Annotated in this window: 50 protein-coding genes and 5 pseudogenes (2 of these 55 running past the window's edge); 20 read left to right on the forward strand and 35 right to left on the reverse strand. The window is 64.0% G+C overall.

What is annotated here, in order from left to right; translation table 11 throughout:
* Positions 1 to 787 carry the 3' portion of an MFS transporter gene (locus P9255_RS08740; protein WP_309789371.1) on the forward strand. It extends 566 nt beyond the left edge of the window, so only the last 787 of its 1,353 coding nucleotides appear in the window; the start codon falls outside the window, past its left edge; the stop codon is at positions 785 to 787.
* A 61-nt stretch (positions 788 to 848) separates the two neighbouring features.
* On the opposite strand, the gene P9255_RS08745 is transcribed toward P9255_RS08740, so the two are convergent.
* The gene (locus tag P9255_RS08745; protein ID WP_309789372.1) at positions 849 to 1,181 is read right to left on the reverse strand and encodes a DUF2322 family protein; all 333 of its coding nucleotides are present in this window, start codon (positions 1,179 to 1,181) and stop codon (positions 849 to 851) included.
* 264 nt (positions 1,182 to 1,445) lie between these two features.
* On the opposite strand from P9255_RS08745, the gene P9255_RS08750 reads away from it, so the two are divergent.
* The gene (locus P9255_RS08750) at positions 1,446 to 2,927 is read left to right on the forward strand and encodes a SulP family inorganic anion transporter (RefSeq protein ID WP_309789373.1); all 1,482 of its coding nucleotides are present in this window, start codon (positions 1,446 to 1,448) and stop codon (positions 2,925 to 2,927) included.
* Between the two features lie 4 nt (positions 2,928 to 2,931).
* Here the strand turns inward: P9255_RS08750 and P9255_RS08755 are convergent, their stop codons facing one another.
* The 3 genes from P9255_RS08755 to P9255_RS08765 all read right to left on the reverse strand — a co-directional run bounded on the left by P9255_RS08755 (position 2,932) and on the right by P9255_RS08765 (position 7,195).
* Positions 2,932 to 5,205, reverse strand: coding sequence for an EAL domain-containing protein (locus P9255_RS08755; RefSeq protein WP_309789374.1), 2,274 nt, complete (start codon positions 5,203 to 5,205; stop codon positions 2,932 to 2,934).
* An 87-nt stretch (positions 5,206 to 5,292) separates the two neighbouring features.
* Positions 5,293 to 5,928, reverse strand: coding sequence for a DUF5074 domain-containing protein (locus P9255_RS08760; RefSeq protein ID WP_309767430.1), 636 nt, complete (start codon positions 5,926 to 5,928; stop codon positions 5,293 to 5,295).
* 46 nt (positions 5,929 to 5,974) lie between these two features.
* Positions 5,975 to 7,195: a helix-turn-helix domain-containing protein gene (locus P9255_RS08765; RefSeq protein WP_309767429.1), complete on the reverse strand. Its 1,221-nt coding sequence runs from the start codon at positions 7,193 to 7,195 to the stop codon at positions 5,975 to 5,977.
* 104 nt (positions 7,196 to 7,299) lie between these two features.
* On the opposite strand from P9255_RS08765, the pseudogene P9255_RS08770 reads away from it, so the two are divergent.
* Both P9255_RS08770 and P9255_RS08775 read left to right on the forward strand, forming a co-directional pair.
* Positions 7,300 to 8,060: pseudogene (locus P9255_RS08770) on the forward strand (DUF899 domain-containing protein).
* A gap of 160 nt (positions 8,061 to 8,220) precedes the next feature.
* A pseudogene (locus tag P9255_RS08775) lies at positions 8,221 to 9,759 on the forward strand (methyl-accepting chemotaxis protein).
* Here P9255_RS08775 and P9255_RS08780 read toward each other — a convergent pair.
* Genes P9255_RS08780 through P9255_RS08800 form a run of 5 tightly spaced genes read right to left on the reverse strand, consistent with a single transcriptional unit; the run spans position 9,740 to position 14,852 of the window.
* Positions 9,740 to 10,435 carry a substrate-binding domain-containing protein gene (locus tag P9255_RS08780; RefSeq protein WP_309789375.1) on the reverse strand — a complete coding sequence of 232 codons (696 nt, stop codon included), beginning with the start codon at positions 10,433 to 10,435 and terminating at the stop codon, positions 9,740 to 9,742. The pseudogene P9255_RS08775 and the gene P9255_RS08780 overlap by 20 nt on opposite strands.
* A gap of 14 nt (positions 10,436 to 10,449) precedes the next feature.
* On the reverse strand, positions 10,450 to 11,133 hold the full coding sequence (gene ligK, locus P9255_RS08785; protein WP_309767423.1) for a 4-carboxy-4-hydroxy-2-oxoadipate aldolase/oxaloacetate decarboxylase: 684 nt from the start codon (positions 11,131 to 11,133) through the stop codon (positions 10,450 to 10,452).
* Positions 11,134 to 11,135: 2 nt separating this feature from the next.
* A complete protein-coding gene (locus tag P9255_RS08790; RefSeq protein ID WP_309789376.1) occupies positions 11,136 to 12,161 on the reverse strand; it encodes an amidohydrolase family protein in 1,026 nt (341 codons plus the stop codon).
* 12 nt (positions 12,162 to 12,173) lie between these two features.
* Complete coding sequence (locus P9255_RS08795) at positions 12,174 to 13,523, reverse strand: aromatic acid/H+ symport family MFS transporter (protein ID WP_309767419.1); 1,350 nt, start codon at positions 13,521 to 13,523, stop codon at positions 12,174 to 12,176.
* Between the two features lie 27 nt (positions 13,524 to 13,550).
* The gene (locus P9255_RS08800; RefSeq protein WP_309789377.1) at positions 13,551 to 14,852 is read right to left on the reverse strand and encodes a gallate dioxygenase; all 1,302 of its coding nucleotides are present in this window, start codon (positions 14,850 to 14,852) and stop codon (positions 13,551 to 13,553) included.
* A 342-nt stretch (positions 14,853 to 15,194) separates the two neighbouring features.
* On the opposite strand from P9255_RS08800, the gene P9255_RS08805 reads away from it, so the two are divergent.
* Positions 15,195 to 15,500 carry a high-potential iron-sulfur protein gene (locus P9255_RS08805; RefSeq protein ID WP_309767416.1) on the forward strand — a complete coding sequence of 102 codons (306 nt, stop codon included), beginning with the start codon at positions 15,195 to 15,197 and terminating at the stop codon, positions 15,498 to 15,500.
* Between the two features lie 21 nt (positions 15,501 to 15,521).
* Here the strand turns inward: P9255_RS08805 and P9255_RS08810 are convergent, their stop codons facing one another.
* Positions 15,522 to 16,031, reverse strand: a complete 510-nt coding sequence (locus tag P9255_RS08810; RefSeq protein WP_309767415.1) for a DUF4019 domain-containing protein — start codon at positions 16,029 to 16,031, stop codon at positions 15,522 to 15,524.
* A gap of 120 nt (positions 16,032 to 16,151) precedes the next feature.
* Here P9255_RS08810 and P9255_RS08815 point away from each other — a divergent pair, with 120 nt between their 5' ends.
* Positions 16,152 to 17,024 (forward strand): endonuclease/exonuclease/phosphatase family protein, encoded by an 873-nt coding sequence (locus P9255_RS08815; protein ID WP_309789378.1) that lies wholly within the window; start codon positions 16,152 to 16,154, stop codon positions 17,022 to 17,024.
* On the opposite strand, the gene P9255_RS08820 is transcribed toward P9255_RS08815, so the two are convergent.
* The 7 genes and pseudogenes from P9255_RS08820 to P9255_RS08850 form a co-directional block, all read right to left on the reverse strand.
* Complete coding sequence (locus P9255_RS08820) at positions 17,021 to 17,689, reverse strand: tetratricopeptide repeat protein (protein WP_309767413.1); 669 nt, start codon at positions 17,687 to 17,689, stop codon at positions 17,021 to 17,023. The genes P9255_RS08815 and P9255_RS08820 overlap by 4 nt on opposite strands.
* On the reverse strand, positions 17,686 to 18,057 hold the full coding sequence (locus P9255_RS08825; protein WP_309767412.1) for a cytochrome c-type biogenesis protein: 372 nt from the start codon (positions 18,055 to 18,057) through the stop codon (positions 17,686 to 17,688). Before P9255_RS08825 ends, P9255_RS08820 begins: the two co-directional genes overlap by 4 nt.
* Positions 18,050 to 18,589: a DsbE family thiol:disulfide interchange protein gene (locus P9255_RS08830; protein WP_309768214.1), complete on the reverse strand. Its 540-nt coding sequence runs from the start codon at positions 18,587 to 18,589 to the stop codon at positions 18,050 to 18,052. The genes P9255_RS08825 and P9255_RS08830 overlap by 8 nt, the downstream gene beginning before the upstream one ends.
* A 3-nt stretch (positions 18,590 to 18,592) precedes the next feature.
* A pseudogene (locus tag P9255_RS08835) lies at positions 18,593 to 19,639 on the reverse strand (molybdopterin-dependent oxidoreductase); the annotation flags it as partial.
* Positions 19,611 to 19,895, reverse strand: coding sequence for a chaperone NapD (locus tag P9255_RS08840; RefSeq protein WP_309789518.1), 285 nt, complete (start codon positions 19,893 to 19,895; stop codon positions 19,611 to 19,613). The gene P9255_RS08840 and the pseudogene P9255_RS08835, both read right to left, overlap by 29 nt.
* A 76-nt stretch (positions 19,896 to 19,971) precedes the next feature.
* A complete protein-coding gene (gene napE / locus P9255_RS08845; protein WP_309767410.1) occupies positions 19,972 to 20,130 on the reverse strand; it encodes a periplasmic nitrate reductase, NapE protein in 159 nt (52 codons plus the stop codon).
* Between the two features lie 493 nt (positions 20,131 to 20,623).
* Positions 20,624 to 21,322: a nitroreductase gene (locus tag P9255_RS08850; protein ID WP_309789379.1), complete on the reverse strand. Its 699-nt coding sequence runs from the start codon at positions 21,320 to 21,322 to the stop codon at positions 20,624 to 20,626.
* 243 nt (positions 21,323 to 21,565) lie between these two features.
* Here P9255_RS08850 and P9255_RS08855 point away from each other — a divergent pair, with 243 nt between their 5' ends.
* The 4 genes and pseudogenes from P9255_RS08855 to P9255_RS08870 all read left to right on the forward strand — a co-directional run.
* Complete coding sequence (locus P9255_RS08855) at positions 21,566 to 22,186, forward strand: 2Fe-2S iron-sulfur cluster-binding protein (protein WP_309767406.1); 621 nt, start codon at positions 21,566 to 21,568, stop codon at positions 22,184 to 22,186.
* A gap of 12 nt (positions 22,187 to 22,198) precedes the next feature.
* Complete coding sequence (locus tag P9255_RS08860) at positions 22,199 to 23,203, forward strand: xanthine dehydrogenase family protein subunit M (protein WP_309767404.1); 1,005 nt, start codon at positions 22,199 to 22,201, stop codon at positions 23,201 to 23,203.
* 23 nt (positions 23,204 to 23,226) lie between these two features.
* Positions 23,227 to 25,463 (forward strand): annotated as a pseudogene (locus P9255_RS08865) (xanthine dehydrogenase family protein molybdopterin-binding subunit).
* Between the two features lie 581 nt (positions 25,464 to 26,044).
* A pseudogene (locus P9255_RS08870) lies at positions 26,045 to 26,253 on the forward strand (IS3 family transposase); the annotation flags it as partial.
* Positions 26,254 to 27,236: 983 nt separating this feature from the next.
* Here P9255_RS08870 and P9255_RS08875 read toward each other — a convergent pair.
* The 6 genes from P9255_RS08875 to tssF all read right to left on the reverse strand — a co-directional run bounded on the left by P9255_RS08875 (position 27,237) and on the right by tssF (position 34,050).
* Positions 27,237 to 27,500 (reverse strand): hypothetical protein, encoded by a 264-nt coding sequence (locus P9255_RS08875; protein WP_309767402.1) that lies wholly within the window; start codon positions 27,498 to 27,500, stop codon positions 27,237 to 27,239.
* Positions 27,501 to 27,903: 403 nt separating this feature from the next.
* Entirely contained in the window at positions 27,904 to 28,545 is a 642-nt protein-coding gene (locus tag P9255_RS08880) for a hypothetical protein (protein WP_309767400.1), read from the reverse strand.
* A gap of 135 nt (positions 28,546 to 28,680) precedes the next feature.
* Positions 28,681 to 29,448: a glycine zipper family protein gene (locus tag P9255_RS08885; protein WP_309789380.1), complete on the reverse strand. Its 768-nt coding sequence runs from the start codon at positions 29,446 to 29,448 to the stop codon at positions 28,681 to 28,683.
* Complete coding sequence (gene tssI, locus P9255_RS08890; protein ID WP_309789381.1) at positions 29,448 to 31,175, reverse strand: type VI secretion system Vgr family protein; 1,728 nt, start codon at positions 31,173 to 31,175, stop codon at positions 29,448 to 29,450. The genes P9255_RS08885 and tssI overlap by 1 nt, the downstream gene beginning before the upstream one ends.
* A 59-nt stretch (positions 31,176 to 31,234) precedes the next feature.
* Complete coding sequence (locus P9255_RS08895; RefSeq protein WP_309789382.1) at positions 31,235 to 32,137, reverse strand: phage late control D family protein; 903 nt, start codon at positions 32,135 to 32,137, stop codon at positions 31,235 to 31,237.
* A 38-nt stretch (positions 32,138 to 32,175) separates the two neighbouring features.
* A complete protein-coding gene (gene tssF, locus P9255_RS08900) occupies positions 32,176 to 34,050 on the reverse strand; it encodes a type VI secretion system baseplate subunit TssF (RefSeq protein ID WP_309789383.1) in 1,875 nt (624 codons plus the stop codon).
* Between the two features lie 367 nt (positions 34,051 to 34,417).
* Between tssF and P9255_RS08905 the strand changes: the two genes are divergently transcribed.
* A complete protein-coding gene (locus tag P9255_RS08905; protein ID WP_309767396.1) occupies positions 34,418 to 36,592 on the forward strand; it encodes a malate synthase G in 2,175 nt (724 codons plus the stop codon).
* 47 nt (positions 36,593 to 36,639) lie between these two features.
* Here P9255_RS08905 and P9255_RS08910 read toward each other — a convergent pair whose 3' ends face one another.
* The 5 genes from P9255_RS08910 to P9255_RS08930 form a co-directional block, all read right to left on the reverse strand.
* The gene (locus tag P9255_RS08910; RefSeq protein ID WP_035960104.1) at positions 36,640 to 36,825 is read right to left on the reverse strand and encodes a 4-oxalocrotonate tautomerase; all 186 of its coding nucleotides are present in this window, start codon (positions 36,823 to 36,825) and stop codon (positions 36,640 to 36,642) included.
* 24 nt (positions 36,826 to 36,849) lie between these two features.
* Positions 36,850 to 37,626 (reverse strand): class II aldolase/adducin family protein, encoded by a 777-nt coding sequence (locus P9255_RS08915; protein ID WP_309767394.1) that lies wholly within the window; start codon positions 37,624 to 37,626, stop codon positions 36,850 to 36,852.
* Complete coding sequence (locus P9255_RS08920) at positions 37,589 to 38,512, reverse strand: urea transporter (protein ID WP_309767392.1); 924 nt, start codon at positions 38,510 to 38,512, stop codon at positions 37,589 to 37,591. The genes P9255_RS08915 and P9255_RS08920 overlap by 38 nt, the downstream gene beginning before the upstream one ends.
* 93 nt (positions 38,513 to 38,605) lie before the next feature.
* Positions 38,606 to 38,809: a hypothetical protein gene (locus P9255_RS08925; RefSeq protein WP_309767391.1), complete on the reverse strand. Its 204-nt coding sequence runs from the start codon at positions 38,807 to 38,809 to the stop codon at positions 38,606 to 38,608.
* A 94-nt stretch (positions 38,810 to 38,903) separates the two neighbouring features.
* A complete protein-coding gene (locus P9255_RS08930) occupies positions 38,904 to 40,043 on the reverse strand; it encodes an iron-containing alcohol dehydrogenase (protein ID WP_309789384.1) in 1,140 nt (379 codons plus the stop codon).
* Between the two features lie 96 nt (positions 40,044 to 40,139).
* Between P9255_RS08930 and P9255_RS08935 the strand changes: the two genes are divergently transcribed.
* From P9255_RS08935 to P9255_RS08950, 4 genes are all read left to right on the forward strand, one after another.
* Positions 40,140 to 41,078, forward strand: a complete 939-nt coding sequence (locus P9255_RS08935; protein ID WP_309767389.1) for a LysR family transcriptional regulator — start codon at positions 40,140 to 40,142, stop codon at positions 41,076 to 41,078.
* Between the two features lie 103 nt (positions 41,079 to 41,181).
* Complete coding sequence (gene yiaA / locus P9255_RS08940; RefSeq protein ID WP_309767388.1) at positions 41,182 to 41,601, forward strand: inner membrane protein YiaA; 420 nt, start codon at positions 41,182 to 41,184, stop codon at positions 41,599 to 41,601.
* Positions 41,602 to 41,724: 123 nt separating this feature from the next.
* Positions 41,725 to 42,909 carry a GGDEF domain-containing protein gene (locus P9255_RS08945; protein WP_309789385.1) on the forward strand — a complete coding sequence of 395 codons (1,185 nt, stop codon included), beginning with the start codon at positions 41,725 to 41,727 and terminating at the stop codon, positions 42,907 to 42,909.
* A 222-nt stretch (positions 42,910 to 43,131) separates the two neighbouring features.
* Entirely contained in the window at positions 43,132 to 45,651 is a 2,520-nt protein-coding gene (locus P9255_RS08950; RefSeq protein WP_309789386.1) for a PAS domain S-box protein, read from the forward strand.
* Between the two features lie 6 nt (positions 45,652 to 45,657).
* Here the strand turns inward: P9255_RS08950 and P9255_RS08955 are convergent, their stop codons facing one another.
* Positions 45,658 to 46,431: a DeoR/GlpR family DNA-binding transcription regulator gene (locus tag P9255_RS08955; RefSeq protein WP_309767385.1), complete on the reverse strand. Its 774-nt coding sequence runs from the start codon at positions 46,429 to 46,431 to the stop codon at positions 45,658 to 45,660.
* Between the two features lie 278 nt (positions 46,432 to 46,709).
* Here P9255_RS08955 and P9255_RS08960 point away from each other — a divergent pair, with 278 nt between their 5' ends.
* From P9255_RS08960 to P9255_RS08975, 4 genes are all read left to right on the forward strand, one after another.
* Complete coding sequence (locus tag P9255_RS08960) at positions 46,710 to 47,717, forward strand: 2-keto-3-deoxygluconate permease (protein WP_309767383.1); 1,008 nt, start codon at positions 46,710 to 46,712, stop codon at positions 47,715 to 47,717.
* On the forward strand, positions 47,714 to 49,027 hold the full coding sequence (locus P9255_RS08965; protein WP_309767382.1) for a four-carbon acid sugar kinase family protein: 1,314 nt from the start codon (positions 47,714 to 47,716) through the stop codon (positions 49,025 to 49,027). The genes P9255_RS08960 and P9255_RS08965 overlap by 4 nt, the downstream gene beginning before the upstream one ends.
* 10 nt (positions 49,028 to 49,037) lie before the next feature.
* On the forward strand, positions 49,038 to 50,039 hold the full coding sequence (gene pdxA / locus P9255_RS08970) for a 4-hydroxythreonine-4-phosphate dehydrogenase PdxA (RefSeq protein ID WP_309767381.1): 1,002 nt from the start codon (positions 49,038 to 49,040) through the stop codon (positions 50,037 to 50,039).
* Positions 50,040 to 50,112: 73 nt separating this feature from the next.
* Positions 50,113 to 51,492 carry a CoA transferase gene (locus tag P9255_RS08975; protein WP_309767379.1) on the forward strand — a complete coding sequence of 460 codons (1,380 nt, stop codon included), beginning with the start codon at positions 50,113 to 50,115 and terminating at the stop codon, positions 51,490 to 51,492.
* Here P9255_RS08975 and P9255_RS08980 read toward each other — a convergent pair whose 3' ends face one another.
* From P9255_RS08980 to P9255_RS09000, 5 genes are all read right to left on the reverse strand, one after another.
* A complete protein-coding gene (locus P9255_RS08980; RefSeq protein WP_309768210.1) occupies positions 51,493 to 51,843 on the reverse strand; it encodes a DUF1801 domain-containing protein in 351 nt (116 codons plus the stop codon).
* 29 nt (positions 51,844 to 51,872) lie between these two features.
* On the reverse strand, positions 51,873 to 52,982 hold the full coding sequence (alr, locus tag P9255_RS08985; RefSeq protein ID WP_309767378.1) for an alanine racemase: 1,110 nt from the start codon (positions 52,980 to 52,982) through the stop codon (positions 51,873 to 51,875).
* A gap of 115 nt (positions 52,983 to 53,097) precedes the next feature.
* Positions 53,098 to 54,756: a PQQ-binding-like beta-propeller repeat protein gene (locus tag P9255_RS08990; protein ID WP_309789519.1), complete on the reverse strand. Its 1,659-nt coding sequence runs from the start codon at positions 54,754 to 54,756 to the stop codon at positions 53,098 to 53,100.
* Between the two features lie 313 nt (positions 54,757 to 55,069).
* Positions 55,070 to 55,393 (reverse strand): hypothetical protein, encoded by a 324-nt coding sequence (locus P9255_RS08995; RefSeq protein WP_309767377.1) that lies wholly within the window; start codon positions 55,391 to 55,393, stop codon positions 55,070 to 55,072.
* A gap of 64 nt (positions 55,394 to 55,457) precedes the next feature.
* Positions 55,458 to 55,706, reverse strand: coding sequence for a hypothetical protein (locus P9255_RS09000; protein ID WP_309767376.1), 249 nt, complete (start codon positions 55,704 to 55,706; stop codon positions 55,458 to 55,460).
* 308 nt (positions 55,707 to 56,014) lie between these two features.
* Between P9255_RS09000 and P9255_RS09005 the strand changes: the two genes are divergently transcribed.
* Complete coding sequence (locus P9255_RS09005) at positions 56,015 to 56,218, forward strand: hypothetical protein (protein ID WP_309767375.1); 204 nt, start codon at positions 56,015 to 56,017, stop codon at positions 56,216 to 56,218.
* A gap of 21 nt (positions 56,219 to 56,239) precedes the next feature.
* Here the strand turns inward: P9255_RS09005 and P9255_RS09010 are convergent, their stop codons facing one another.
* On the reverse strand, positions 56,240 to 56,732 hold the end of the coding sequence (locus tag P9255_RS09010) for an amino acid aminotransferase (RefSeq protein WP_309767374.1). Its footprint extends 704 nt past the window's final position; 493 of the gene's 1,197 nt are visible here — the last part of the coding sequence; its start codon lies beyond the right edge, outside the window; it ends in the stop codon at positions 56,240 to 56,242.

Below are 56,732 nucleotides of genomic sequence, written 5' to 3' on the forward strand. Positions count from 1 at the left end.
CGTGGCCGGCCTGATGCTCGCGATCGTCTGGCTCTCGGTGATGAAGAATCCCGCCGATCATCCGCGCGTCAATCGCAACGAGCTCGACTACATCGAGCAAGGCGGCGGCCTCGTGCGCGGACACCAGCGTGCGCGCAGTGCGGGCAACACCGACAAAGGCAATCCGGTCGGCTGGCCGGTTGTGAAGCAACTGCTCACGAATCGCATGCTGCTCGGCGTGTATCTCGCGCAGTACTGCATCAACGTGCTGACGTACTTCTTCCTCACGTGGTTCCCGATCTATCTCGTGCAGGCGCGTCACATGACGATCCTCCAGGCGGGGCTGATCGCATCCCTGCCCGCCATTTGCGGCTTCACGGGCGGCGTGCTCGGCGGCGTGCTGTCGGACTCGCTGATTCGGCGCGGCTTCTCGCTCACCGTCGCGCGCAAGGCGCCGATCGTCGGCGGCATGCTGCTGTCGTCGTGCATCATCGGCTGCAACTACGTGAACACCGACTGGATCGTAGTCGCGCTGATGTCGCTCGCGTTCTTCGGCAAGGGTATCGGCGCGTTGGGCTGGGCCGTGGTCGCGGATACATCGCCGAAGGAAGCCATCGGTCTCTCGGGCTCGATCTTCAACATGTTCGGCAATATCGCGGGCATCGTGACGCCGATCGTGATCGGCTATCTCGTTGCAAAGACCGGTTCGTTCAACGGGGCGCTCGCGTTCGTCGGCGTCAATGCGTTGATCACCGTGTTCAGCTATCTCGTCATCGTGAAGAAGATCGAGCGGGTGCAGTTGCGATAAGGCTTCTGTAGCCCGATGTCGAAGGCGGCCGCAACGGGCCGCCGTTTTTTTGTTGACAGGTTCAGGCAGCGCCGACTACATCGATCTTCAACGCCTCGCCGCCCGCTGCGATCTCCAGCAGACGATCGACATTCGGATGCGCCCCCGGGCGGTTGCGCGCATCCGACGTATGTTCGGCGAACACCGCGAGGCCATGCTCGGCGGCCTTTGAATCCAGCGTGCCGAATGCCTGCTTCAGATAGTGATACACCGCAAGCGAGCCCTGCTTGCCCGGCTTGTTCTCGATGCTGGCGAGCACCGCGCCTTCGCCATCGACGAGATCGATGCGCTGGATGCCTTCGATCGGGGGCAGTTGAGCGAGGTTATCCTTGAATACGTTGCCGGGCTGAATCATGAGCACACTCCGCGTTTGACAGGTCGATCAGTGAGGCGGGGTATCTTAAACGATCAGAAGATGTGGGGCTCGTGCCGGCATCCGTGTGACGCGAGAACATGCGGTCGCCTCGCGTCCCGCCATTCATGATCTTCTGCGCCGTTCCTGTCGGGGGAAACGTTTGCGGCAGCCGCCCGCGCACGGCCTCAGGGTTTGCACCGATCGGTTAAAATCACGCCTCTTCCGCTTTCCCTTCGTTTCGGCCGTCTCGCCGGACTCATCCCTATGAAAACTCATACGCTGCGCGAGGAATGGTTCTCGAACATTCGCGGCGACGTGCTGGCCGGCACCGTCGTCGCGCTTGCGCTCATTCCCGAGGCGCTCGCTTTCTCGATCATCGCGGGCGTCGATCCGAAGGTCGGTCTGTATGCGGCGTCGGTCATCGCAATCGTGTCGGCCATCGCGGGCGGCCGGCCCGGCATGATCTCCGCGGCGACGGGGGCGGTCGCGCTCCTGCTCTCATCGCTCGTGAAGGCGCATGGCGTCGAATACGTGCTCGCTGCGGGCATCCTCGCGGGCATCCTGCAGATCGGCGCGGGCATGCTCCGGCTCGGCGCGCTGATGCGCTTCGTGTCGCGCTCCGTCATCACGGGCTTCGTCAACGCGCTTGCCATCCTGATCTTTCTTGCGCAACTGCCGCAATTGCAGAGCGCGCCGTGGTACGTCTACGCAATGGTCGCCGGCGGCCTCGCGATCATTTACCTGCTGCCGCGCGTGACCAAGGCAGTGCCGTCGCCGCTTGTGTGCATCATCGTGTTGACGGCCATATCGATGGCATTGCACCTGCAATTGGGCACCGTCGGCGACATGGGCGCGTTCCCCGACCGGCTGCCGGTTTTCGGGCTGCCCCAGGTGCCCTTCTCGCTCGACACGCTGCGCATCGTCTTTCCGTATTCCGTGGCGATCGCTATCGTCGGCCTGCTCGAATCGCTGATGACGGCGGCCATCGTTGACGATTACACCGATACGCCGAGCGACAAGGATCGCGAATGCCGTGGCCAGGGCTGCGCGAACATCGCCGCAGGCTTTCTCGGCGGCATGCCCGGTTGCGCGATGATCGGCCAGACGGTCATCAACATGAAGTCGGGCGGACGCGGGCGCTTGTTGACCTTCGTCGCGGGCGCGTTGCTGCTCGTGCTCGTCGTGTTTCTCGGGCCGTGGGTCAAGCAGATTCCGATGGCCGCGCTCGTCGCCGTGATGATCATGGTATCGATCAGCACGTTCAGCTGGCGCTCGATTGCGAACCTGCGCACGCATCCGAAAAGCTCGTCGGTGGTCATGCTTGCAACGGTCGTCGTGGTGGTCGCGACAGGCAATCTCGCGATGGGCGTGTTCGTCGGCGTCTTGTTGAGCGCGCTCTTCTTCACGTCGAAGGTGCGGCAAGTGCTGGTCGTCGATTCGACACTGGACGAAGCGGCGAGCGAGCGGCGTTATGCGGTGCGCGGGCAGGTGTTCTTCGCCTCGTCCGAAGCCTTCGTTTCCGAGTTCGATTTCAAGGAGCCGGTGCGCTCGGTGCGGCTCGATCTTTCGCACGCGCACTTCTGGGACATCACCGCAATCGATGCACTCGACCGCATCGTGAACAAGTTCCGGCGCAACGGCATTGCGGTGGATATCGCGGGGCTGAATCGTGCGAGCGCGACGATGATCGAGAAGTACGCGACGCACGACAAGGCGAGCGCCACGCACTACGAGCCGTCGCACTAAGGACTTACGCCGGACTCCCGGCGCAGGCAACGTCGTCCATGAACGCATCGAGCGCCACGGGCCGCGCGCGCAGGAATCCCTGCATTTTGTCGCAGCGCGCGTCTCTCAGGCGCTCGAGCTGCTCCCCCGTCTCGACGCCTTCGGCGACGACGGTCACGCCGAGCTTGTGTGCAAGATCGATCACGCCTTCGACGACCGTTCGCATCATCGCGTCGGTGGCGATGTTGTTGACGAAAGACTTGTCGAGCTTCAGCACATCCGGCCGGAAACGCGCGAGATAACTCAGGCTCGAATAGCCCGTGCCGAAATCGTCGATGGCGATCCGCACGCCCATTTCGCGTATCTTCGAGAGCACGTCCTGCGCATCGTTGACATTCTCGATTAGTGCGGATTCCGTAATTTCCAGCGTGATGCGGTCGGCACCGATGCCGCTGCGCTTCATCGCGTGCATGAGCACGGAGACGAGACGCGGATCGCGGAACTGCTTCGGCGACACGTTCACCGCGACCGAGCGGACATCGGGCGCCGCGGCGGCGAGCCGTGCAGCCGCCTGCACGGCTTCACGAATGATCCAGTGCCCCGCTTCGACGATCAATCCGCTCTCTTCCAGCACCGGCACGAACTCTCCCGGCGATATGAGCCCCAGTTGCGGATGATTCCAGCGCAACAGCGCTTCGACACCGACGAGCGCGCCGGTATCCACGCGATACTGCGGCTGATAGTGGAGCAGAAACTGATTGGCGCGTATCGCGTCGTGCAATTCGGATTCGAGATGCGCGCGCGCAAGATCGCCCTTCTCGCTTTCGCCGAACACGCGAAACGCATTGCGGCCCGCGCGCTTGGCGGCATACATCGCCATGTCCGCGCTGATGAACAGATGCTCCGGCGTGCGGCCATGCTCGGGATACAGCGCGACGCCCGTCGAGCAGGTCATCGTGACGGTCCGGCAGCCGAGCTTGATAGGCCGATGACAGGCGAGCGCAAGCCGTCTGCATGCGCGCTCGATTCTCGGCTGATCGAACTGGCCCGGCAGGAGCACAGTGAACTCGTCACCGCCGGGACGCGCGGCGACGGCGCCTTCGGGAATGGCATCGGCAATGCGCTGCGCGATGGCCTTGAGCACCGCGTCGCCAGCATCGTGGCCGGCGGTATCGTTGATCGACTTGAAGCGGTTGACATCGATGAACAGATACGCGAACGGTTCGCCGGACGCGCAGCGTTCGACGAGCGCATCCGTCATGGCGTTGCGATTGCGCAGGCCTGTCAGGCTGTCCGTATTCGCAAGCCGATGCAGCTCCTGCAGACGCATGCGCTCCTCGGTCGCATCGACGCATACGCTCACGACGCGCGACACCGCGCCGTCCTCGTTCACCGGATAGATGTCCGCCCGCACCCAGCGCGTGCGATCGCCGGACAGACAAAGACGGAAATAGCTCTGCGAAGGCGCGCCCGTGTTCACGGCTTCGCGCATCTTGTTGCGCAGGCCGGACAGGTCGTCTGTGTGCACACGCTGCATCCACGCGGTCTTTTCGGCTTCGAGCGCAGCCACCGGCATTTCCCACATGCGCTCGAACGCCGAGCTCACATGCAGCAGTTCGCGAAAGTCATGCGTCGTGGTCCAGAAGACCGCATCGACGTGATCTTCCATGTCTTTCTGCACGCGTGCATTGCCGCTCAATTCGTCGATGAGCGCGACTTCCGCCGTGATATCGCGCGACTTGCACAGCACCGACACCACGCGGCCCGCTTCGCCATACACGGGCGCGAAGCTCGACGTCCACCATTTCAGCGAGCCCGTCATCGTGCGGCAGGAGCCTGAGAACGAGGTAGATTCACCCGCTTTCGCGCGCTCGAAGGCGTCGCGCGCATCCGGGCCGTCCCAGAGCGCGAGCCAGTTGACGCCGACCACTTCGCCGGCGCAGTCGGCGCCGATCAGCTTGCGGCCGACATCGGAAATGCATACGACGCGGCCTTCCGGATCGAGCAGCTTCAGGCAGTCTTCCGCAATCGAGAGCAGTCCGTTCGAAAGCTGCTGCGCGACGAAAATCTGCCTGCGCCACTGCAACATCAGATGAATGACGGTGATGACGCCCGCCGCCGCCGCGCCGAGCAGCACGCTCCACGGCAGCGGGAGAAACGGCGTCATCGACAGCACGAGCGCGACGCCCAGCATTGCCAGCGCGAACGCATCGAAGCGGCGCATGCACTCGACATACGGAAATCGCCGGGCGACGGTTTCACCGATGGTCCCGAGAAAATCGCTCGCTCTTTCCTGCACCGCTGTATTCCTTTCCGACGTGACCGCACGTGAAGCGCTTTGCTCCTTAACGGCGCGGATCGAAAAGTCTTGAGTAAGCTGGCGCCGCTATGCCTTCGGCTTGCGCACGGCGCGCACCTTGCCGCTGCGACCGCCGCCGCAGAAGAAGCGGTCGCCCCCGTCGGATTCCAGTCCCGACACGGTCACCCCCTCGGGCATGTCCAGCTGATCGATGACCTCGCCCGTCCGCGCGTCGATGCGCCTCAGCTCGCTCTCGTCGCCCTCCCATGTCGCGTGCCAGAGTTCGCCGTCCACCCACGAGACGCCTGTCACGAAGCGATTCGATTCGATCGTGCGCAAGATGTCGCCGCTTGCCGGATCGATCTGATGGATGCGGCGTTCGCGGTATTGCCCGACCCACAGCGTGCCTTCGCCCCATGCAAGACCCGAATCCGATCCGCCACCAGGCGCGGGAATCGTCGAGAGCACGCGGCCCGTTCGCGGATCGATCTTCTGGATGCGGTCTTCGGCGATCTGATACAGATGCTCGCCATCGAACGCGGTGCCTGCATGAGCCGGCACGTCGATCTTGCGTTGCAGCGCGCCGCCCTGCGGGTCCAGTGCGTTCAGGCTGTCGCCGGCGGCGAACCAGACCGCGTGGCCATCGTAAGTCAGGCCGTGCACCGCTTCGACACCCGGAAAAGGCCCATATTCACGGATGATTTCTGCTTTCGCATGTTTCATGTGTCTGTCCTCGCTCGCCTGCATCGGCTCGATGCATGAGTCGATGCTAGCCGCTCGTGAGATCGGCGGGGAGTAACAAGGCCGTCGTGAATCCCGGCATCGGCGGGGTCATCCAGCGGCGCGCGCGTCCCCGTCCGAACGATTGCACCTTGCCCGCCGACGCCAGCCCTTCCAGCGCGCGCTGCACCGTGCGCTGACTCGCATTGAGCGCGAGTGCGAGCGCGGAACTGGACCACGACTGTCCATCCGCGAGACAGGCGAGAAGCGATGCGTGGTCGTCATCGACCGGGCGCGCGAGCATGGCAACCGCCCGTGCATGACGCGGCGTGAGCGCGTAGCCATCGCGAGTCGCGCGAAGTTCCGCGACCGGGCGCAGCATCGCGCGCAAGCGGCCCATCTCGACACGCAGCCGCACCCGATGCGTCTCGTCCGCGCGCCCGATACGAAAGGCACGGGCGATGAGCGCCTCGCGCGGCGTATCGGAAGGCCACGCTTGCGCGAGCATGCGCGCGAGCACGAAGAGGACGGGACGCCTCGTCAGTGAGACGAGCGCATGAGCATCGCGCACGATGTTGCGGCATGCATCGACGATGAGCGTATCCGACGCGAACAACGTTTCCACGTCATCGAGCGACAAGAGCCGCGTCTCGCCGTGAGCGACGATTCGTGCGGCGGGCGCATCGAGGCTATGCCGCGCGCTTTCGATTTCTGCAACGAGCGCGGGAATGCCGGCAGCGCACGCGGCCTCGCGCGCACGGGCAAGCGCACGGCGCGCGGCTTTCGCTTCCACGCGGCGCATCGCGATCCCCGCCGCCATCAGCTCATGCGATGCGAGCAGCGCAGCCGGCAGCGCGGCGGAATCGATCGCGCCCAGCATGCGTTCCGCTTCGTCGATGCGTCCGATCAGCAACGCCCGCCGCACTTCGAGCGTGCGCGCATGGGTCGCGTTGAGATGATCGCCGTGTGCTTCGAGCATCGCGCGCGCATGGTCGAGCGCCTTCGCGGGCCACGCAAGCTCACGCGACGCAAGCGCGATCTCCGCTTCCGCGACGATGCACCGCGCCCGAGCGACGGCTTCCTTCGCGCCGAATGCACGGGCCGCGCTCTTGATGAGCACTTTCGCACGCGCGAAGTCGCCGAGCTGCGCCATGGCGATGCCGCGCAACGCGAGCGCGGGGGCATCGTTGCGCCACGCGACGCGATTCAGCGCGCCGAGCGGATCACCGGCCGCGAGCGCGCGCGCCGCCGCGGTAATCAACGAGTCCATGCGAATCGCGCCACGCTTGTCACTCCCCGCTTGCCATGCCTCGCAGTAATCTAACACCATGCATCGCGACGATCTTTCACCCGGCGCACGAGGGAGCACGCAACATGACGACGCACATCACCGGAACACGCGGCGACTGGCTTGCCGCGCGGCTCGATTTGCTCAAGGCGGAGAAGAACTGACACGACGAAGCGACGAACTCGCGCAGCAGCGGCAGCGTTTGCCTTGGGTTCGCGTGGACAAGCGCTATCGCTTCGACACGGAAGCGGGCGACGCCACGCTCGCCGATCTCTTCGGCGGCCGTTCGCAACTGCTCGTTTATCACTTCATGTTCGGGCCCGACTGGAGCGCCGGATGCCCTTCGTGTTCGTCGATTGCGGACAGCTTCGACGGCTTCGCGATTCATCTTGCGCATCACGATGTCGCGCTGTGGGCGGTATCGCGTGCGCCAATCGACAAGCTCGCAGCTTACAAGCGGCGCATGGGATGGACGTTCCCGTGGGCATCCGCACACGACGGCGAGTTCAACTACGACTTCAACGTGTCGTTCACCGAAGCGCAGCAGCGCACGGGCGATATCGAATACAACTATGCACGCGGCGAACACGCGATGGACATGACAGACGCCCCCGAGCCGGTCAAGGCCTTCGCTGCGGATTGCGGCACCGATGCGCCCGGCTTCACGCGGGATCGTCCGGGCATGAGCGCGTTCGCTTTCGAAGACGGCGTCGTCTATCACACGTATTCGGCTTACGCGCGCGGCCTCGATGCGCTATGGGGCATGTATCAATGGCTCGACCGCGCGCCGAAGGGCCGCAACGAAACGGGCAACTGGTGGAAGCGTCACGACGAATACGCGAAATGACGATCGATCGTGCGCTTCCATCCTTAAGTGTTTTCCTCGACTAAAGAGCGCGGCGCGGGCGTCGTTATCTACGGAATCCGATGGATTTCCTCGGCCGCGCGCCTGGCGCAGCATCGCAGCCGGTGCGGGAACGACGCGATGCAGCCACTTTGGGGAAGACATGTTTTCGACTATCAAGGGCCGGCTGGCGTTGGCCATGACGCTGCTGAGCGCGCTTCTGATCGCGGTTGGCCTCATCGGGCTCGTCGGCATGACGCGCTCGAACACGCTGACGCACGAGCTCTTTTCCAATCAGATGCCGAGCGCGGTATCGCTGGGGAATGCCGAAATGTTCGTGGCGCGTGAGCGTCTGTGCTTCGACCGCGCCGCGCTCAACGTCGGCACGAGCGCGGCGGAAGACGCCATTGCACGCGGTCCGCTGATGCGCAAGACCTCCGACGATGCGTGGACCACCTACGCCGCGCTACCGCAACAAGGGGAAGAGAAGGCGCTCGCCGACAAGTTCAACGCGCAGCGCATCGAGATGTACAGGCTGCTCGACCAGGGCTACGCCGACGTGCGCGCGAAAGACGAGCAGAAGATCGTCGCGGACGCCAGCGCCATGCAGGTCGCCTTCAACGAATTCGCGAAGACGGGCGCCGCGCTGCGCAAGCTGCAGTTCGAACAGGCGCAGAGCGCGTTCGCGGCGGGACAGGCGCAGTACGACACATTCCGCATCGCGAGCATGGCTGCCATCCTCCTCGGCGTGGTGGCGGCGCTGTATTCATGGTTCTCGCTGCGTTGACGGATCGCACGTCCGCTCGATGCCGCGCTCACGCAGTTCACCGCGATCGCGTCCGGCGACTTGCGCCGCACGGTGAACGTCACGTCGAACGACGAAATGGGCCAGCTTCTGCGCGGCCTTTCGACGATGCAGTCGAGCCTCGTCGAGACCGTGCGCTCCGTTCGTTCGGGAAGCGAATCGATTGCATCGGCGACGAAGCAGATCGCGGCGGGCAACATCGACCTGTCATCGCGTACGGAAGAACAGGCATCGGCGTTGCAGGAAACGGCGTCGAGCATGGACCAGCTCACGGGCACCGTGAAGCAGAACGCCGACAATGCGCGCCAGGCGAGCATGCTCGCGGCGAACGCATCGGAGATTGCAGGCAAGGGAAGCCATGTCGTGTCTCAAGTGGTCACGACGATGGGTGAGATCAATCAAAGCTCGGCGAAGATCGCGGACATCATCACAATCATCGAAGGCATCGCGTTTCAGACCAACATTCTTGCGTTGAACGCAGCGGTCGAAGCGGCGCGTGCCGGTGAAGAAGGACGCGGCTTCGCAGTCGTCGCGGGCGAAGTGCGGTCGCTTGCGCAACGCTCGTCGGCGGCGGCGAAGGAGATCAAGGAACTGATCGATACATCGGTGGAACGCGTGCAGTCGGGCAGCGCGCTCGTCGATGAAGCGGGCCGCACGATGCATGAAATAAGCGGCGCGGTGCAGCGCGTGACGGACATCATGGGCGAGATCGCAGCGGCATCGGAAGAGCAGAGCAGCGGCATCGATCAGGTTGCACGCGCCGTCACGCAGATGGACGAAGTGACCCAGCAGAACGCGGCGCTCGTGGAAGAAGCGGCGGCTGCAGCGCAATCGCTGGAAGATCAGGCGGCGGCGTTGCGCACGGCTGTCGAGACGTTCAGGCTGCAGGAAGCCTGACAGGCTCCATGCCGTACCGCTGCTTCACCGCATCGGCGTCACGCATGAACGCAAGCAAGGAACGCGCGGCCTGCCCGGCTCGCGCGTTCTCGCACAGCGCGCCTTCGAACACGGTCATCGCCTGAATCGCAGCCGGCATCGGACCGATCACGTTGACGCCATCCACTCCGATCAATTCGCTCATCTGCTGAAAGCCCAGTTCGACGTCGCCGCGCGCGATCAACGCACCGACGCCGACTCCCGGCGGCGCCTGCACGATACGCGATGCGACCGTCTCCGCAATGCCCCAACGTTCGAAAAGCCGCATCAGATGAGCGCCGCTCGGACCCGTCGAATAGCCGATGCTGCGTGCCTCCAGCACGGCGCTGCGCACGGCGGCTTCATTGCCGATCGATGGCCGCGCCGCACCCTTTGCGATCGCGACCGCGATGCCCGATCGCGCGACGCCGACGCGGCTCGCCGCATCGACACGCCCGGCAGCAACCAGCCGGCTTATCGCATTGGCCGCGAGCACGACGATATCGAACGCCTCGCCCTCTTTCACGCGGCGCTCCGCTTCCACGCCGCCCACTGATTCGACCGTTACGCGCTGCGCGTAGGCGTCAGCGAGATCGGTCAGCACGTGACGTGTGGCCATCGACGATATGACGGTGATGGGCGTCTGTGTATGGTTCATCGCATGCGCCCGCTTCAGTCGATGTACCGCAGTCCCGCGCGCGCAAGCGGCTCACGCATGCTGTACATGTCGAGGCCGAGCACGCCGCTCGCGAGCTTCGCGCGCTTCTCTTCCTCGAACGCCTCGCGCGCGATGGCTTTTTCCAGCACCTTTTTCGCCGAGGCGGACGGAACCACGACGACGCCATCGTCGTCCGCGACGATCACATCGCCCGGCGTGACGAGCGCGCCCGCGCACACCACCGGAATGTTGACGGAGCCGAGTGTCGCCTTCACCGTGCCCTTCGCGGAGACCGCCTTGCTCCAAACCGGGAAGTTCATTTCGGTGAGCACGCGCACGTCGCGCACGCCGCCGTCGATGATCAGCGCCCTTGCACCGCGCGCCTTGAAACTCGTCGCGAGGAGGTCGCCGAAGAAGCCATCGGTGTTGTCGGTCGTGCACGCGGCCACGACGATATCGCCCGGCCGAATCTGTTCCGCGGCGACGTGCAGCATCCAGTTGTCGCCGGGTTGCAAGAGGACCGTCACCGCTGTGCCGCTTGCTTGCGCGCCCGCATAGATGGGCCGCATGTAGGTCTTCATGAGGCCGACACGGCCCATCGCTTCGTGGACCGTGGCCGCGCCGAGCGCGCCGAGTCTTGCGGCCGCGTCGCCATCGGCGCGATCGATGTTGCGATACACCACTCCGAGTTCGAACATGTTTATCGTCCCTTTGCCTTGAGCGCCGCATCGAGCCGCGGATAAACACGGCGCGCGTTGCCTTCGTAAATCTTGTAGCGTGCTTCGGGCTGCATCGACGCAGCTTCGATATAGCGCTTCGTGTCGTCGAAATAGTGACCCGTTTCAGGATCGATGCCGCGCACCGCGCCGATCATCTCGCTTGCGAAGAGAATGTTGTTGACGGGGATCACGCGCGTGAGCAGATCGATGCCCGGCTGATGATAGACACAGGTATCGAAAAACACGTTGTCGAGCAGATGGTCCTTCAGCAAGGGCTTTTTCAGCTCCTGCGCGAGCCCCCGGAAACGTCCCCAGTGATAAGGCACCGCGCCGCCGCCATGCGGAATCACGAAGCGCAGCGTCGGAAAATCGCGGAACAGGTCGGAAGTCAGGCACTGCATGAACGCCGTTGTGTCGGCGTTCAGGTAGTGCGCGCCCGTCGTATGAAAACACGCGTTGCAGCTCGTGCTGACGTGAATCATCGCGGGAATGTCGTACTCGACCATCTTCTCGTAGATCGGATACCAGTACCGGTCCGAGAGCGGCGGGCTCGTCCAGTGCCCGCCCGACGGGTCCGGGTTCAGGTTGATCGCGACATTGCCGTATTGCTCCACGCACTTCACGAGTTCGGGAATGCACGTGGACACATCGACGCCAGGGCTTTGCGGCAGCATCGCCGCTGGAATGAAGTGGTCCGGAAACAACTGGCTCACGCGATAGCAAAGCTCGTTGCAGATCGCCGCCCACGTGCTCGACACGTCGAAGTCGCCGATGTGATGCGCCATGAAGCTCGCGCGCGGGCTGAAGATGGTCAGATCGAGTCCGCGCTCGCGCATCAGCCGTAACTGGTTGCTTTCAATGGACTCGCGCAGCTCGTCGTCGCTAATATTCAGTTCCGATACGCGCGGCATCTCGGATGGGTTCGTGATGCCGGCGATCTGCCGGTTGCGCCACGCCTCGAGCGCCTTGGGCGCGGTGGTGTAGTGGCCGTGTATGTCGATAATCATCGTGGCTCCGTACTAATGTGCAGCGGTGGTCTGCGGCGCGGCTTCCTCCGCACGGCCGCGCTGCGCAACGAGAATGGCGATGGCGGCAAGCGTCGCGGGCACGGCGAGCATGGCGAGGATGGCCCCGAACTCCCAACCGAGACCGAGCAGCGCGCCGCCGAACGCCGAACCGAAGATGCTGCCGAAACGGCCCATGCCGAGCATCCAGCTCACCCCGGTGGCACGCGCGACCGTCGGATAGCGGCTCGGCGCGAAGGCGTTGAGGCCGGTCTGCGCGCCGCTCATGCAGAATCCTGCGGCGAACACGAGCAGCGCAAGCGACGACGACAACGCGCCGATCCACGCGAGCCCCAGCACGCATACCGCCCCGCCGAGATACGCGGCGCTGATCACCGGCGCGGGCCGCACACGATCCATGATCCAGCCGACGATGATCGCGCCGATGGTGCCGCCGATCTGGAACATCGCCGTGATATTGGCCGCTGCGGATACGGTCAGGCCCGCGTCCTTCATCAAGGTCGGCAGCCAGCCCGTCAGCAGATAGATCACGAGCAGGCCCATGAAATACGTGACCCACAACGCGGCCGTCAGCACGCCATAGCCGTGGGAGAACAGCACGCCGATAGGCTTCTTCGTCGGCAGCGGCGGCTCGTTCGAGACGAAGGTTTCATCGCCGTTGAAGCGTGCGCCGCATACGCGGCCGAGCACCTTGCCGATTCGCTCCTGCGTCGCGCCGCGCACGGCCAGCAGCCGGGCCGATTCGGGCAGCAGCCAGATTTGCAGCGGGATCAGCGCGAGCGGCAATGCGCCGCCGAAGATCAGCACCGAGCGCCAGCCGTGCACCGGGATCAGCCATCCCGCGACGAAGCCGATCAACGCGGAGCCGAGATTGAAGCCGGTGAACATGATCGTGATGAGCAGCGCGCGCTTGCGTTGCGGCGCGTACTCGGAAAGCAGCGTGGTCGTGTTCGGCATCGCCGCGCCGAGGCCGATGCCCGTCAGCACGCGCAGTATCGCCATGCTCATCGGCGATGTGGTGAACGCGGTCGCGATGGTGAACACGCCGAACAGAAACACCGATGCGATCAGCACGCCCTTGCGTCCGATGCGATCCGATGCCGGCCCCGCCGCGAGCGCGCCGATCACGAGACCGATGGGCGCGGCGCTCATCACGAGGCCGAACGCGGGCCGCGAGATATGCCAGTCCGCGATGATCGACGGCGCGACGAAGCCCATGATGGCGACGTCCATGCCGTCGGCGGTGACGACGAGGAAACACAGCGCCACCAGCAGCCACTGGTAGGCGGAGATGGGCCGCTCGTCGATGAAGCCCTTGATGTCGATGGTTCTACCGCTAGTCATGTCTGTCTCCGTCCCTGTAGGTGTTATTTATTGCTTGCCCTGCTCCGCCTTGTCCCAGTCGAGCTTGTCCGCGCTCTTGCCGGCGACCGAATACAGCGCGCCCGGTGCATTGCGCGTCCGCTGGAATTCTTCGAGCGATTCGCCGCGCATCGCGGCGTAGATATGCAGGTTCGATACGCCCGTCACCGCGCCGAGCTTTTCGAGCATGAAGAAGATGACGCCGTAATGCAGCATCGCGCGCCAGTCGCGGCGGCGGATCATGTCGCGCTCCTCATCGCTCAGGCCCGCAGCTTCAAACGTTGCTTCGGGGTCCTGCCTGAACGCATCACGATGTGCGGGCTCGATCATGCGATGCAGATAATCGTTGATGCGATACGCACGCACCGCCGTCTCGATGCTGAACGGATACGTGCCCTTCAGCTTCTCGACATCGGTCAGTTGTTCGGCCATGCGCTGCCGATGACGCGCGATGATGGCGGGCTTCGTCTCGCTGTCCTCGCCTTCGTAGATGGCGGTCGCGATGCCGGCCATCGAAGGCAGGTAGTAGCTGCGATGTCTGCAGACGACATTCGATGACAGCGCGCCCCGCATCGTCAGCCACATGACGACTTCCGCGCCTTCGTAGCCGCCGAGTTCCGCATATTCCGCGATGGTCATGTCCGCGAGCTGTTCGGGATCGCGCTCGAAGAGATCGAGAAAGCGCGCATCCCATTCGGTGTTGTTGAAGCCGGCGCGCTCGCCGTGCACCTGATGCGAGAGGCCGCCCGTCGCGAGAATGGCGACCTTGATGTCTTCCGGATAGCTTTCGATCGCGCGGCGCAGCGCGAGGCCGAGCTTGTAGAAGCGTCGCGCGCTCGGCACCGGCAGTTGCAGCACGCCCATTTGCAACGGCACTATCTTCACGGGCCATTCGGGCTTGTGCGGGCACAGCATCGACAGTGGCGAGAAGCAGCCGTGATCGAGCGGCTTGTTCTGAAAGAACGACATGTCGAATTCGTCGGTCATCAGCGAGTTGCCGATGTGCGCGGCGAGCGCGGGATGTCCCTTGATCGGCGGCAGATCGCGTGCGCCGCCGCCTTCGTCCGCCACCCGCCATTCCGGGCCGACGCCTAGCGAGAACGCCGAGTAGTGATCGAAGAAGAACGATGTGACGTGATCGTTGTAGATGGTCACGATGACGCCGGGACGCTTCTCTTCGATCCAGTCCGCGAGCGGCGCGAAGTTCTCGAAGATCGGCGCCCACACGGGGTCGTCGCGCTTGTTCTTGTCGAATGCGAAACCGATGGTGGGCGTGTGCGAGGCGGCGATGCCACCGATGATGCGGGCCATGTTCAGATGCTCCGTGAGGTCCGGGCGATGAGGCGCTCGTTGACTGCACGCGGCCCGGTTCGTTGCGAAAACTGAAGGCGAAGATACGGGGAGTCGGGGGGTGCGCGGAACTACGCGTAAACCATGCTTCGGCGTGCAGATGCGTACGCCGGGAGGGGTCGCGCGCCGGCCAGCGGCGGTTTCGCGGCCGGCCTTTCACCTGCGCGCCGGATATTGCCGATAAACAAAACAGATGGCGGAACAAAAAGGACGCAAGCGAAAGCGACCGTGCGCGCATCGAAGTGCAAGAGGGCGTATCGTTTCGCAAGCGTCCCGATAACGACACCCTGCCCATTCCCGCATATGAACACTTCCCGCCGTACCTTCATGATGGTGACCATCGGCACGGGCGCGTCCGTGTGGCTGGCCCGTGCGAACGCGGATGCATCGCACTTGAGCGAAACCGATCCGGCGGCAGCGGCCGTCGGCTACAAGGAGGATGCCGCGAAGGTCGACAAAGCGAAGTATCCGAACTTCGCGGCGGATCAGAACTGCGCGAATTGCTCGCTGTTTCAGGGTAAACCGACTGACGCGTGGGGCGGGTGCACGTTGTTCGGAGACAAGCTGGTCGCGGCCAGGGGGTGGTGTGCTTCGTATACGAATATGTAGGCCGCAGCGCCAGCCTCGTTGTCACCGCACCGCATATCCGACGAATCGCCACCGCCTGTCCGGATCGAGGATGAACGTGACGCTCTCCCGCGACGACTGCCGCGCATCGCTGAACTGGGTTTCGAACGCCACGCTCATGAACGAACCGGCGGGCATGTTGCCGGTGCCGTCGAACTGAAGATGCTTCACGCCCATCGGCATGCGGATGCCCGGCGCACCCAACGCCGCGCGGTCCCGCGTCACCTTGTTCACGAAGTCCTCGCGCGTGATGATCTTTTTCGCAACCGCCGACGCCCCATCCCACACTTCGCCCGGCTTGTTCTGATCGATGAGTTTCACGATCGCGATGGCTGCTTCCGCGATATCCTGATCCAGCTTGTCGAGATTCGCCTGCTGTTCGCGCGTAAGCGACGGCGCGGGTCTCGGCTGCGGCGCGGGCTGCGTCTGCTGCGCTTGTGCAGTACCGCCGGCCGACACGAGCAGAGACATCAAGGACAGCCCGCTCAGCCAAAGTTTCGTGTTCGTATTCATGGTGCCGATTCGAGTGTTTCAGGTACTGTGAATTGTAGGCCGCACTTTTATGAGACAGTCAGAAATACTGAGTTTCTCAAGACCGGTGTCATGCACGATCACGCTCGGAGGAGCACGACTATGCGGCTCGTGAACTGGAACATGCAATGGGGACGCGGCGTGGATGGGCGTGTCGACCTGCCGCGCATCGTCAGCGAGGCGAAGGCGCTGTGCGATTTCGACGTCCTGTGCCTGCAGGAAGTCACGCGCGGTTTTCACGAAGACGAGGAAGCGGGCGGGCTTGCGGGCCGCCCGAGCGCGGATCAGTTCGCCGAACTGGCGGCGCTGATGCCTGGCGCGACCGTCATCGAAGGCATCGGCTCGGATCTTCCACCGCTCGGCGCAGGCAGCGCGCGCAGGCAGTTCGGCAACGCCATCGTCAGCCGTCTGCCGGTGCGGCAGGTCCTGCGCCAATCGCTTCCCTGGCCTGCCGATCCCCCCAAGCCCTCGATGCTGCGCGTCGCGCTCGAAGCGGTCGTCGAAACGGACGTAGGCCCGCTTCGGGTCATCAGCACGCATCTCGAGTTCTATTCCGAAGTGCAGCGTCTCGCGCAAGTGGCGCGGCTGCGCGAAGTGCATCAGGAGGCGTGCGATCATGCGCGCCGGCCCTCGAAGACGGAGAAGCAGGCGAGCCCGTTCGCCGATACCGCGCGGCCCGTGTCGGCGATCGTCTGCGGCGACTTCAATAGCGCATACGAAGGCGCCGCGTATCGCGCGATGCTCGAGCCCATCGCCGATGCGCCCTCCTTCGTCGATGCCTGGACGTGCGCGCATCCGAACGAGCCGCGTGCCGCGACTGTCGGCCTTTACGATCACGAGCAATGGGCGGATGGTCCGTTCGCGTGCGACTTCATCTTCGTCACCGACGATCTGAAGCCGCGCATTGCGGGATGCGAGGCGGATCAGAACAGCCGGTCATCGGATCATCAGCCCATGTGGCTGGAGTTGCGCTAGCGGCGCTTGCGCATCGTGAGCAGCGTCTCGTCGATGTTTTTCTGCGCCTGCCTCGCGATTTCCGGCTCCGCGCCCGATACATCGCGCAACGCTTCCCAGTGACGTATCGCCAGTGGATAGTCCCGGCGGTCGAACGCCGCCGATGCCGCCAGCGCCAGCGCCTTCGGATGACCGGGATCGATCGCGAGCGCCGCGTCGATGTTCGTCAGCGGTTCGCCGGACAGGTCGCCGCCCCTGGCGCTGGCGAGCGCGTCGGCGTAGTCGGCGAGCAGGTCGGGATCGCGTGGCGTGAGCGCCAGCGCCCTGCGATATGCGGCGGCGGCATCGGCGGGACGTTCCAGCACGGCGTACGAGCGCGCGAGCATCGTCCATCCTTTCGCATCGTCGGGTGTGCGACTCATTCGCGCAGCGAGGCGGCTCACCATCACCTCTATCGAACCGGGCGATTCGCCATGCTTGTCGATACCGGCCGTATCGCCGGAATAGACGGCGAGCGCGGCCGGATTGCCGATGTGCATGTACATGGTCATGGCCGCCGAAGGCAAGAGCGCGATCAGCAAGGCCGCGAGCGCAGCATGCGCCCGCTCGCGTCCGAGCAACGGCGTGACGACGCAGCCGAGCGCGGCGAGCACCATCACGGCGGCAATCAGCCAGAACGCGATCATTGCGCCCGCCTTGCGCGGCGTATCGACAGCGCCAGCGCAATCGCGCCGGCCAGCAGCGCGAGCAACGGCCCGAACCACAAAGCCCACGTCGCCGGCTTCATCGGCGGACGATACAGCACGAAGTCGCCATACCGGCGCACCATGTAGTCGCGAATCTCTTCATCGGATGCGCCGGATCGGGCCTGCTCACGGATACGCTCGCGCAAGTCGGCCGCAAGCGGCGCGGCGGAATCGGCAAGGCTCTGGTTCTGGCAGACGACACAACGAAAGCTCTCGGCGAGTTGCCTCAGGCGATCATCATCGTTTGCGCGGGCGGCCGATACGGCCATCCAGAGGCATACGCAAACAAGGACCGTTATCCTAATCATCGACGGATACCTTCTGCAGTTTTCCGACGAGCGGCAGTATCACTTCATCGAGCGATGTCCGCGTGAGCGGCCCCGCCTGCCGGTAGCGCACGACGCCCGCGCGATCGATCACGAAGGTCTCCGGCACGCCATACACGCCATAGTCGATGCCCGTGCGCCCGTCGCGGTCCACCAGCGATAGCACGTATGGATTGCCCGCTTCTTCGAGCCATCGCAGCGCCGGCTCGCGTTCGTCCTCGTAGTTCAGTCCGTAGACCGGCGCGACGCCGCTGCCCGCAAGTTTCATCAAGACCGGATGCTCGTCACGGCAAGACTCGCACCACGACGCCCACACGTTGAGCACCCAGACCTGGCCGCGCATCGAACGCGAGGACATCGTCCGATGCGCGGCATCGAGCCTCGGCAGCTCGAACGCGGGCGCAGGCTTGCCGATCAGCGCAGAGGGCAGCCTGCGCGGGTCGTTTCGCAAGCCCGCCGCCAGCAGCGCGACGAGGGGCACGAGCACGAGCAACGGGATCAGAAAGCGCTTCATCGATACGCCCGACAGCTTGCTCACATAGGCCGCGTCGTACTTCGACACGAACTTCGCGAAATCGTCGAAGGTGATGGGCTGCGATCCGTTCGCATCGCCCGCATTCTTCGCGGCCCTCTGCAGCGGATGATCGGGCCGCAAGCCATAGCCAATGTCCGTATTGCCGCGCCTGAAGTTGACGTGCTTGTTGACGAACTCGCGATTCACCTTGCCGCTCTTGATGATGACGTTCGCGATGTAATTCATGATCGCGAGGTCGGTTTGCGGCGTGAAGACGATCGTCTCGTCGGCGAGATCGAACGAACGGTGCTCGAACGTCGAGAGCGTCACCACGCGCACGTTCGGATCGGCGAGGCGCCGCGCCGTCACGCGCGACCACAAGACGGGATGCATCTCCGCCATGTTCGATCCCCACAGCACGAAGGCATCGGTTTCCTCGATGTCGTCGTAGCAGCCCATCGGCTCGTCCATGCCGAAGGTCCGCATGAAGCCTGTCACCGCCGACGCCATGCAGTGCCGCGCGTTCGGATCGATGTTGTTGCTGCGAAAGCCGGCCTTCATCAGCTTGACGGCGGCATAGCCTTCCCAGATCGTCCATTGGCCGGAACCGAACATGCCGATGGCCGTCGGTCCTTTGTCCTTGAGCACGCGCTTGAATTGCCTCGCCATTTCATCGAACGCACGGTCCCACGTGACAGGCGCGAATTCGCCCTGCTTGTCGAACTTGCCATCCTTCATGCGCAGGAGCGGCGTCGTCAGGCGATCCTGTCCGTACATGATCTTCGACAGGAAGTAGCCTTTCACGCAGTTGAGACCGCGATTGACTTCGGCTTGCGGATCGGCCTGAGTGGCGACCACGCGGTTTCCCTTGACGCCCACGAGCACGCCGCAACCGGTGCCGCAGAATCGGCATGGCGCTTTAGACCAGGCGAGGTCGTCGGCATCGGCGGCGACGGCCATGCCTTCGATTCCCGGCAGCGTGATGCCTGCCGAAGCAGCGGCGGTCGCGGTGGCCGTCTGTTTAATGAATGCGCGACGAGTCAGTTTCACTGGAGTCGTCCTCGTTGAGCGAATCGGCCGCCTCGTGATGCTGATAGACGAGTGCGATGCTCACGACATCCGGTATGGCCTGCGCCGCGCTCAACTGCTCCGCGACGCACGACGCTCTGTCGCCTTCCAGCGTGACGACGAGCTTGCCGTCGGCGCTCGCGCCGTGAACCTGCGTGCCGGGGATTGCCTGAAGCGCGCGCGTCACCCGATGAATGGCATCGCCATGCACATAAACGACGACGCCCGCGATGTGTATTTGGCTGTCGAATCATTATCGCGAAACAAGCGCATGGATTCATGCTCCGTCTGTCGATCAATGCGAAACGATGCCGCTAATGATGCGGCGGTCCGCCGACCAGCATTTGATAGAACCACACGATGAAACCATAGCTAGCGATCAGCATGACCGTCAGCACCGGCACCATGACGACGGTCAGGAACAGAAAGCTGCGCAACTCTTCGGTCTTGCGGAGTTCGTTGTTATCGCTCATGACACGGACCCGGGACGCGCGACGAAACTGCATGATCAGACTAAAGGGATGCACTCATGTTGGGACTTGAATCGGCCATCTTCAAGTTCAACTTCGATAACAAAGCGCACGACGAACGCAACGTTGCGAGACGCGCCGCCAAAAATGGAAGCCGGCAGAAAGCGAATCGCCCTCTCGTTCCCGTTCTTCGACAAGGGCGAAAGCTCTGTACTTCCTTAACTTATCGCGGCGTAGTCCCGGGCGGGATCGCGGTTCATCGTGCTATGACCTTATCCCGCTGCGCGATCGCTTAAGTCTCGATTAAGGAAAGGGCCGTAGTCTCGTTGCTGACCGACCCACCCTCCTTCCGGCCGCGCAAGCGGCCATTTTTTTGAGCGCCGCGATGCGAATGCTCTTGCGCCTCTTGCTGGTTCTGCTCGCGCTCGTCGTCTTTTCGGCTATCGGCGTGCTCATCCTGTCGCTGCTTGCACGCGGGTTGACGACGCATTGACACTCACGCGCCGAGAAAGCGCACCACGTTCGGCAAGGACTCGCGCTCGCTCGCAAGACGGTTCTCGGCCTGGGACCAGTCCGCATAGCCGAGGCTCATGCCGCACACCACCGTCTCGTTCTCCGGCAGTTGCAACTGCTCCGCGATGATGCGGTGATAGCGATTGAACGCCGCCTGCGGACATGTATCGAGGCCGAAGGAACGCGCCATCAGCATGACGTTCTGAATGAACATGCCGTAGTCGAGCCACGACCCCCGCTCCATGATGCGATCCGTGGTGAAAATGATGCCGACGGGCGCGCCGAAGAACTCGAAGTTGCGGCCCATCTGCGCGTGCATCCCTGGTTTGTCGTCGCGCGTGATGCCAAGCAGCGTATAAAGCCCGATGCCGAGCGCGCGCCTTCTTTCGAGGTACGGCGAGGTCCAGGTGCGCGGGTAATACGCGAATTCTTCTTGGTGCTCGCGGTCGGCGTCCGGATCGTTGAAAACGGCGAGAATCGACCGGGAGAGCGCGTCCTTCGCATCGCCGGTCAGCACGTAGACCTTCCACGGCTGAATGTTGCTGCCCGATGGCGCGCGGCATGCGCTCGCGAGTATGGCTTCGAGCGTCGCCCGTTCGACCGGATCGGCGAGGAACGCGCGAATGGAACGGCGGGTTGCGATGGCATCGGCGACAGAAAGGCTTGGGTTCATCGTCAGCATGGAGAAATAGGCAAGGCATCCACGCTAACACGCGGGCGCGCCCGGTGCGGGCCGCGTCGCGATCCGTGAAAGATCGGCGTCGTCTGCTTATACTGGCTGAGTGTCTTCCCAGCGCATCCTTCCTCGTTCCTCGATCGGAAGCGACTGTGCAAGCTGCAACGCTTCAACGCATCTTCGCCTCTCTATGCCCCGCCGCACCCGCAACCCTGCGCTGCGCGATGCGCCATTCAAGGAGATTGCCCGATGCAACACCCCGTCCCCCAATCGAAACCCGCGCGCGCCGATACACCGACAATCAGCCGGCTCGCCGCGGACCCGCAGGCAACGCACGAAGCGAACGGCAACGGACACGCCGCCGCCGAAGTGCTCGCGCCGCCCGCCGCAAAGACAAACGACGCGACTGCCGACATCACGCTGACCATCAATGGCCGGAGCCATACGCTGTCGCTCGATCCGCGCACGACGCTGCTCGATGCGCTGCGCGAGCACGTTCATCTCACCGGCACGAAGAAGGGCTGCGATCACGGGCAGTGCGGCGCGTGCACCGTTCACGTGAACGGACGTCGCGTCAATTCGTGTCTATGCTTCGCCGCCGCGCACGATGGCGATTCGATCACGACGATCGAGGGCATCGGCGAACCGGACGCGCTTCATCCGATGCAGGCGGCGTTCGTCGAATGCGATGGTTTTCAGTGCGGCTATTGCACCGCCGGGCAACTGATGTCCGCGGTCGCGCTGCTCGACGAACCCGTCGGCCCCAGCGACGACGACGTGCGCGAAGCGATGAGCGGCAACCTGTGCCGCTGCGGCGCGTATCAGAACATCGTCACGGCGATCCAGTCCGTGCGCGGCAAGCAGGACTGACGGGAGCGCGACATGGACATGTTTCAGCTTTCCCGCGCGCGCGACCTGCCCGACGCCATCGGGGCGGGCGCTGCGGCCCATACCGCGCAGCAAGGCGCCGAAGTGCGCTTTCTCGCGGGCGGCACCACGCTCGTCGACCTGATGAAGCTCAACGTCGAACGTCCCGTGCGCGTCGTCGATATCAACCGCCTGCCGCTCGGCGCCATCGAAGCCACGGACGATGGCGGCGTGCGAATCGGCGCGACTTCGCGCAATTCGGATGTCGCGCATCATCCGCTGATCCGCGAGCGTTACGCGGTGCTGTCGCAGGCGCTGCTGTCGGGTGCGTCCGTGCAGCTGCGCAACATGGCGACGACCGGCGGCAATCTGCTGCAGCGCACACGCTGCGTCTATTTCCGCGATACCGCGTCGCCGTGCAACAAGCGCGAGCCCGGCGCGGGCTGCTCCGCGATAGGCGGCGCGAATCGCATGATGGCGATTCTCGGCACGAGCGAATCGTGCATCGCGAGCAATCCGTCGGACATGAACGTGGCGCTCGCCGCGCTCGAAGCCACCATTCACGTGGAAGGCAGGAGCGGCAAGCGCGCCATCGCGTTCGAGGACTTTCATCTGCTGCCCGGCGCGACGCCGGATCGCGAGCACGTGCTCGAAGCCGGCGATCTCGTCACGCACGTGACGCTGCCGCCGCCCGTCGATGGCGCGCGCTCCGTGTATCTCAAGCTGCGCGACCGCGCGTCGTATGAGTTCGCACTGGCGTCGGCGGCAATCGTCCTCGGCGTGAAGGACGGACGCATCGCGCATGTTCGCGTGGGACTCGGCGGTGTCGCGACGAAGCCGTGGCGATCGCGCGAAGCCGAGAACGAACTGCAGAACGCCGCGCCCGATGAAGCCGCGTTCCGGCGCGCCGCCGACGCCGCGCTCGCCGATGCGAAGCCGCAAAGCGAGAACGGCTTCAAGGTGGAACTCGCGAAGCGCTGCATCGTGCATGCGCTGAAGCTCGCCACGCAGGCATCCTGAACCGACGACCGGAGAACGCATTCATGTCCACCGCGCCCGACGTATCACCGTCCGTCAACGGCATCATCGGACGGCCGCACTCGCGCATCGACGGACCGCTCAAGGTCAGCGGCCGCGCGACTTACACATCCGACGTCGATCTGCCCGGCATGTTGTACGCGGTGCCGGTGTGCAGCACCATCGCGAGCGGCAGGGTCACGTCGCTCGAATTCGCCGCCGCGCAGGCGATGCCGGGCGTCAGGCTCGTCTTGCATCGCGGCAATATCGGGCGGCTGTATCGCATTCCCGGCAATTCGTTCGAAGAAGGCTACGTTGACGAGCAGCGTCCGCCCTTCGAGGACGACGTGATCCGCTACTACGGGCAGTACGTCGCGTGCGTGATCGCGGACACGTTCGAGGCGGCGAGCGCGGCAGCGGCGGCGATCAAGGTCGGCTATGAGGTCGCGCCGCACGATGTGAGCGCAACGCTCGTGTCCGAGCGCGAGCCGAAGGTTCAGAGCGAACGCGGCGATCCCGAGGGCGCATTCGACGGCGCGGCAGTGAAGATCGACGAGACCTACGTGACGCCGACGGAAACGCACAATCCGATCGAACTGCACGCGACGGTCGCGCACTGGGACGGCGACGCCTACACGTTCTACGAGACGAGCCAGGCGGTGTCGAATCATCGCGGGACGCTCGTGCAGATGCTCGGCGTCCCGAAAGAGAAAGTGCGCGTGATTTCGCGCTATCTCGGTTCGGGCTTCGGCGGCAAGCTGTGGATGTGGCCGCACTCGCTGCTCGCCGCCGCCGCGACGCGCCAGACCGGGCGGCCGGTGAAGCTCGTGCTGAGCCGCAGGATGATGTTCCAGAACGTGGGGCATCGTCCGGTGACGCAGCAGCGCGTGCGGCTCGCCGCATCGCCGGATGGCAAGCTCGTCTCGCTGCGGCACGACTTCCTGAATCACGCCGCGCTCGCGGACGAATACACCGAAGACTGCGGCGAAGCGACGCCGCACATGTACAGCACGGCGAATCTGCGCGTGACGGGCGGCTCGGTGAAACGCAATGTCGGCTCGCCCACGTCGATGCGCGGGCCTGGCGCGGTGCCGGGCCTCTATGCGCTGGAATCGGCGATGAACGAGCTTGCGCTCGCGTTGCGGCTCGATCCGGTCCGGTTGCGGCTCGCCAACGAGCCGAGTGTCGACGAAAGCAGCGGACTGCCGTTCTCGTCGCGGCATCTGGTCGAATGCCTGAAAATCGGCGCGGAGAAGTTCGGCTGGTCGCGGCGCACGCCGGACGTCGGCTCCATGACGCGCGATGGCCTCACGCTCGGCTGGGGCGTCGGCGCGTGCAGCTGGCCAGGCTTGCGCTTCTCGGCGGACGCGAGCGTCGATCTGCGTGTGGACGGCACGGGGCGCGTCGTGTGCGGCACGCAGGATATCGGCACGGGCACGTACACCATTCTGGCGCAGCTCGTCGCGGAGCAGACGGGCATTCCGCTCGACCGCATCGAAGTCGGCCTCGGCGATACGGCGTTGCCGGTCGGACCGATATCGGGCGGATCGGCGGCGACGGCATCGGTGGTGCCGGCGGTGCTGGACGCGACGCGGGCAGCCGTTGACATCGTGCTGTCGCGGGCGGGCGCGGCGGAAGGATCGCCGTTCACGGGCGTGAAGCCGGAGGAACTCGTGTTGAGCGGCGGGCGGGTGCATCGCAAGGGGGAGGCGGCGGAGAACGGCGTGCCGTACACGCGCATTCTCGAGGCGGCCAAGATGCATGCGGCGTCGGGCAGCGCGAGCGCGAAGGGCGGCTTCAACGATCCGCTCAAGAAGGACTGGTCGATTCACTCCTACGGCGCGCACTTCGCCGAAGTCACGTGGGAACCGGCGACGGCGCGTCTGCGCGTGAGCCGCGTCGTGACGGTGATCGACGGCGGCAAGATTCTGAACCCGCGTGCGGCGCGCAGTCAGATCGAGGGCGCGGTGGTGATGGGCGTCGGCATGGCGCTTTTTGAGCACACTTCTTACGACCAACGCTCGGGCGCGCCGGTGAACAGCAGTCTCGCGGATTACGTGATCGCGACGAACGCGGATACGCCGAAGCTCGATGTGACGTTTCTCGATTATCCCGATACGGTGTTCAACGAACTCGGGGCGCGTGGAATTGCGGAGATCGGGCTGGCGGGGATTGCGGCTGCGATTACCGTGCGGTGCATCACGCGACTGGGGTCAGGGTCAGGAAGTTGCCGGTGATGATCGAGGATTTGGTGGGGGGGTGAGCGGGCGTGTTGCGGCCGCTTGCCCAATAGCGGCCGCTCTTGTGACATTTCCACGCGTCGGTGTGATCCTATGGGCGGACTTCCGTGGCAAACGAAATGACGAGTTAGAAGCAAGCGGCGATGGCAATCGCGCGGTCACCTTGCCAATGTCGTAACTCAGTCAGCGATCAGTTGCATGCGTCCGACGAGCGAAATCACGGCGGAAGACAATTTCTTCCGATGCGTTAAAGCGTCGCTGTATATTTGAAGTCATTCCTCTGGTTCGCATAGATCCTAGATTCCAAGCGCCGGTGATCGCCACTTCTTTGCTTCGAACCTGAAAGACGCAAACAAGTCCGTAAACAGCTTGATATTTTATTCTCCCTCGATGTAGGTCCCAGTGGTAAAGCAAATAGGTCGCCGATTGCGACGCATTTCCTGAGACGAGGATAATCGCACTGAACTGCCGTAATCGACGCATGGTGGCGTTGGTCGAATGGTCGAGCACTCATAGACCGTAAGTTCACCGCCGGGCAGCGCAACTCGACTTTTTGACCCCCCCGGATTCGGTGGAGGCTCCAACTCTTGAGCGTTCTGGCTAAACGATCAACGGCTTGTACAAGCCGGAACTAATTCATCGTCGCGCGCCGTGGAAAACACGTGAAACCGTCAACTAGCGACGCTGGAATGGGTGACTTGGTTCGATCCGGATCGCTTGATGGAACCACTCGGCTATATCGCACCAGCCGAAGCTGAGGCAAACTATTATCGGCAACTCAGCATCACGGCTGCAGAGCTGGTATCAACTTAAACCAAGCAGCCTCCACAATTCCCGGGGCGTTTCACACTTGATGTGTTCGACAAGGTATTGAGGCTTGCCGGTGAAAGGCTCCTAAGCGAGGGAAGAAGCTATTCGTTTGGTGTCACAACCAACGGATATCTCCTTCCCCACTTGAACATGTCTTTATATCTGTACAGTTGTTCCCAGGTGTTCAACTTTCTTCGCGACACTAAACGTCCACCAAGTATGCTCAAGCTTCAGCCAGACGTTGATCTTAGGCGCCCCTAAACCGCTACGGCACAGGGCGCCGTTGCCCGCTATTCCCTTACAGCCTGATCTATCGGCTCGAACCTGAACGATGAGAACAACCTCGTGAGACGCTCGATACTCATCTTTCGCTTCGAGTAAGATCCCAACGGATAAAGGTAATAAACAACCGACTGCGAAGCATTTCTAGAGACGAAGATGATCTCATCTGCTCGTGGAAAGGTACTTTCTTGAACGTCATCTAGAAGTTCACCTGTGCACGCTATTCGTCTGGCATGCGCGGTTGGTTCTGCTGAGACTCGTTCTCGCGGGCACCAGAATAAACGAATCCAACATTGCAAATGTCTTCTGTGAGACTGCAGTGTCTGCCACATCCACATAGTCGATTCCTTTTGGAACGGAGTAGGATAACCGACAGTCGCTACGAATGATCGTTGAAGATGCTCCGAGCGAGGTACCGCAAAACCAATAACGAATACAACGCAGACGCATGAAGCTTTTTCCGATTCGACCTCACGTGGCACGAAGTACTTTCACCGGGTTATGACGCCTTCGCCTAACGACATGTGTGCGTTAACGCCGATGGACGATTTCATGAGTAACGAAACACTTCTCTGTCATACTCCTAGACTTTTCCTTGTACGCGAGGGACGATTGCATCCTCGAACAACCGCGTTACCCTCGGGTTCCGCACGAAGGCGAGCACAGGGATGAGCGAACAAACGTCGTACCCGCGACGCGACGCCTTACCGTTCGCACCTGTCACGTATCAACTCAACGTTGCGTAGGCGTTGCTTTGCAAGGCTGAGCGTCAGTTCGCCACTAATCCAGCCCGGTATATCGGCCAAGGGTCTGGCCAGATCTTTCTCCATCCGAGATGTGTGGTCGAGATAGCTTTCCGCCAACTGCGCGCAAGCAGGGCCATTGCGCTGGCTTATCGTTGCTACAAGTATTTTGATCCTCTCGTCCGCCTCTGCGACGCCTTCGTCGTAACATTGCTGAACGAGCATTCCGCATCCTCCTTCGCAACGTAAGCGATCTTGCTCAGTGCGGTTCATGCACGAAGTATAAGCGTCAATACTAGATGTCTTCGCCGGCGTATTGAGACTTGCGATTGCAAGGAAACACACCACTGCACACTTGGCCAATTTGAACATTATGGTTCTCATACAGGGCTTAGCAAGGTAACCTGGCAAGCTCGAAACAGGTCCGTCTCCAATCAGTCTCGGTATTCTGATGCCGGCACACGCCAACCCTTGAACGCGCCGTAACGCTTGTAGTTTTCCTCGAAGGTCAACTGAATCACTTCGCGTCCATACCAAGGCGCGCACCTAGTCCTAGGACCGCCGCCTTCAACTGTACTGCTTGGATAGTACTCAACCGGCGTCAGCACACGACGTTTTTAGGCGGCGGTCAGACGGATGGCTCGTCGTCAGTTGGCTCGTCGTAAAACAGATCCATGATTCGCCGCCACTCGACGTTAGCCGCATACCTCGCTAAATAGTCACTTCTTTCGACTCGGCTGAGTCCTTCGAAGAAAGGTGAAAAGAAAGAGTCATCATAATAGCCCTCCGCTCCCTGCATCGATCCCGGCCTCCAGTATGGTAAGGCCTCGTCAAATATTAGCCAAGGCGGAGGAACCGCCAATTTAAGATCGATAATTCGCAGAATGAAACCAATGCTGTTCGTAACGATTCTAAGGACCTTATTCTTAAACTCATCAGCGATCGCGATAATCAGACTCTCGTCTCCACGGAGAGATCGATATTCGTGAACTTGTTCACCATTAAACTCGCGGTTTTCGCATAAGAGAAAATATCGCCCAATGAGCGATGAAACCGCTCTCTCATTGCGTGCTTCTATCAAAATCGACAGATAAGCAGCTTCGACTCCAATATCAGTTATATACGCTAATCGAGGATAAGTGGAGTCACCAGAAAATCGCTCAGCTATAGGCCGATTAAAAATGGCCTTTAGCTCCTTGACTGAGTATCCGAGGACTTGCTCCCTACGACCGGCACCAAACAACGACGCGATTCTTTTTCGAATAATCATAACGGGTTCCAGATTATTGAGGAAGGTTGTGCATAATCCAGTCGGCGGCGAAATATCCCGCGACACCGAAGACGATCCCGCCTACAGCACCGGTAATCAGAGCGCCTGGCCCTGTCTCAATCCCGCACGCTGCGCCTACCGCCGCCCCAATCCTCGCCCCGCCATAGCAGATCCCCACCCGCCGGACTGCCTGACAATTTCAGTCCGGATCGGCTTAATGCTGTCCTGTCGAATCGATTCGTCTGCAGCCTGTTCGAGATCGTAGGCGGTGAAACCAATTGCAAAAATTCGCGAGACTTTCAGAACTCTAACGATGTTTCTTGTCACGGCATAGGAGGTTGGCGTGAAGACGGCCTTCGCCGGCACACTCCCTTTGAGTAGAACCTCTTTGTCTATGTCTCTTACCCATTCGATAATTTGGTCGACCTTCTTTGCGCGGTGAGGTATCGTCTCCTTGTATTTTTGCAAGGCCGCTACTATTTCGTCGGTTGACACGATTTTCGCCCCAGCGGCTTTGGCTTTTTCGATGTCGATGAAAATCGTCTTTCCGGTAAAACGTGGGGAGCCGTTCGGGAATGTGGAGCTTGCAGAAACGTAGTCGGACGGATATTGTCGACTACTGTAGACGTGTTGCGCCACCGACGCACTCGAATTGGGATCTGCCGGACGAATACCGAATTTCTCAGGCCAGACGTCATGTTTCAGTTGGAACTCTGGCAAGTTCTTCGCCAACAAGTAGGGATCGGTTGGCGATGCATAGACTTTCCTCACCAAAATACCATCCCTGCCGATTTCTTCAACCACGAAGAAGAAGTGGACAACGGCGGGCATGTCATGTCCGTCTACATCGTGATGCGAATCCACTATCGTATTGGTCGCTGCGTCGAAGCTCAGACTACTCATCACCACTGCTCCAACGCGAGTACACCGGTTAAGACTGTCAACTTCTGTGCTCCCATTGTGTAAACCCTCTCGCAGCAACCATCTTGATCAGTCAGTCCTCTATATGTATTGCCGGCTTCATCCTTGATGAAATAAGGTACGTTGGCCAAAGGATTACCGTCCTCTCTTTTGATTCTTATCTGTTGATCGTAACCGGTGGACAATACAGGCAGTATTCCTGACACTGACGACGGCCCCGGCACATCCCACGACGCGCCTTTCTCGAGAATCGGCCCGGGCGACCCATTCACGATTCCACTGCCGTTGATCTGGATATACGAGCCACCCGCGCCGATCCACACCTCCTTCGACGCCGTAATGACAACTTTCCCGTCCGTGCTGCTGATCGTAATGTCCTTCAATGCTGCCAGCGCCATCTGGTCGCTTTGCGCCTGCACGTCCACCCGCCCCTTCGCCGCAATCAGCTTGATCCCCAAGTGATACGCGAACATCGAAATTGCCCCGCCAACCGATGCGAACAACGACCGCCCCAGCGACACGCTCATGTCGCGCCCCGCCGTCACCGCGTGATCCTGTCCGCTCGCCAGATGCGTGTTCTCGGCCGCCGTCGTCGCAATCCCCGCACTGCTCGCCAGCACCATGTCGGGCCGCGTCATCTCGGGCGACGGCTTGTCGTGCGCCTTCGCCCCGCCCTTGATCGCCTCGTTCTGCGCCTTGATGGCGTGTGCAGCATCGCCCTGGCTCGCCTCGGCCGTCTGCGCGCGATGCTGTTTCGCCAGCTGCGCCAGCTCTTCATGCTGCGCACGCGCCTGCGTGAGCCGCGCGACGGTCTCGCCCATGTCCTTCACAGGCGCGCTCGCCCCGGCGCGATGCTCGGTCGTCACCAGCAAGCCATCGCTTGCGCGCACGACCCCGTGCGCCCCGGTCGCCAACTCGAAGCCCTCACCCCGCGCCTCAGCGCGCCCCTTATGTCCGTCGATGCGCGTGTTATGTCCGAGCACCAGCCGCGACTGCGCATGGTCGCTCGCCACCTGCACCTGCAGCTTGCCCGGCGAATCGTCGGTCAGCACGCTGTTGGCCGATTGTCCTTCGAGGTCGCGGCTCCTCCATCCCGACAACGTGCTATTGCGCGGCAACGCCCACGGCAGTTGATGAAACTCCGTCGTATGCGCCGCGATCACATACGGCCTGTCCGGATCGCTATCGAAGTAACCGATCTGCACCATCTGCCCCACGCGCGGCGTCCACAACGTGCCGTAGCCCGGCCCCTGCCACGCTGAGGCCACCTGCAGCCAGCAACTCGCCGTATCGTTCTGCGCATTGACGCGATCCCACACGAAGCGCGCCTTCACGCGACCGTACGCGTCAGTCAGTATCTTGTCCTTGTCATCGATACCGACCACCATCGCCATCTCGCCATACGCGCGTGGCTTGGCCGCGCTCTGCGGCGTGCGATAGAACGTGTCGGCAGGCACCGCGGTGAACTTCGTCTCGCACGTGTAACGACGCTCGCGCACATCGCGGCTCGTCACCGTATCGTTATTGACGATCTCCAGTTCCGTCGATACCACCAGGTACTCGCCATCGCCCGGCGTGAGCGGATAGCCCCGCAGCGTGAACACGTAACCCGTCATCAGGCCGCGCAGGTTGCCCTGGCCGCGGGCCAACAGGCTCTGCGCCCGATGCGCCTCCACCTTCACCTGCGCCAGATGCTCGGCTTCGAACATCGCGTCGTTGGGCCGCCCCGAGACGCCCAGGTGCGGGCGAGCGGTTGGGCGTAGTCGCCCTACGCATACTCCTCGGCGTTGTCGAAGGCGCGTTCGCTATGCTCGGTGCGCTGCGCCTTGAGCTTCACGACCGACTGCGTATAGTCGTAGTCCACCACCGCCACTTTGCCCGTGGTGATGCTTCGCGTGACGTTGAACGCGTGTATGTGCTCTTCATCGATGCGCTGACCGCCGCGATCCAGATAGCGCAGCGTCTGATAAGCCGGGCCATGCGCCTTGAACGCACCGGGCGAATCGCACAGCACGAGCGTTGCGCCATCGACGAAATACGTGATGCCCCATTCCTGCCATAGTCGATCGAGAAAGTCGTAGTCCGACTCCCACCACTGCCGCTGATACTCCCGCGCGGGATAGCCGCGCTTGCCAAGGAACGGGCCCGCCAGCCGAAACTCGAACGCGACGCCCAGCCGGTTGAGGATTTCCGCCGAGATTTGCTTGATATCCTGGTTCTGGTACGTGCGGCTGTCGCGATTGAGCGTGCCGGTCCACAGCGCCGGACGAAGTTTGAAACGATAGAACGCACGGCGATCGTCCGCGCCCACGGCCTGCGCCTGCGCGATCACGCCGGTGATCTGCCGAATGTCCGCGCCGATGTTGCGCCCGAGCGCGCCGAGCGCGCCACTCGTGCCCGTGGCGCCTTGCACCCACGTGCCGTTGCCTTCGATCGCAATCGACAGCGTGACTTCAGTGCCGACGATCTTGTCCAGATCGACCAGCGCCTGCGCGGCGTACAGCGGCAGGCGCGCATCGTCGAGCGTGCTCGCCTCGATGTCGTACTCATAGAGCTTGCCGAGCTCCTCCTTGCCCGCGACGCGCGAAACCACGAGCAAGGGCGCATCGAGCCACTGCGGCAGCGCGGTGCCCGTGAGCGCCAGTGTGCGCGGCTGATCCAGCCAGTTCATGCAGATACTCCGTTCTTGTTGTTTTGAATTCGTGATGCTCAGGCCACGCCACGCGTGCCCATGCGCGGCGGCCATTGCGTGATGCGTCCGCGTTGCGTCGATTCGAGCACGGTGGTCGTGTAGCAATGGGAGGAGACGTGACGCGCGAGATAGCGCTCCACCACGAGACCGAGGGCATACGGGCTGGTATCGCCCAGACCCTGCTCATCGACCGTGAGCGTGCATTCGATCGCCCGCCCGTACGGCTGATCGAGTTCCGGTGACAGCAGGCACACCACCGGCCGCGTTGCCGTATCGACGATGGCGTCGATCGGGCGGCACGGTGAAGCATCGTCATCGAGATACAGGCGCAACAGACGACGCAAACCTTCGCCGGGTGTCGATGCGTTGAGCGTATCGAAGCCGAGATTGAGTTGCCCGTAGAGCTGCCACGCACGCATGCCCACGGCCATCGCCGGCCTGGGCGCGGTAGGCGCGCGTATCAGACCGATGCCTGCAATCGGCAGCGCGCGGCCCGGATCGACATCGTTACGGCCGTTACGGGACATCACGCACGGCAGGTCGCGATTCGTGAGCCACGCGTCGAGCGTGACGAACTTCGTGCCTTCGTTCAGCGGCTGTCCGCCTTGATCGGTCAGCGTCAGTAGCGTGCGCGTTTCGGTGAACGGGCGACGGGTCTCGTACTGGCGTTCGTCGTCGTCGCTCTGCTTGAGCACGCGCCGCAAGGCGAAACAGCGCGCGTCGCGCGAACGATCGTCGCGGTATGCCGCGTGATGGTCGTGAAACGCCACCGGCGGCGAGCCCTTGTTGACTTGACCGCGCACGGCCTGCACCGAATGCATTTCATAGTCGCGCGGCCGCTCCGGCACCGGCGTGATGAGGTGCTCGGCGTGAGCGGGATCAATCGAAAGCCGGGCCGTGGTTCGGGGAAACAGATTGATCAGTGGCGTGCAGTAGAGCGCGAAGTCCGCCATGCTCGTTTGCTCGGCCATCGCGCCGAACGGCCGGCTCAGCAAGACGACGATCTCGGCTTCGGGGCCATGAATCGATGAGAACGGCCTGGCGAGGCCGGTCAGCGTGAAGAAGCCAAAGCGCGCTGGAAACGCAAACCACTCCTGGAGCAAGTTGTGTCCATGGAACTTGTGCGGCACGCGTGGCAGAAGACTGTGCTCGGGTTCCAGCCCCTCATGAACCACGGCATCGCGTGTCACGCAATGCAGCCGCCCGTTCGCGAATGCACCCGGCGCGGCGATGACCGTCGAGATGCTTGCCGTATGCAGCAATTCGAACAGTCTGGATGCGGCGCCTTCATCGCCCGACAGATACACCGGCAGGCGGTCCAGCCCGCTCAAGCTCGAGATCGGCACGCCGCCCATCGTGCGCAAGGTCAGGCGCAGTGCGCCCAGCACGGGCCGATTGTCGGGTACATAGCGATAGAGCATCGGAATGTCGGGCGGCGGCGCATTGATGGCCCGCACCCGCGCGATGTCCAGTGGAAATATCCGCACGTCCTGGCTGCTGCGAAACTCGCAGGCGGTCTGTTCTTCATCGGAGACGAACGAACTGAACGCCGTCCCGCGCGGCAGCAGAATGCCGTCACTGCTATGGCCGTCGTCCTCCCTGGGGTAGGCTCGCGCCAGCGTCATCGACGGCGTCGGCGTGATGTAGTTCGGGTACGTCACGGCCAGGAGCGGCTGAATGAAGGCGGGAAACGCATCCTCCAGTTGCAGGACGCCGCGCGCCATGACAAACGCGAATGACTGGAGCAGTCTCTGTACGAAAGGATCGGCGATCTCCGTATCGCTGATTCCTAGCCGCCGGGCGATTTTGGGGTGATCCCGCCCATACTCGTGAGTGAGCGCGTGGATGTATCGCAGTTCATCGCCGTAACGATCGAGAAATCGCGGATCCATATGCACCAATCACCGTCGTGAACGCTAGAAACACCTTGCTGAGCGGAACACGCGAGCGTGTTGCGTCTTGAAAGCATCCGGCATGAGTATGTAATAGGGGTAGGAACATTGAAAGAGGAGAATTCCGAGTTTCTGAGCCGCGCCAGGCGGTTCGAGCTTCATCTGATTGACAGTCAGCAAGCGAGACTGCCCCGGCTGACCGGCTGCCAACGCTGGACGGCGCATACTTCTGTAACGACTGCCTCGCGCCCACACGTTTCACGGGCACATCGCTTGCAGCCGGTCAACATTCGATCCCCTGCCATTCCGCGCTACCATACCCCCCAGCCCCGCATCCCTTACGTACCAGCAATCAGCCGGAGTGCCCATGAACGAAATGACTCAACAGCACGGCCTCAAAGTCGCATCGAGCCTCGCGAAGTTCGTCGAGGAAGAAGCCATTCCCGGCACGGGTGTCAACGCCGCATCCTTCTGGCAAGGATTCGATGCCCTCGTGCACGACCTCGCGCCGAAGAATCGCGCGCTGCTCGCCGAGCGAGACCGCCTGCAGTCGGAGCTCGACAACTGGCATCGCAGCAATCCCGGCCCCGTGCGCGATCTGCGCGCGTATCGCAAGTTCCTGGCGGACATCGGCTATATCGTTCCCGCGCCCGCGCAAGTCCAGGCGACCACCGCCAACGTGGACCGCGAAATCGCCGAACAAGCCGGCCCGCAGCTCGTCGTGCCGTTGTCGAATCTCCGCTATGCGCTCAACGCCGCGAACGCGCGCTGGGGCAGCCTCTACGACGCGCTCTACGGCACCGACGCCATCGACGACAGCGACGGCGCCGAGCGCACCGCCGAGTTCAATCCGAAGCGCGGCGCGAAAGTCATCGCGTATGCACGCGCATTCCTCGACGACAACGCGCCCCTCGCTCACGGCTCGCATGCCGATGCCACGAAGTACAGCGTCGAGCAGGGGCAACTCGTCGTCACGCTCAAAGACGGCCGAAGCAGCCTCGCCAATCCCGAACAATTCGCGGGCTTCCAGGGCAACGCCAGCGCGCCGAGCGCCATCCTGTTGAAGCACAACGATCTGCACTTCGAGATTCAGATCGACGCGAACCATTCCATCGGCAAGACGGACGCTGCCCACGTCAAGGACGTGCTGATGGAAGCGGCCGTGAGCACGATCATCGATTGCGAGGATTCAGTCGCCGCCGTCGATGCCGCCGACAAGACCCAGCTCTACCGCAACTGGCTCGGGCTGATGCAAGGCCAACTGTCGGAGCAGGTCACGAAGAACGGCAAGAGCTTCACGCGCAGCCTGAACGCGGACCGCGAATACACCGCGCCGAACGGTTCCACGCTGAAGCTGCATGGCCGCTCGCTGCTGTTCATCCGCAACGTCGGCCATCTGATGACCAATCCCGCCGTGATCGATCGCGACGACAACGAGATCCCCGAAGGCATCCTCGATGCGGTGATGACCACGCTCGGCGCCATGCACGATCTGAAGAACAAGATCAACTCGCGCACCGGCTCCATCTATATCGTCAAGCCGAAGATGCACGGCCCCGCCGAAGTCGCATTCTCCGACGAACTGTTCACGCGCGTCGAAGACCTGCTCGGGCTGCCGCGTCACACGATCAAGATGGGCATCATGGACGAGGAACGCCGCACGAGCGTCAACCTCCGGGCGTGTATCGCGGCGGCGAAGGCGCGCGTCGCGTTCATCAACACGGGCTTTCTGGACCGCACCGGCGACGAGATGCATTCGTCGATGGAAGCCGGCCCGATGATGCGCAAGGGCGACATGAAGTCGTCGGCATGGATCGCCGCATACGAGCGCAATAACGTGCTCGTCGGGCTCAACACCGGCTTGCGCGGGCGTGCGCAGATCGGCAAGGGCATGTGGGCGATGCCCGACCTCATGCGGGCGATGCTCGAACAGAAGATCGCGCATCCGAAGGCCGGCGCGAACACCGCATGGGTGCCCTCGCCCACGGCGGCGACGCTGCATGCGCTGCACTACCATCAGATCGACGTGCAGCGCGTTCAGCAGGAAATGGAAAGCATCGACTATGAAGGCGTGAAAAGTGAGCTGCTCGACGGCCTGCTGACGATTCCCGTCGTCGAAAAGGCGACGTGGTCGGAAGACGAGATCAAGAGCGAGATCGAGAACAACGCGCAGGGCATTCTCGGTTACGTGGTGCGCTGGATCGATCAGGGCGTCGGCTGCTCGAAGGTGCCGGACATTCACGATGTCGGCCTGATGGAAGACCGCGCGACGCTGCGCATTTCGAGCCAGCACATCGCGAACTGGCTGCGGCATGGCATCGTGACCGAAGAGCAGGTACGCGCGACGCTCGAACGCATGGCGGCGGTCGTGGATCAGCAGAACGACGCCGATCCGTACTATCGCCCGATGGCGCCCGCGTTCGATAGCTCCTACGCGTTCAAGGCCGCGTGTGCGCTCGTCTTCGAAGGACGCACGCAGCCGAACGGCTACACGGAACCGCTCTTGCACAAGTTCCGTCTTGCCGCAAAGGAAACGATGTAATCGTCATCGAAACGCGGCGGCGCCGTGCCGTCGCGTTTTTTTCGGCGCTATTGATCCGACCAGAGCTTGCCTGCGGTCGCCCAGTTCTCGCGCTTCACGTCCGTCAGGATGATGTCCACCGAGCCCGGCTCGCAGCCGAGCGTCTCGCAGGTCGTGCGCGTGATCGCTTCGACGAACTTGCGCTTCTCTTCCGCCGTGCGGCCTTCGAAAAGCTGGATGTTGAAAGTCGGCATTGCGTTGATTCCTCCCGGAACGTGTTAATCGCGATATGAAGCATCGATGCGCTCGAGCTTGCGCAGAAGCGCGGGCCATTCCAGCGCGCCTTCGATGGCGTCGTCATCGTGCAGTTGCGCCGCCGTGCGGGTGACGACCTCTGGCGTAGGCACGAGCATCTTCCCCACGCCCGCCAGGGCGCGCAGTTGAATATCGCATGCCTTGACGAGCATATCCATCAGCACATAAGCCTCGGCAACCGTACGCCCGAGCGTGAGCGGCCCGTGGTTGCGCAAGAGCATCGCGCGATGCGCGCCCAGACTCGCGACCAGCCGCTCGCCTTCCGCGCGCGAGAACGCGAGTCCCTCGTAATCGTGATACGCGAGATGACCGTGAAAACGCATCGCGTGCTGAGACGCCGGCAGCAGACCATGCGGCTGCGTCGATACCGCGATCGCCTCGCGCACATGCAGATGCATCACGCAGGCCGCATCCGCGCGGGCGGCATGCACGGCGGCGTGCAGCGCGAAGCCCGTCGCGTTCACCGGATGCGCGCTTTCGCCGATCACATTGCCGTCGATATCGATCTTCACCAGATTCGACGCGGTGACTTCATCGAACGCAAGCCCGAACGGATTGATCAGAAAGCGGCCCGGCTCGTCCGGCACGCTTGCGGAAATATGCGTGTAGACGACATCGTCCCAGCCGTTCAGCGCGACGAGCCGGTACGCCGCCGCCAGATCGACGCGCGTCGCGGTTTCGGCGGCCGAGCGCGGTCCGCTTTCATCGATCCTGCGCTCGGACGTGTGGGTGAACGACATGCGATTCTCCTTTCGATGTTCTTTCGATGCGCCTCGCCACGGCGATCGCCGTCCACGACGCAAGCACGAAGGGCGCGGTCAGCGCCGCGATGCCGATGCAATCCGCGATGCGCTCGATCGATACCGCGAGCGCCATCGCGATGAACGCGTAGCGCGCACCGAGCGATGCGGTCGCGAGCGCGGCCAGCGCCGCGTTGAAGCCGCACGCGCCGGAAAGCACGACGGCGTCGCTCGCACCGCACAGTGCGTGCAGCGCCGCGCCGATCGCGCTGCCCGCAAGCGCCCACGCCGCGCGTGCCGGACGCGCCGCAAAAAGTCCCGCCGCGATGAACGCGCCCGCCATCGCTCCCGATGCGAACACGATCGGCGCGAGCCCCGCGAACGCGGCCTTCGTCAGTGCGGCGCCGCCGGACGAAACCGGCCCGAGCGCGCCGACTTCGCCGCGATCGGCGAGAAACGGCATCCAGCACCAGGTGACGATGATCGCCGGGCTGGAAAAGATCGGCAAGGCGCGAAGCGAAAGAATGCGGGTGAGCCGGCCGGCGAGCAGCGTGGCGAATGCCGCCGAGAGAATGGCGACGGCCGCCGCCTGCGATGCATCGCGAATGAAGGTGAACGCAGCAAGCGCGGCGAGCGCGCCGTTGAAGCCGTAGAGGTCGTCGCGGATGACGGGCGATCCGGCGTCTTCGGTGATGACCGCGATCACGTTGCCGACTATCGCGCCGATCACGAGCGCGCACGCGAGGCGCGGGCTAGCGCACGCGACGCCTGCGAGCAGCAGCGCGCCGGTCGCGGCATTGCGCTGAAGCACGATTTGCCCGATGGAACGGGCGAAACGGAGGAGCGAATCGCCGGGTGCGGCGTCGGTGTGGGAAGCGAGGGACATGCGCGGCGGCTACGCAAAGGAAGCCGCCAGCATAGGGCAAGCCGCGCGCGTCGTGCGACGCGGGGCCGTATAGCGAATATTCGGGGCTACGGGTTAGTTGAGCGCCAGCGGCATCATCGTGGAGCCGTCGATGGTGGCGGTCGCGTAGTTCAGGTCGGAGTTCATTTTCACGAATTCCGTGACGTTCTCGCGGAAATTCGGGTGCTTTTCCCACGTGATGTAGCTGGCATCGACGACGGCAGACAGCGTGAGCAACGTAAAGGCGATTTTTTCGAGAATGACGTAACGGGTGCGCATGACAGTAAATCCGGAATTTGCTGCGCATTGTAACAAAGACTAGGGTTTTCCCCTAATCTTTGTTGCAATGCCGCAAATCGTCATGCGCCCGGCCTTACATCGATGCTTCGAGGATCGCGGTGTAATCGTCGCTCGACGCGTCGCGCGGATTCGTCTTGTGGCTGTGATCCTTCAGCGCGCCCGCAATGATGCGTGGGAACAGATCGCGCGTCACGCCGAGTTCCGCGAGACCGCGCGGCAAGCCGAGCGCCGCGGTCATCCGGCGGATGGCGTCGCCGACGTCGTCGCCGGCGGCGAGACCCATCGCCTGCGCGATGCGCGCGAGCTTGTCCTCTTCGACCATCGACGATGCCGTGCTGTTGAAGGCAATCACCGCCGGCAGAAAGATCGCGTTGAGCGTGCCGTGGTGCAGCTTCGGATTGATGCCGCCCAGCGAATGGCTCAGGCTGTGTACGCAACCCAGGCCCTTCTGGAACGCCAGCGCGCCCTGCATGGATGCGCTCATCATGTTCCAGCGCGCGGCGCGGTCGGAACCGTCGCGGGTCGCGCGCTCGATGTGCCGCCACGCGCGCCAGAGGCCGTCGAGCGCGATGCCGTCGGCGGGCGGGTTGAACGCCGGCGCCATGAAGGTTTCGAGGCAATGCGCGATGGCGTCCATGCCGGTCGCGGCCGTGAGCATCGGCGGCAGGCCGAACGTAAGTTCCGGATCGCAGATGGCGACCTTCGGCACCACATGCGGAGAGATGACGCCGACCTTGCGGCCATCGTCGAGAATCAGGATGGCGCCACGGCCCACTTCGCTGCCGGTTCCCGCCGTCGTCGGAATGGCGATGACCGGCGCCGTCGCCGCCGTGATGCGCGCGAGGCCGCCCTCGATCACCGCGAAGCTCGACATCGGGCCTTCGTGCGTCGCGCAGACGGCGACGCCCTTCGCCAGATCGATCGACGAGCCGCCGCCCGCCGCGATCACGCCATCGCAATCGTTCGCGCGATACAGGTTGACGGCCGCGCGCACCGCGGCTTCATTCGGGTTCGGGGGCGTCGCGTCGAAGACCGGCGCGGTGAATTGCGGACCGAGCGCATCGACGACCTTGTCCAGCAGACCCGCCGCGCGGATGCCCGCATCGGTCACGATCAGCGGGCGGCGAATGCCGAAGCGCTCGCACTCGCCGGCGAGCAGGCGCACCGCGCCGAAGTCGAACTGGATCTGTGTGATGTAATTGATGAGAGCCATGGTGGAATGACGAAAGGTTATAGCGCTTAACCGAGTATACGAGCGCATCCCCGTCCTCGATACTGACGGCATGTGATACCGGTATAACTTTCCCTCATGACGCCGTCGCTCAACTCTATCCTCTCGCGCCTGCATGTGCGGCAGTTGCGCTTGCTGATCGCGCTCGAAGAACGCGGTTCGCTGCTGGGCGCGGCGAAACAACTCGCGCTGACGCAGCCGGGCGCGAGCAAGGCGCTGCATGAGATCGAAACGACCTTCGGCACGCCGCTTTTCGTGCGGACACATCGCGGGCTGGAGCCGAACGCCGTCGGCCATTGCGTGATCCGCTATGCGCGGCTCATTCATACGGATATCGCGCATCTGCGGGAGGAGATCGTGGGCATCATGCGCGGCTATGGCGGGCGCGTGTCGGTCGGCGTGATCATGGGCGCGGTGCCGCTCGTCACCGATGCGATCACCGCAGTCAGCACGCGTCAGCCGGAGATGTCGGTGGAGATCGTCGAGGATACGAGCGCGAGCCTGCTCGGCCTCATCGACGCCGGGCGGCTCGATGTCGCCGTGTGCCGTACGAGCGTCAGCCAGACGCCGTATCTGTACGACAGCGTCATCGTGCAGCAGGAGACGCTTGCCGTGATCGCAAACGTCGATCATCCGCTCGCCAGGCGGCGACGCGTGGCGCTCGCCGACCTCGCGAAGCATCGCTGGGTGGTGTATCGCGCGAACATGCCGATGCGCCTGCTGCTGGAGCGCGAGTTCCACGATGCGGGGCTGCGCTTTCCATCGCATCTGCTGGAAACCACCTCCGCATTCGCGACGCTCGCGCTCTTGCAGAAGAATCCGTCGCTGGTCGCCCTCGTGTCCGTCGATGTCGCGCGCTTTTGCACGGCGCATGGCGTCGTGTGCACGCTGCCGCTTGCGTTCACGTCGAAAAGCGAGCCGTACGAGATGGTCACGCGCCGCGATGCGCAACTCTCCGCGGGCGTGCGCCTGCTGATGGATGAGATCGTGCAGGCGGGTAGCAGCGCGGGCGCGTGAAAACACCAGAACCGTAGCCTTTCTCTCATAAATCTTCCCTGTTAGAGTGCCAGCCCTTAAGCCGGCTTGCCGGCGTCTTTCGGGCATTCAAGGAACTCAACAAATGGTTAGCATCCCTTCGCAACGCCCCTCTCCCGCCTTCGTCGCTGCTTCGTGGGGCGCGCTGTTCGCGGGTTTCGCCGCCTATCTGGTCGGCCTGTGGAATGCGGGCATGCAGTTGAACGAGAAGGGCTATTACTTCACGGTCCTGGTCTTCGGCCTATATGCGGCAATCTCGTTGCAAAAGACCGTGCGCGATCGCACCGAAGGCATTCCGGTGACGACGCTCTATTACATGCTGAGCTGGATTGCGCTGACGCTCGCCGTCGCGCTGCTCGTGGTCGGCCTCGTCAATGCGACGCTCGAACTGAGCGAAAAGGGTTTCTATGCGATGTCCTTCGTGCTCGCCCTGTTCGGCGCAACGGCCGTACAGAAGAACACGCGCGACATTCAGGCGGCAGCAGAGCCATCCGCAAACGATTGACCATCGATTCGAACACGCACCGAACCGCGCAACCATAAAGTTCGATCCTTTCATTCCGTTATCCGATGTGTGGGACAAAGCTCCCGAAGGCCATGCACTTGCACGGCCGCGCACATCGCAGACATGGACCAACAGATCGAATCATTTACCCTCCCGCGCGGGCGCGCCGCGACGTGGCTGCTGCACGCGGGCCCGGACATTCCGCGTGCGATCCGCGCCGCGCTCGTCGGCAGCCTGTTCGGCACGCTGCCGATTTTCGCGGGCGGCGTGTTCAATACGATCGCGGTCGCGTGGGTGCTGCAGCGGCGGCATCCGTCGTTCGCCTTCGACGCCTGGCTCGCGCTCGAAATCGCCGTCTGCGTCGCGCGGCTCGCCGTGCTGATCGTCGCGCGCCGCCGCGCCCGCGCGGGCAAATCGACGCTCACCGACACGTACGTGCTGCTCGCGCCGCTGTGGGGCGCGACCGTCGGCTACGGGGCGCTCGTCAGCGTGCTGTCGGGCGACTGGGTGGCCGCGACGCTGTCGTTTCTTTCGGCGGCCGCGATGGTCGGCGGCATATGCTTCCGCAATTTCGCCGCGCCGCGTCTCGTCGCGGTGATGATCTTCCTGTCGCTCGGGCCGTGCTGCATCGGCGCACTGCTTTCGGCGGAACCGACGCTTCTTCTGACGCTGCTGCAAATCCCGTTCTATCTTTTCGCGATGAGCGCCGCCGCGTGGCGTCTCAACCGCATGCTCGTCTCGACGATGAAAGCCGAGCAGGAAAACGACCGCCGCGCGCGTCACGACGAACTGACCGGCCTGCTCAACCGCGCCGGGCTGTTTCAGGCGGTGCGCTTTCGCATGCGCTACGGCCGTGCGGACGAACACGCGTTCGATGCGCTCCTCTATCTCGATCTCGACGGCTTCAAGGCGATCAACGACGCCCGCGGCCACGAAGTCGGCGATACGCTGCTCGCGCTCGTCTCGCGCCGCCTGCGGCAACTCGCGGGCGATGGCGCGCTGGTCGCGCGGCTGGGCGGCGACGAGTTCGTGATCGTCGCGCCGCCGCACGCCGATCCGCTCGCGCTCGCGGACCGGCTCGTCGTCGAATTGGGCAAGCCGTTTCATACCGATGGCGACGGCGAACTCACCATCGGCGCCAGCATCGGCATCGCCATGTTCGATCAGCATCACACCGAACTGGACGGCGTGCTGCGCGATGCGGACACCGCGCTCTACGCGGCGAAACGCTCCGGCAAAGGGCGCTGGGTGGCGGCGAGCCGCATAGAATCGACCTCCGACGCATCCGGCGAAACCGCGCTTGCCTGAGAGGAGGCGCCATATTGTCCGATGGACTGACGGAATGCGTCGTTATTACCGGATTGCAATGCCTGCGCGCCGCATTAAATCAGTACGCCTTTCCCCCTGACTTTCATGCGGACGATAAAAAGTACCCGTCGCATTATTAAGCAAACGTTTGACTGCCTTTTGTGTTTCAATTAGCGGACGATATACCGCTGCTAATCTCCGCGATTGAATCGCGTTTCACCGATGCATAAACGGGCCATGCGTTTTCAGTACGAGACTTCATCACCGGATAGAAGAACCAAGGCCCAACACAATCGTCGCGCTCATTTCGAGCGGTGGTTCGCCACGTTCGCGAGCCTCGCGCATTCCCGGCTGCCTCTGCCGGACTATCTGCAAAAAGTCACCGACACGCTGCGCGAAGTCGCGGGCGTCGCATCGTCGGTCATCGAATGGATCGAGGGCGACGAGCTTGTCTATCGCGCGGCGAGCGGCGCGGCAGCGAGACACGTCGGCACGCGACTGCCGTCCGCCGGCAGCCTCTCGGGGCTGTGCATCGCGCGGCAGGAGGCGCTGATCAGCCGCAACACGGCCACCGATCATCGCGTGGACCGCGCGGCGTGTCAGGCCGTCGGCGCGGCCTCGATGGTGGTCGCGCCCGTCATCTATGACGGCCGCTCGGTCGCGGTGCTCAAGCTCATCTCCAGCGAGCCGGAACAGTTCAGCCAGGCGGATATCGCGATCCTCAACGCGTTCTGCGCGTGCATCGCGGAGACCATCGCGCGCGAGGAAATCGCACAGGAGCATCGCCAGCTCGTCGAGCAGCACGCAAGCGTCAGCGCGACGCTGAGCGTGGAATCGTCGCTGCGCGTGGAGTTCGAGAAAAAGCTCGCGGATGCCCTGCGCCGCCGCCGGACGGTGCTCGACAACGCGCACATCGCGTTCGTTTCCATCGACGAAGCCGGCATGGTCATCTACTGGAACGAGGCGGCGACGAAGCTTTTCGGCTGGCGCGCGCAGGAAGTCATGAATCAGGACCTCGCGCTGTTCATCGTGCCGGAACGCCACCGCGCCGCGCATCGCGCCGGTCTCACGCGCTATCTGGCGACGGGCGAGGCGCGCGTCATCGACACGCGCGTCGAACTTCCCGCGAAGCGCCGCGACGGCAGCGAGTTCACCGCCGAACTGACCATCAGCGAGGTCTGGTACGAAGGGCAGCGTCAGTTCACCTGCTTCATCCACGACATCACCGACCGCCTGCGCGCGACGGAAGCGAATCATCGCCTGCGCCTGCTGATCGATTCGGTCAGCGACTACGCCATCTACATGCTGGATCCGAACGGCATCGTGCGCTCGTGGAACGACGGCGCGCACGCGCTCTACGGCTATACCGCCGACGAGGCCATCGGCCGGCATCTCGCGCTCTTCCATCCGCCCGACGAACTGGGCCGCGACCGTCCCGGCGACATCATCCGGCGCGCGAGCGAGCACGGCCGCGTCGAGCACGAAGGCTGGCGGGTGCGCAAGGACGGCTCCGAGTTTTGGGCGCACGTGACCTTGAGCGCGATGCCGTCCAAGGAGGGCGGCGCGCAGGATTTCGTCGCGATCACGCGTGACATGACCTCGCGCCGCCGCCTCGAAGAACTGGAGGCGTCGAGCCGGCGCATGAACGAGTTCCTCGCGCTCCTCGGCCACGAACTGCGCAACCCGCTCGCGCCGATCCGCAACGCGGTGAGCATTTTGAAACTGAAGGCATCGGACGATGCCGACGTCATCCGCAGCCGCCAGATCGTCAACCGGCAGCTCGCTCACCTGACGAAGCTCGTCGATGACCTGCTCGAAGCGGGCCGCGTGAGTTCGGGAAAGATCCGCCTGACGACCGATATCGTCGATATCGCGGAGGTGGTGCATCTGAGCGCCGAAGCCAGCCAGCCCTCGTTCGATGCGCGGCAGCAGCGGCTCGTCGTCGAGGAAAGCGGGCAGCGCGTCTATGTCAACGGCGATCCGACGCGGCTCGTGCAGGCGCTCAATAACCTGCTGAACAACGCATCGAAGTTCAGCCCGGCCGGATCGACCATCACGCTCGAAGCCGGCGCGCGCGGCGGCACGGCGCTGCTGCGCGTCACCGATCAGGGGCGCGGCATTTCCGCCGATGCGCTCGGCGCCGTGTTCGATCTCTTCGTGCAGGAACATCCGCCCGGCGCGCATGCGGACGAAGGCGGTCTGGGCATCGGGCTGACGCTCGTGCGGGCGATCGCCGAACTGCATGGCGGACACGTCGAGGCGCGAAGCGACGGGCCGGGCAAGGGCAGCGTCTTCAGCCTGTGGCTGCCGCTCGCGCAGGCGACAGCGCACGAACCGCCGAAGCCCGCCGCGCCGGAAGCGTCGGCGAACCGGCAACTGGAAGTGCTCGTCGTCGACGACAACCGCGATTCCGCCGACAGCATGACGCTCGTCGTCGACATGCTCGGCCATTCGGCGCGTTCCGCCTACGACGGCCAGGAGGCGCTGCAGCGCTTCGACGAACGGCGGCCCGACGTCGTGCTGCTCGATCTTTCGATGCCGGGCCTCACGGGCTTCGACGTGATTCGCGGCATTCGCGAGCGGGCGCAACAAGGCGGCGCGCACGTGGTCGTCGCCGCGATGACCGGCCTCGGTTCGGACGAAGACGTGGCGCGCACGGGCGCGGCGGGCTTCGACGCGCATCTGACCAAGCCCGTCGATCTCAACGAAATCGAAGCGGTGCTCGCGCTCGCCGCGCGATGAGCGCGCCTACTGCGCGTCCATCTCCGCCCGCTCCACCTTCACGCTGCCGCGCTGCTCGAAGCGTTCGATGGCGGCGTCATCGGCAAAGGAATCGGTGACGAGCGTCCACTCCCGCTCGAGCGGCGTCCAGTGCTGCTGGCTCGCGCGCTCCAGCTTCTCCGATGTCACCAGGACGAACACGCTCGCCGCCTGCGCGACGATGCACTCCTTCAGGAACGCCTGCTCCGCCGTCGCCTCGCATAGCCCTCGCCCCGCGACGACGCCATCTGCGCCGAGGAACGCCTTGTCGAAGGTAAGCCGCGATAGCGCGACCTGAGCGATGGGCCCGAGCGTGCTCATGCTCGAAGGCCGCACGTCTCCGCCGATGAGCGTGACGCGCACATCCGCCGAGGCGAGCGCACTCACCGCCAGCAGATTGTTCGTGATGACCTGGATCGCCTTGTGCCCCGCGAGACATCGCGCGAGCGCGGCGGTCGTCGTGCCGCCGTCGAGAAACAGCGTGTCGCCGTCCTGCACGTGCCGCGCCGCCGCCCGCGCGATGGCTTCCTTCTGTTCGCGGAAGCTCTCGCGGCGCGTATCGAGCGATTCCTCCGGTTCATGCACGCCGACCGACGCCGCGCCGCCGTAAGTCCGCACGATCCGGCGTTCGTCGGCGAGCGCGCGCAGATCGCGCCGCACCGTCGCTTCCGACATGCCGAAGTGCTCGCACAGCGCGGCGACATCGTTCATGCCGGATAGCACGGCCTGCAGCATCGCCTCGCGGCGTTTCTCGACTTTCATGCGATTCCTGTGGTTGGGCGTTGAGCGTTGCGCCTCGCGGGCGGCGAGCCGCCAAGTGTATCGAATCCCGCGCCACTCCCAGGCCCGCGCGATGCTGATACGGAGAAAGTGTCGCCGTGATCGTTCCGATCATTCATTGCGCAGCAAGTGCGCGATTCGATCAGTGTAAACGCTTAGACACCGATAATTGCGCGCGATCCGCGCAATCATTACACTACGGTTTGATTGAATCGATCATTTTCTGATCGGATCGACAGAATTCCTTCCCGGAGACACCCATGGTTCAGATTCCCATCAAGCGCGCAGTGGAGCGCGTACCCGGCGGCATGATGATCGTGCCGCTTCTGATCGGCTCGCTCATCGCAACCTTCCTGCCGGGCATGCCGAAATTCTTCGGCTCGTTCACGAATGCGCTCTTTACCGGCGCGCTGCCGATCCTCGCGGTCTTCTATGTCTGCATGGGCGCGGGCATCGACGTGAAAGCCACGCCGTACCTGCTCAAGAAGGGCGGCGCGCTCTTCGTCACCAAAGTCGGCATGGCGATCATCGCGGGCATCGTGCTCGGCCACTTCCTCGGCGAGCAGCCCATCAGCTCCGGCATGTTCGCGGGCATTTCGACGCTCGCCGTCGTCGCCGCGATGAACGACACCAACGGCGGCCTGTACATGGCGCTGATGGGGCAGTACGGCCGCAAGGAAGATGTCGGCGCGTACACGATCATGTCGCTCGAATCCGGCCCGTTCCTGACGATGGTCACGCTCGGCGTCGCGGGTCTTTCGGCGTTTCCGTGGCCCACGCTCGTCGGCAGCATCCTGCCGCTCGCCGTCGGCATGCTGCTCGGCAACCTCGACCGCGAGATGCGCGATTTTCTGGGCCGCGCGGTGCCGGTGATGATCCCGTTCTTCGCGCTCGCGCTCGGCGCGGGACTCGACCTGCACAAGGTATGGCAGGCGGGCCTGCTCGGCATCGGCCTGGGCCTCGCGGTGGTCGTGTTCACCGGCATTCCGCTTTATTTCGCGGACCGGCTGACCGGCGGCACCGGCGTCGCAGGCGCGGCGGCGGCGAATACGGCGGGCAATGCGGCGGCGGTTCCGGCGCTGATCGCGGCAGCCAATCCGGTCTATGAAGAAGCGGCCAGGTCGGCGACGCTGCTGGTCGCGGCCTGCGTCGTCGTCACGTCCATCGTCACGCCGATCCTCACGGCGGCGATTGCGAAGCGGGTGAACGCCCGCAACGACGCCCGCGCCACGCTCGACGCAAGCGCCAAGCGCGGAGCCGCTCAATGAGCGCGCAGTCCACGAGCATCCTGATTCTCGCCGACGACCTCTCCGGCGCCGCCGATTGCGCGATCGCGTTCGCCGCGGCAGGCCGCAAGACGGTCGTCACGCTGGACCCGCACGCGCCGGACGAAGGCGCGACGGTCATCGCCGCCGATACCGACACGCGCCGCCACGCTCCCGCCGATGCCGCCGCGCGCGTCGACGAGGCATTGCAGGCGCTGCGGGCGCCCGGCCGCCGCCTGTACAAGAAGATCGATTCGACGCTGCGCGGCAACTGGACCGCCGAAGTCGCGGCGCTCGCACGGCTCGCCGGTTGCGCGATCGTCGCGCCCGCGTTTCCGGCGACGGGCCGCGCGGTGCGCGATGGCGGCGTCTTCGTGCACGGCGTGCCGCTCGACGCGACGGAAACGTGGCAACTGGAACACGCGGGACAAGACGCACGCCTCGGCGCAATGCTCGAGGCAGCGGGCCTGAAATGCGCGCACATCGGGCTTTCGACCTTGCGCGACGCGCCGCACACGCTTGCCGCCCGCATTGCGGCGGCGGCGGCGGAAGGCATCAGCGCATTGATCGTCGATGCCGAAACAAGCGACGATCTCGCCGCACTCGCGCGCATCACGGCATCGCTCGATACGCCCTTCTTCTGGGTCGGCTCCGGCGGCCTCGCGCGCGAACTCGCCGCGCTGCCCGACCTGTTTGATGCGCCCGCTGCAACGACGGCGCGGCCCGCATCGGCGGATGTGGCGCACGGGCCGGTGCTCGCGCTCGTCGGCAGCCTGTCGGCGGTTTCCGAGCGGCAATGCGCGATGCTGCGCAGCGAAGCGGGCATCGCGGAGCTGATCGTGCCGCCCGCGGTGCTGCGCGACGGCGCGCGTCATCCGCAATGGAACGCCTGGGGCGACGACATCGGCTCGCGGCTGCGTGGCGGGCATGACCTGATCGTGCGAATAGGACGCGACGACGCCTTCGATCCCGCCGAAGGCGCGCATCTTTCGAACGCGCTCGCCGCGCTCGTCGCGCCGCACTTCGATACGCTCGGCGGGCTGATCGCGACCGGCGGCGAAACCGCCCGCGCGATGCTCGCGGCGGCGAACGTCGGCAGTCTCGAACTCGTGCGCGAGATCGAAGCCGGCGTGGCGCTGGGCCGTGCGACCACCGCGAACGCCGCGAACGCCGCCAACGGCGCGGCCATCGTCACGAAAGCCGGCGCGTTCGGCAGCGAGCACGCGCTATACGGCGCGTACCAGCATTTACGCGGACAGCCCGCCGTGGCCGAAGCCGCGCGGAAACAGAACGCACGCGAAACCTCTATCTGAACGAACGACCATGACCAACTATCTCCCCGTAATCGGCATCACGATGGGCGACGCAAGCGGCGTCGGCCCGGAAATCGTCGTCAAGAGCCTCGCGCATGAAGCCGTGTACCAGCAGTGCCGCCCGCTCGTGATCGGCGATGCGCGCCGTCTCGAACGCGCGATCGAAATTACCGCCGTGCGCGCGACCGTGCGGCGCATCGAGGATGCGTCGCAGGCGCAGTATCAGCCCGGCGTGATCGACTGCATCGACCTCGAACTGATCCCCGACGATCTGCCGTTCGGCCAGCTTTCCGCTGTCGCGGGCAATGCGGCCTACCGCTACATCGCGCGCGCCGTCGAGCTTGCGCAGGCCAATCAGATCGATGCGATCTGCACCGCGCCGCTCAACAAGGAAGCGCTGCACGCGGGCGGTCACAAGTTCCCCGGCCACACGGAAATGCTCGCGCATCTGACGGGCGTGGACGAAGTGTCGATGATGCTCGTCGCGCCGAAGTTGCGCGTGATTCACGTGACGACGCACATCGGCATCATCGATGCCATCCGCAAGATCGAGCCGGGCCTCGTGCGCCGCACGATCGAGCGCGGCAACGCGACGCTCGTGAAGGCCGGCATTGCGAAGCCGCGCATCGGCGTATGCGGGATCAACCCGCACGCGGGCGAAAACGGCCTCTTCGGCTACGGCGAGGAAGAAGAGAAGATCATTCCGGCGGTGAAGGCGCTGCAGCACGAGGGACTCGACGTGACCGGCCCGCTGCCCGCCGATACGCTGTTCTATCGCGCGGGGCGCGGCGACTTCGATCTCGTCGTCGCGATGTATCACGATCAGGGCCACGGGCCGGTGAAGGTGCTCGGGCTGGAAGCAGGCGTCAATGTGACGGTCGGGCTGGATGTGATCCGCACGTCGGTCGATCACGGCACGGCGTTCGATATCGCGGGCAAGGGCATCGCCGATGAAGGCAGCATGCTCGAAGCGCTGCGGCAAGGCGCGGAACTGGCGACGCGGCGCGGCTGAACTGCGCCGATCGGGAACGCGTCGCCATTCGGGGCGACAATGCGGCATCTCCCACGCCGACGCGATCCCGACCATGCCCGACTCTTTCGAGACACTGACGCATCTCTGGCAGCTCGCCGGCCTTCCCGGCGACGCGCTTTCCTACGCGGAATTGCCGGGCGAAGACCCGGTGTTCCCATCCACGTTCGCGGTCGGCACGGCGGCACAATCGACGATTGCAGCCGCCGCGCTCGCTGCCTGCGAACTCGCGCATGCGCGCGGCGTGGCCCGTCAAAGCGTGACCGTCGACATGACGCATGCGGCGGTCGAATGCACCGGCCACTTCATGCTCGACGGCAACGCGCCCGAAACGTGGGGCCCATTCTCGGGCCTTTACCGTTGCGCTGACGGCTACGTGCGCATTCACGCGAACTTCGCTCATCATCAGGACGGCGCGTTGCGCGTGCTGGGCCTCGATCCTGGCTCGGCCACGCGCGACGACGCCCAGCGTGCCCTGCTCGACTGGCGCGCCAGCGATTTCGAGGATGCCTGCGCCGGGCGGGGACTCGTCGTCACGATGCTGCGCAGCTTCGACGATTGGGACGCGACGGCGCAAGGACGCGCCATCGCCGCGCAACCGCTGATGACGATCACGCGTATCGGCGATGCGCCGCCGCGCGAATTGCCGGCGCTGTCGTCGAACGATCGCCCGCTCGCCGGCGTGCGCGTGCTGGACTTGACGCGCATTCTGGCCGGTCCGGTCGGCGGGCGCGCGCTCGCTGCGTTCGGCGCGGACGTGATGCTCGTGAACTCGCCGCATCTGCCGAACATCTCCGCCATCGCCGATACGAGCCGCGGCAAGCGCTCGGTGCAACTCGACCTGCGCAGCGGCGATGACCGCGCGGCGCTTTGGCGTCTCATCGACGACGCGCATGTCTTCTCGCAGGGGTATCGGCCGGGCGGGCTGGCGGCGCTCGGCTTCGCGCCGGAAGCCGTGGCGCAGCGCCGGCCGGGGATCGTGTATGTGTCGCTGACGGCGTACGGCACGCAAGGACCGTGGTCCGGGCGGCGCGGTTTCGATTCCCTCGTGCAAACCGCGATGGGCTTCAACGCAGCCGAAGGCGAGGCGGAAGGCGCAGGCAAGCCGCGCCCCTTGCCGATGCAGATGCTCGACATGGCAAGCGGCTTTCTGATGGCATTCGGCGCGGCGGCCGCGCTCTGGAAGCAGCAGCGTGAGGGCGGAAGCTGGCATGTGCAGGTGTCGCTTGCGCAGACGGGGCATTGGCTGCGCGCGCTCGGGCGGATCGAGGGCGGTCTGCGCGCGACCGTCCCCGATTTCGCGCCTTATCTCGAACGGCAGGCATCCGGTTTCGGCGAGCTTGAAGCGGTGCGGCCGAGCGCGCAGCTTGCACGCACGCCGGCCGGCTACGAGCGCGTTTCCGAGCCGCCGGGAACGTCCGAGCCGCGGTGGTGATCAGGGCTTCTTCTTCGCCTTGCTCCGATTCAGGTCGATGGCCGCGCGAACCAGAGCTTGGAGGCCGTCCACATCCACTTCGTCGCCTTCGAAGTAATCGATCGCGCGCCGCGTGTTGCCGTCCAGCCCGGCGTTGAAGAGCTTGCCCGGATCGGCGAGCATCGCGCCGTGCGCGAACGTCAGCTTCACCTTGCCCTTGTGTGCATTCGCGACGGCGATCATCCCGTCGCAATACCACACGGGGCTGCCCATGTACTTCCATTCTTCGACGATGCCGGGATCGGCTGCGAGAATCGCCTTTCGCATGTTCGCGAACGTCGCGCCGCGCCAGTCCGCGAGTTCCGCGATCATCCGGTCGATGCGTTCGGTCGCGTTCACGATCAGGCCTCCGCGGGCAGATCGACCGCTTCCGTCGACTGCACTTCGACGGGCACGCGCCGCGCGAGCGCGCACATCAGTTCATAGCCGATGGTCCCGGCCGGCTCCGCGACCTCATCGACGCGGACGTGATCGCCCCACAACTGCACCGGCGAACCGATGCCGGCCGCCGGGCACGGCGTGAGATCGACGGTCAGCATGTCCATCGACACGCGCCCGACGAGGCGCGTGCGCACGCCATCGACCGCGACCGGCGTGCCGGCGGGCGCGTGGCGCGGATAACCGTCCGCATAGCCGCACGCGACGACGCCGATGCGCATCGCGCGGTCCGCCGTGAAGGTGCGCCCGTAGCCGATGGTTTCGCCCGGCGCGAGCGTCTGCACGCCGATGATGCGGCTCGAGAGCGTCATGGCCGCGCGCAGCGGCAAGCCTTCGATGTGCCGCGCGCTGCCCGTCGGCGATGCGCCATAGAGGATGGTGCCCGGCCGCACCCAGTCGCGATGCGCGCGCGGATGCCAGAGCACGGCCGCCGAATTCGCGAGCGACCGCGTGCCGGGCAGGTTCCGGGTGGCGGCGTCGAATTCGTCGATCTGCCAGTCGATGCCGCCATCGTCCGCGTTGGCGAAGTGGCTCATCAAACCGATGCCGCCGATCTTGCCGATGGACGCCATATCCGACGCCCGCCGCCAGGCGCGGCTGAAGGCATCGGGCCGGAACCCGAGCCGGTTCATGCCGGAGTTCATCTTGATCTGAATGTCGATTGGCTGGCGCGGTCCGGAGGCATCGAGCAGATCGAGTTGCTCGTCGCAATGCACGGTCACCGTCAGCCGATGACGGTCCGCGATGTCCACGTCGCGCGCATCGAAGAGGCCTTCGAGCAGCAGGATGGGCTTGGTCCAGCCGAGTTCGCGCACGCGCACCGCTTCGTCGAGATCGAGCAGCGCGATGCCGTCGGCCTGCCCGAGCGCCGGGTAAATGCGCTCGATGCCATGCCCGTATGCGTTCGCCTTGACGACCGCCCACACGCGCGACGACGACGCCGTGCGCCGCACGAAAGCGATGTTCTCGCGGATCGAATCGAGGTGGATGCGCGCGGAAATCGGGCGAGGCATGGGCGGAACTCCTGTTTGGCTCGTTGTTAGTCGATTGTGCGATCGTATCGAGTCAAACGGAGTTCTTGTTATTCTTGTGCGGGGGGTTTTTAGGGGAAACGACTGCGCGCAACACCTACCGCCCAAGCAACCCGAACACCGCCACCCCGCCCTTCGTCCCCACATAAACCTTGCCATTCGCGATCGTCGGCGTGATGAACTTGTTGCCCGGACCGAACTGATCGCGCGCGCCCGCCTGATTGCTGTCGTACAGCGACCGCGCGAGATTCGACGCGTCGTACGCGTGCAGCGTCGCAATCGTCCCGTTACGCGCCGCCCACACGATGCCGTTCGCCGCGCCGTTCGCCGATATGCTCGGCGTCGCGCCCGGAAAGCCGAACGTGGTCGGCGTCTGGCTCGCGGGCGTGGCCGAGAGCCGCGCGTTCGTGATCGTGAACGCCTTGATGTTGTCGCCGATCGCGCCGAAATACACCGTGCGATTGAAGTACGCGGGCATGCCGAACATCGCGCCGCGAATCTGCCCGACCAGTTCCTGATAGATGTGATCGGCGTTCGAATCGAACTTGCCCATCGAATCGCGGTTGACCACGTAGATCACCGCGTTCTTCCCCGCCCCCAGCGCGAGCCGCCGCACCGCGCCGCTCGCGTCGGCCAGGTCGGGCAGCACGAGCGCGCCGCCCGAACCCAGATCCTCGTCCGCGTTCGACTGCTGCACCGTGTTCGACGGCTGGAAATAATCGGTGACGGCGAGCGCCGGCGTCGTGCCGAGCTTCAGAAAACCATTGCCGAAGTTGCCGTGAAGCGGCATCTCCTGCGCGTTCAGGGTAGCGTCGAACGTGCCGTTGCCATCGAGAAAATAGATCGACGCGCCATCCGACGCGAGCCCCGCGCCGCTCATCCAGATCGCGCCCATCTGCCCGTTCGGCGTCACGTTCAGCACGCTCGCCTGCTGCAGCGTGGCCGCGTCGTAGCCGATCACCCAGCCGGTGTAAGGCATGAAGTCGCAATGCGATGTCCACGCCGTATAGACGACGCCGTTCAGCAGCAGTAGCGACGCGCGCTCCGCATACTGGCCGGGATCGAACACCACGCGCCCGTTCTGACTCGCCGCGCCCGTCCCCGGATACGACGCGGCGATCTCCGTCGGCCCGCCGAACAACTCCGCGCCCGTCGCGATGTCGAGCGCGTGAATGCGCTGGTGATAGCGGCCCGCGCCGTCCTTCGACATGCCGACGACGTACATCGCGCCGTTCGGGCCGCGCGCGCGATCGATGACCGGTGTCGCGGTGATGCCGATCGTCGGCGTGATCTGCCCGCAGCCGTGATCGTCGCTGGGCGATTCGCCGTCGGCGAGCGTCGTGGCCTTCCAGAGCGTCGCGCCGGTGTCGGCGTCGAAGGCGTAGACGCTCGCGTTCTCTGTTGCGACGTACAGCACGTCATGCGTGCCGCCCGCAATCGATACGCTGGCGAGAAAGAGCGGCTGCGCGTTGACGGGGCCGTCGACCGGATAGACCGCGAGCTTGCCGAAAGTCGTCGAATTGACGTTGGCGGGCGTAAGCACCGTTTCCGCGAGTTGCTGGCCGGTGCGGCCGATATCGTTGTGGTAGGTGACGACGTCCATCGCGTTGGCGACGGCGCCCGAAGCCGCCGGCGCGCCGGATGCAGCCGGCGGCGCGGATGCACCGGCGCCCACGTTCGGCGAAGACGAGGAAGAGGAAGAGGAAGAGGAAGACCCGCCCCCGCTGCATCCCCCGGCAATAGCGAACGCGGTCATCAAAGCGAGCACCAGCGAAAGCAGGACGGCACGACCCGACAGATGCGGCTTCACTGCAGTCTCCTTCTCCCGACCGGCACGAACGATTGCGGCGTTTTGCCATCTTCCGACGCCTTTGCGGCGTTGCAATCAACCGTGCTAATATAGGGAAACTACCTAGGTAGTTAACCTAGTCTCACAGTTAATCAAGGAGTTGCGTCATGGGAGTGTTCCTTCCTTTTTTCTCGATGTTGTCCGCTGCGGTCCGCGACGCCCTTAAGGCACGCGCCAAGGTCAGCGCGTTGATGGCCGAGGCCTACCGCCGCGCGGGATACTAAAGCGGCCGCGGCCAGCGGCCGCCGTGAACGGTCGTCGCGTGCGCGTCCGAAAGCAGCGCGGCTTTAAGGTCTCGCCGCTCGGAGAAGCGCGGCGAGTCAAACCACAGCAGAAGTTCCTCGCGCCAGAAGCCCCAGGCGTTCTCGTCGAAATCGAAGTCCTCGTCGATGCAGCCGTTGTCGCGCAGATACGCGCCGACCACTTGCGTCCCGTTCCAGTACGCGACGGCCACATCGGTCAGATCGGCGGTCATGCCGCGCGGCAGATCGCGCAGCAGCATGGCGAGGTGCGCCCTGAACGATGCGAAGTTGGTCGGTCTCATCGCGTGTTCCGCCTCAAAAAGTGCGTTGTAAGACGATGCGGCGCGCGTTCTGTCCACGGCACGATCAGCCGAATGCGCCCTTGTTCAAGTCTTTCTCGAACATGGTCACCCATGCGGTGCCGTGCCCGATGCGATATTCGCGCTCTTTCAACGTCGAGCGCCGCACGATCGTGACGTGTCCCTGCAACGGATAAACATCGTCCACTACTTCGGATTCCCCCGCTTCCTGCACGAGAAAATCGTCCGCATCGATGCGATGCCGCGCGAGAATCGCCAGAAAGTCCGCTTTTTCGTCCGGTGCGATCACTGACATGGCGGCCTCCACGATCGAACGCTGCTGCATTCAAGGTAGCACACGCAAGGACGAACGGCGATGCCAATTGCCACACCCGTGGCACGCGCGCGCCGCACGCGAATTGCTTGCACTCGCGCGATGATTCGATGGAGACGCTCGCCGATGACGAACCCGACCTTTCGCCGCGCGCTGTGTTGCGCGGCGCTCGCCGCGTCCGCGCACGCACATGCGCAGGACCCGGGTTGCGGCGTGCTGCAAGGCGCGTCGGGCAATACGCTTTCGTTGCGCGAAGGTGAACGCGCCGATCTGATCCAGGGCGGCACGCCGTGCATGGCGCGCTGCATGTGTATGCCGACGGCGCGGTGTATCGCGTGTACTGGCAACCGGACGGGAGCGCCGAGCAATATGTGCTGGCGAATGCGGGAGAGAACGGCGTGCGGCTGGTTTCGACGCCGCCGCGCGGAACGAAAGTGGACGCGGGACCGGGCACGCTGCCGCCGCAGCAGGTGCAGTCGTGTCCCGCGTTGTGAAGCCGATCGTTGTAACGCCGATTACTTTGCCAGCACCTTGCCGATCGCATCGGCGACGGTCTGCACGTTGCTGTCGTTCAGGCCCGCCACGCACATGCGGCCCGAGCGCAGGATATACACGCCGAACTCTTCTTTCAGGCGATCGGCCTGCTCGGCCACGAGCCCCGTGTACGTGAACATGCCGCGCTGCTTCAGATAGCGCGTGAGCATTTCGCCGCGCACGTGGTCTTTCAGGCCATCATGAATGGCGCGACGCATCCGCGCGATGCGCTCGCACATCGCCGCGAGTTCATCGCGCCACGATTGCGCGAGTTCGGGCGTCGTCAGCACCTTCGTGACGATCTTCGCGCCGTGCGTCGGCGGATTGCTGTAGTTCGCGCGCACGGCGCTCGTCAATTGGCCGAGCACGCGGTCGGCTGCGGCGGCATCGTCGCAAATCACATGCAGGCCGCCGCAACGCTCGCCATACAGCGAGAAATTCTTCGAGAACGAATTGGCGATGAACGCCGGCACC

Origin of the sequence: Caballeronia sp. LZ019 (assembly GCF_031450825.1) — a bacterium.
In the GTDB taxonomy this organism is placed as follows: Bacteria; Pseudomonadota; Gammaproteobacteria; order Burkholderiales; family Burkholderiaceae; genus Caballeronia.

Excerpts from the sequence above, each read along its gene's own strand:
- P9255_RS08800 (WP_309789377.1), bottom strand. The coding sequence starts at position 14,852 with ATGGCCCGCATCATCGGTGGCATCGCCGCCTCGCACACGCCCACCATC.
- P9255_RS08915 (WP_309767394.1), bottom strand. The coding sequence starts at position 37,626 with ATGTCGTTCACCCACACGTCCGAGCGCAGGATCGATGAAAGCGGACCG.
- P9255_RS08910 (WP_035960104.1), bottom strand. The coding sequence starts at position 36,825 with ATGCCGACTTTCAACATCCAGCTTTTCGAAGGCCGCACGGCGGAAGAG.
- pdxA (WP_309767381.1), top strand. The coding sequence starts at position 49,038 with ATGACCAACTATCTCCCCGTAATCGGCATCACGATGGGCGACGCAAGC.
- P9255_RS08975 (WP_309767379.1), top strand. The coding sequence starts at position 50,113 with ATGCCCGACTCTTTCGAGACACTGACGCATCTCTGGCAGCTCGCCGGC.
- P9255_RS08955 (WP_309767385.1), bottom strand. The coding sequence starts at position 46,431 with ATGAAAGTCGAGAAACGCCGCGAGGCGATGCTGCAGGCCGTGCTATCC.
- P9255_RS08920 (WP_309767392.1), bottom strand. The coding sequence starts at position 38,512 with ATGTCCCTCGCTTCCCACACCGACGCCGCACCCGGCGATTCGCTCCTC.
- P9255_RS08880 (WP_309767400.1), bottom strand. The coding sequence starts at position 28,545 with ATGATTATTCGAAAAAGAATCGCGTCGTTGTTTGGTGCCGGTCGTAGG.
- P9255_RS08930 (WP_309789384.1), bottom strand. The coding sequence starts at position 40,043 with ATGGCTCTCATCAATTACATCACACAGATCCAGTTCGACTTCGGCGCG.
- P9255_RS08860 (WP_309767404.1), top strand. The coding sequence starts at position 22,199 with ATGGACATGTTTCAGCTTTCCCGCGCGCGCGACCTGCCCGACGCCATC.
- yiaA (WP_309767388.1), top strand. The coding sequence starts at position 41,182 with ATGGTTAGCATCCCTTCGCAACGCCCCTCTCCCGCCTTCGTCGCTGCT.
- P9255_RS08990 (WP_309789519.1), bottom strand. The coding sequence starts at position 54,756 with ATGACCGCGTTCGCTATTGCCGGGGGATGCAGCGGGGGCGGGTCTTCC.
- P9255_RS08855 (WP_309767406.1), top strand. The coding sequence starts at position 21,566 with ATGCAACACCCCGTCCCCCAATCGAAACCCGCGCGCGCCGATACACCG.
- P9255_RS08885 (WP_309789380.1), bottom strand. The coding sequence starts at position 29,448 with ATGAGTAGTCTGAGCTTCGACGCAGCGACCAATACGATAGTGGATTCG.
- P9255_RS08750 (WP_309789373.1), top strand. The coding sequence starts at position 1,446 with ATGAAAACTCATACGCTGCGCGAGGAATGGTTCTCGAACATTCGCGGC.
- P9255_RS08850 (WP_309789379.1), bottom strand. The coding sequence starts at position 21,322 with ATGCTGACGATGAACCCAAGCCTTTCTGTCGCCGATGCCATCGCAACC.
- P9255_RS08815 (WP_309789378.1), top strand. The coding sequence starts at position 16,152 with ATGCGGCTCGTGAACTGGAACATGCAATGGGGACGCGGCGTGGATGGG.
- P9255_RS08805 (WP_309767416.1), top strand. The coding sequence starts at position 15,195 with ATGAACACTTCCCGCCGTACCTTCATGATGGTGACCATCGGCACGGGC.
- P9255_RS08980 (WP_309768210.1), bottom strand. The coding sequence starts at position 51,843 with ATGATCGCGGAACTCGCGGACTGGCGCGGCGCGACGTTCGCGAACATG.
- P9255_RS08820 (WP_309767413.1), bottom strand. The coding sequence starts at position 17,689 with ATGATCGCGTTCTGGCTGATTGCCGCCGTGATGGTGCTCGCCGCGCTC.
- P9255_RS08935 (WP_309767389.1), top strand. The coding sequence starts at position 40,140 with ATGACGCCGTCGCTCAACTCTATCCTCTCGCGCCTGCATGTGCGGCAG.
- P9255_RS08875 (WP_309767402.1), bottom strand. The coding sequence starts at position 27,500 with ATGCTCGTTCAGCAATGTTACGACGAAGGCGTCGCAGAGGCGGACGAG.
- P9255_RS08780 (WP_309789375.1), bottom strand. The coding sequence starts at position 10,435 with ATGAACCATACACAGACGCCCATCACCGTCATATCGTCGATGGCCACA.
- P9255_RS08760 (WP_309767430.1), bottom strand. The coding sequence starts at position 5,928 with ATGAAACATGCGAAAGCAGAAATCATCCGTGAATATGGGCCTTTTCCG.
- P9255_RS08965 (WP_309767382.1), top strand. The coding sequence starts at position 47,714 with ATGAGCGCGCAGTCCACGAGCATCCTGATTCTCGCCGACGACCTCTCC.
- napE (WP_309767410.1), bottom strand. The coding sequence starts at position 20,130 with ATGAGCGATAACAACGAACTCCGCAAGACCGAAGAGTTGCGCAGCTTT.
- tssF (WP_309789383.1), bottom strand. The coding sequence starts at position 34,050 with ATGGATCCGCGATTTCTCGATCGTTACGGCGATGAACTGCGATACATC.
- P9255_RS08960 (WP_309767383.1), top strand. The coding sequence starts at position 46,710 with ATGGTTCAGATTCCCATCAAGCGCGCAGTGGAGCGCGTACCCGGCGGC.
- P9255_RS08895 (WP_309789382.1), bottom strand. The coding sequence starts at position 32,137 with ATGAACTGGCTGGATCAGCCGCGCACACTGGCGCTCACGGGCACCGCG.
- P9255_RS08950 (WP_309789386.1), top strand. The coding sequence starts at position 43,132 with ATGCATAAACGGGCCATGCGTTTTCAGTACGAGACTTCATCACCGGAT.
- alr (WP_309767378.1), bottom strand. The coding sequence starts at position 52,982 with ATGCCTCGCCCGATTTCCGCGCGCATCCACCTCGATTCGATCCGCGAG.
- P9255_RS08765 (WP_309767429.1), bottom strand. The coding sequence starts at position 7,195 with ATGGACTCGTTGATTACCGCGGCGGCGCGCGCGCTCGCGGCCGGTGAT.
- P9255_RS08995 (WP_309767377.1), bottom strand. The coding sequence starts at position 55,393 with ATGAGACCGACCAACTTCGCATCGTTCAGGGCGCACCTCGCCATGCTG.
- P9255_RS08810 (WP_309767415.1), bottom strand. The coding sequence starts at position 16,031 with ATGAATACGAACACGAAACTTTGGCTGAGCGGGCTGTCCTTGATGTCT.
- P9255_RS08830 (WP_309768214.1), bottom strand. The coding sequence starts at position 18,589 with ATGAAGCGCTTTCTGATCCCGTTGCTCGTGCTCGTGCCCCTCGTCGCG.
- P9255_RS08825 (WP_309767412.1), bottom strand. The coding sequence starts at position 18,057 with ATGATTAGGATAACGGTCCTTGTTTGCGTATGCCTCTGGATGGCCGTA.
- P9255_RS08795 (WP_309767419.1), bottom strand. The coding sequence starts at position 13,523 with ATGACTAGCGGTAGAACCATCGACATCAAGGGCTTCATCGACGAGCGG.
- P9255_RS08745 (WP_309789372.1), bottom strand. The coding sequence starts at position 1,181 with ATGATTCAGCCCGGCAACGTATTCAAGGATAACCTCGCTCAACTGCCC.
- tssI (WP_309789381.1), bottom strand. The coding sequence starts at position 31,175 with ATGTTCGAAGCCGAGCATCTGGCGCAGGTGAAGGTGGAGGCGCATCGG.
- P9255_RS08925 (WP_309767391.1), bottom strand. The coding sequence starts at position 38,809 with ATGCGCACCCGTTACGTCATTCTCGAAAAAATCGCCTTTACGTTGCTC.
- ligK (WP_309767423.1), bottom strand. The coding sequence starts at position 11,133 with ATGTTCGAACTCGGAGTGGTGTATCGCAACATCGATCGCGCCGATGGC.
- P9255_RS08945 (WP_309789385.1), top strand. The coding sequence starts at position 41,725 with ATGGACCAACAGATCGAATCATTTACCCTCCCGCGCGGGCGCGCCGCG.
- P9255_RS09000 (WP_309767376.1), bottom strand. The coding sequence starts at position 55,706 with ATGTCAGTGATCGCACCGGACGAAAAAGCGGACTTTCTGGCGATTCTC.
- P9255_RS08790 (WP_309789376.1), bottom strand. The coding sequence starts at position 12,161 with ATGATTATCGACATACACGGCCACTACACCACCGCGCCCAAGGCGCTC.
- P9255_RS08905 (WP_309767396.1), top strand. The coding sequence starts at position 34,418 with ATGAACGAAATGACTCAACAGCACGGCCTCAAAGTCGCATCGAGCCTC.